We start from the raw sequence: 47,655 nt of genomic DNA, 5'->3' as shown, positions 1-47,655 counted from the left end.
ACCCCGCTACGCACCCCGAAACCGGAAGAGCCGCTTCAATGACAAAATTCTCATTGAGGTTGTCATTGATGTTCTCATTGCGCAGTTGACTTAGGCGACGGGCTTCGGCGTTTCCAGCCTCCACTGCATTTCCCCAGACCTGAAACCCGCAACCTGCAGGTCGGCGTCGCCAAGCGCTTGGCGACGCCCCACCACCCACCAGGAGGTTTCGGGATCGAGGTCTGGGGATTTGGCCGAGGTCAGCGCGGCCGGTCAGATGGGATTGTCATTGGCATTCTCATTGAGGCTACATTTCAGCCTTAAAGCCCGAATGTTTAAGAGTTATCTAGCACCTAAACCCCAATGAGTGGTTGGATAAGAGTTATCCAACCACTCATTGGGGTTTGACGAATGGATAGCCTCTACATGCCCCACTACGTTACCGAGAGCTGGATCCCCGAATCAGGCTCCGGCATTCCCCGGCGTGATAAGGCTGAAGGTCCTTTTCAGGCCTATGTCCCTGACCATCTTGTAAGTACGGCATGGACTTTCCCCAAAGCGCACCAGCCGGGCAGCGCGTATCAAGCGAGATATTTTGGGGCTCAACCGCCATGCGGCTTCAGGCCAGTTGGAGTCTGTGGCCCGCCTGCTCATGCGTTCTGAAGCTATTTCTTCCTCACGCATTGAAGGTATTGCACCCAACGTCGATAAGGTTGTCCTCGCGGAACTCGCCCAAGTAGAAGAAGTCCGCGGCTTTAAGGAAAAGCGCGGAAGAGGTTACCCGTAACCTTACCGTTCTGCGTTCCATTGAGAAAAGCTTTGCCACCGAACCGACAATCTCCATCGAGCTTCTTGAAAAGCTTCAAAGAGAGTTGATGGGGGAGAAGGGCTCCATTCCCACTGGACTTCGCACTATTCAAAACTGGACCGGTGGAAGTAACCACACACCCATTGGGGCCGAGTTCATCCCAGCGCCCCCACGCCTAGTCCGTGACCTCGTTGAAGACCTGTGCCTTTACCTAGATGGCGCTTAGCACGGTGCTCTCATCCAAGCCGCGATTGCTCACGCTCAATTCGAAACGATTCACCCATTTTCAGATGGCAACGGCCGTGTGGGCCGTGCTCTCATTCATGGGATTCTTCTGCGTCGCGGACTTACTGAATACACCATTCTGCCGGTAAGCCTCGTCCTCGGTACGCGGTCCAAATCGAAAGCTACCTGCCTTTTCGCACCATCGAGCGTTGTAAAATCCTCACCATGGAGCGCACGTATAAGTGGGAGCATGTCGAGACTCCCCTCATCCGGAACGAGGCCGCAGTTCATTTTTTAGGAGCCGGTTTGACCGCTTCCGGAGTGCAATACGGCGATGGATACGAGGCCACGTGGGAGCTGCACGCCGCGGAGAACTGGGTGACCGAACGTGTGTCGGTGAACGTTGAAGGCGACGGATGGGGGCGAAGCCTCGAGCTGTTTAGGTCCGAACAAGGCGTGTGGTCGGCGGAAACCAATGAAGAGGGCGCCCAGCCTGAAGATCTGCCCTCCCCCGGTATCGTCCAGTCAGCCGACCTGAAAGCCGCACTCGATTGCGATCTCGGCCTGTGCCCTCTCACCAACACAATGCCTATTCGTCGCTTGACGCTGCTTGAGACTCAGGTTCCGAAAACGCAGCTGATCATGGCTTGGATTGATATGCCGTCCCTCCAGGTGATCGCATCAGACCAGTACTACAGCTCCGTCGATGCTGAAACTGTCCGATACAAAAGCGGAACACGGGGAGTCGACGTCGAGTTGGAGGTCGACGGTGACGGAGTGGTCGTACACTACCCTGATCTCGCACGGCGGGTCTGATCCGGAAACAACTCTAACTACGCTGGGCGGTATGAACGACCTGACCATCGCGCCTGGCCCAGGGATCCCCGGGGGTCTGGTCATCGTCGCCGCCGACCTGACGGAGCGGTTCGCGAAGTCGTCGGGACCAGGCGGCCAAGGCGTCAATACTACGGACAGCAAAGTGCAGCTTTCCGTCGATATCGCTACGTGCTCATCGCTTTCCGACGCCCTGCGTCACCGCGTCCTTCACAACCTCGAGCACCGCCTAGACGGCACCGTCCTTACCGTTACCGCATCGACCCAGCGATTGCAGGTACGCAACCGCGCCGAGGCACGCGAACGCATGGCCGCCCTCTTGCGCGAGGCGCTCGCTCCGCCTCCTCCCCCGCGGCGCAGGACCAAGCCGACGCGGAGCTCGGTGCGACGCCGTCTCGAAGCGAAAAAGCGGCGCTCGGAACTCAAGTCCACGCGACGGCGGCCCCAAATTCCCTAGTTCGAACCATCCGCGTGCATATCCTCACGCAGACGGACCTGGTTCGGGTAACCGCTACGCTGAGACAGCTTGGACCGGTTGAATCCGCTCGATTTCCGAGAGGATCTTGTCTTCCGCCACGTCCAAGTCATATTGAGCCTGTAACCCGAGCCAGAACTGGGGGCTCATCTCGAAAAACTTCGCTAGACGAAGGGCCGTGTCAGCGGTTACAGCGCGCTTACCGTGAACAATTTCGTTGATCCGGTGGGGCGGAACGCCGATGGAGACGGCGAGCTTGTGCTGGGTGATCCCCATTCCTTTGAGGAAGTCCTCCATGAGGATCTCACCGGGGTGAACCGGAGGGAGCTTGTCAGTGGTAGTCAACGATCTCAACCTCCTCTAGCCCCGCGGCGGACCACCGAAAACAGATCCGCCACTGGTCGTTGATTCAAATGCTGAACTGACCCCGCCGATCACCTTTCAACGCCTCGAGCCGGTTTCCCGGGGGAATCCGCTCTCGATTCCACAGACGCTCAGTGTCCTTGTCAGCGAACGACTGGATCATGCTTCACCCTTCCCCCCATAACGCGAAGATTCTGGAGAACCTCGCCGCCCACGTCGCTCCCGCGTTGGGTGGCAGCCGAACCACAAAGGATCAGTCATCTGCTATCCCATCCACTAATTCCTGCAGGTCGCAGGACCTTCGCGTAACCGTCAGTTCAGTGCATTTTGAATAGTTCAGCACACGTTGTATTGTTCAGCACATGCTGACTATTGCTTCACGCCTCGACGTCATGAACCGGCTCGGCCGGGCCATGGCTGATCCGACGCGTTCCCGAATCCTGATGACCCTACTCGACGGTCCGGGCTACCCGGCCGAGATTTCGCAAAGCTTGGATCTGACCCGCTCGAACGTCTCGAACCACCTGTCCTGCCTACGCGATTGCGGCATCGTCGTCGCTGAGCCGGAGGGCCGTAAGACCCGCTACGAAATTGCCGATCCGCACCTCGCGGCGGCGCTCGAAGCGCTGGTCAACGCGACGCTGGCCGTCGACGAGAATGCCCCCTGCATCGACACTGAGTGCTCGGTGCCCGGCTGCGGCGAGAAAGGAACGGACGCATGAGTTCAGCATGTGGATGCGAACACGAACCCGCCACGGAGATCGAAGAGCTCGATCGGCCATGGTGGAAGGACCCCGAGCTACTGCTACCGATCTTCTCCGGCGTAGCCCTCATTACAGGACTGGCGCTGGACTGGTCCGACTTGGAGACGCCCGCAACGGTACTGTATTGGCTTGGCCTGCTGTTGGGCGCTTACACGTTCGCACCTGGGGCGATCCGGAACCTTGTCACGAAGCGCAAGCTCGGCATTGGCTTGCTTATGACGATCAGCGCTGTCGGCGCGGTGATCCTTGGTTTCGTCGGAGAGGCCGCGGCGCTGGCGTTCCTGTACTCGATCGCCGAGGCGCTTGAAGACAAGGCGATGGACCGGGCCCAAGGCGGACTGCGGGCACTGTTGAAGCTGGTACCACAAACCGCGACCGTCCTGCGCGACGGTACGACGGCCGAGGTCGCTGCGAAGGACCTTGAGGTTGGCGAGCTAATGGTCGTACGCCCCGGGGAGCGGATCGCCACGGACGGCATCATTCGGTCCGGACGCTCCAGCCTTGACACCTCAGCGATCACCGGAGAATCCATTCCGGAGGAGGTTGCGCCCGGCGACGAGGTACCAGCGGGAGCGATCAACTCCGCCGGTGTGCTGGAGGTCGAGACGACCGCAGCTGGAACGGACAACTCGCTGACCACACTCGTCGATCTCGTCGAGCAGGCGCAGGTGGAGAAGGGTGACCGCGCCCGGATCGCCGACCGAATTGCCCAACCCCTAGTGCCCGGGGTGATGATCCTAGCGGTGCTGGTCGGCGTGATCGGCTCGCTGTTGGGCGACCCCGAGACTTGGATCACCCGTGCGCTGGTGGTCCTGGTCGCAGCGTCGCCGTGCGCGCTGGCAATCTCCGTGCCGCTGACGGTCGTGGCCGCGATCGGCGCGGCCAGCCAGTTCGGAGTAGTCATCAAGTCCGGTGCGGCGTTCGAGCGACTCGGCGGCATCCGTCACCTAGCAGTAGACAAGACCGGAACCCTTACCCGCAACCAGCCCGAGGTTACCGGAGTAGTCCCGGCAGACGGATTCGATCGGGCGCAGGTGCTTTCCTTCGCGGCGGCGGTTGAGCAGCAATCGACGCACCCCCTCGCCGCGGCGATCGTGGCAGCGGAGCCCGAAGCGGCCACCGCCTTGGATATCAGCGAGGAAGCCGGTCATGGCATCGGCGGCACCGTCGAAGGCCGACGGGTGCTGGTCGGCAGCCCCCGATGGATCGACGCCGGGCCACTGAAGGCGGACGTTGAGCGTATGGAGTCCGAAGGCCAGACCTGCGTCCTAGTCACCGTCGATGACGCTCTCGCCGGGGCGATCGGGGTGCGCGACGAGTTGCGGCCCGAGGTGCCCGATGCCGTGCAGTCCCTGCACGACAACGACGTGGAAGTGAGCATGCTCACCGGTGATAACACTCGCACCGCCCGGGCGCTGGCTGAAATCGCCGGAATCGACGACGTGCGCGCCGAGCTGCGACCGGAGGACAAGGCAAGCATCGTCGCCGAACTCTCCTCCAAGACGCCGACGGCGATGATCGGCGACGGCATCAACGACGCGCCGGCACTGGCGGGCGCAACGGTGGGCATTGCGATGGGAGCAACCGGCTCTGACGCCGCGATCGAGTCCGCTGACGTCGCCTTCACTGGCCACGACCTCCGGCTGATCCCGCAGGCGCTGCAGCACGCCCGCCGAGGCAGCAGGATCATCAACCAAAACATCGTGCTGTCTCTGGCCATCATCATCGTGTTGATGCCACTGGCGATCAGCGGTGTACTGGGCCTGGCCGCCGTCGTGTTGGTACACGAAGTCGCCGAAGTCATCGTGATCTTGAACGGCCTGCGGGCTGCACGAGCGAAACGCTGAGGCTGTGACCGGCAAGTCTTATAAGGGTTAAACCACGCGCCGAGCGCACACACGTTGGACCAGGCGAGTCATTCGAGTTCACCACCTGGTCCTTCTCGATGCGTGCAGGCACGGGAACTGTGGGTGAACCTAATAGTTCAACGGGCACAGTCTTAAAGCCCGCGGATACGCTTTGCGTCAGCCACGAGGTTGTGCGTGAGCTTTTCCGCTTCAAGGCCACTCAAGTCACAGCTGTCAAAACGGGCCAGCCAGTCGGCCCGAACAGCGGGGAAGTCGAACCAGGTTGCGCGCTCAGCCTCAATATCCTCAATGCCGCTCAAGGTGCGGCCATCGCGGGTGCGGATCTCGAGGTCGTCGACAAGCGGGGCAATCGCTTGCAGCCCTGGCACGATGGCCTGAAAGCCCGACGTGTGGGAAACCTCATTGGTCCAGCGCGGGTAGCGGCTCACGCGCTGCGCCTCCAGGTAGCGCTGGACCACGCCCAGCCTGGAGACCTCCTGCGCCACCGCCAGGCCCACGACCTTCACGCGGAAACCCGCAGACCGAAACTTGGCTATCTCACCCGCGATGAATTCCGGGTTGGACAGCGTGTTCTCAATGATGAGGGAGTGCCCGTGCTGACGGCCATACTCAATCAGCGAGGACATCCAATAGGGCACCGGCCCATTGGTGAGTACGTCCATGCGTAAGGGATCGCGCTCCACAATCTCGTCGAGGGCGGGGTGCAGCTTCCGAATCTCATCGGAATCAAGGACCGCGTGACCGTTCTTTACCGATTCAATGGCCGTTGATTTGCCTGACGCTGGCTGCCCCGCCACATAAATGACCTCTGGAACAGCCGGACCATGAGCATTCGATCGGCCGAAATAGCTGGCTTGCAGAGTCTTTAGCCGTTGCTCCATAACCTGCGGATCAACGGGGAAGTCAGCGGCAGAAAGCATAGGCTATGCCGCTTTGTGCTCGGAGGAGAGGGCTTCAAGCCGCTGCGCAAAGAGAGCCGCAGCGGATCGGATGGCTTCGATGTCAGTTGCATCAACCTCGCCAACCATGTCCTCTACCAGCCAGTTCTGGCGAATCCACCATTGCGATTCAACGTCGTTGCCTGCTTCAGCGGCCCTAGTGAGGTAGGCAGCTTTCAGCGAGGACGCAACCTCCTTCATGGCGTCGAAGGCTGCGTACTCGATTTCCGGGACTTTGGCGGTGCTCATGGCGCTAAGAATAGCAGCGCCATGGCGGTTTTAGCCGTTGATGATCTGCGGGTAGGCCAAGCCCTTGAGGCCCTCAGTGCCAAACTCCACGCCGTAGCCGGAGGACTTGATACCACCGAAAGGCACGCGCGGATCCACAGCACCGTGGGCGTTGATCCAGGTAGTACCCGCCTCCAGCTGCGCGGCGACGTCCAGAGCGCGCTCGCGGTTGGAGGACCATACGGAGGAGCCCAGCCCCACATCGAGCTTATTGGCCTGCTCAATGGCCCAATCGAGGTCCGTGTACTTCACAATCGGCAGTGCCGGGCCAAACTGCTCCTCCACGACCAGCGGGTTGTCCGGGTCAATGTCCGCCACGAGGGTGGTGGGGTAGAAGTAGCCCGGCGCGTCGTAGTCCGGGTCGCCGCCCAGCAGCACGCGGGCGCCGGAATCCTTGGCGGCGCTGACAAGCTTGTCCACGATGTCGAATTGCTGCTTGTTCTGCAGTGGGCCGAGCACGTTCTCCTCTTCCAAGCCCACGCCCATCGGGGAGGCCTTGGCCACCTCGACGAGGGCCTCGCAGACGGCGTCGTACAGCGACTCCGGCACGTACACACGCTTCATCGCCGCACAGGTCTGGCCGGTGTTGATGAACGCGCCCCAGAAGAGGTCGCCGGCGATCTCCTTCGGGTCGGCATCATCCAGCACAATGCCCGCGTCATTGCCGCCGAGCTCCAGCGTGAGGCGGGTGAGGTTGTCGGCGCTGGCCTCCACGATCTTCTTGCCGGTGGCGGTGGACCCGGTGAACATGATCTTGTCGACGCCCTCGTGGGTGGTCAGCGCCGCGCCAACCTCACCGGCACCGCTGACGACCTGGAGAACACCCTCCGGCAGCACGGAGTTCACGACCTTAAGCAGGCCCAGTACGGAGAGCGGGGTGTACTCAGAGGGCTTGACGACGACCGCGTTGCCCATACGCAGCGCCGGTGCAATCTGCCAGATGGTGATCATCATCGGCCAGTTCCACGGGCCAATAGCACCGACGACGCCGAGTGGGCGGTAGTTGACGGTGGCGGTGATGCCATCATCAACGGCGGTGTAGTTGGGGTGCTCGAAGGAGGCGGTAGCATTCAGCCAACCAGAGCAAGCACCAACCTCGAAGCGGGCATTCGGGCCGTTGAGCGGCTTGCCCTGCTCACGGGAGAGCAGCTCAACGAGTGCCTCTGCATTAGCGTCGATGGCGGCGGCTGCCTTGGTGAGCAGCTCGCAACGTTCTTCGTCGCTGAGCTTGGCAAAGTCCTTCTGCGCTGCGCGTGCGGTCTCAACTGCAGCGTTGAGGTCCTCGACGGTGTTCTCTGGGGCGCGGCCAACAACCTCACCGGTGGCGGGATTGAGGATTTCACGGCCGTTTTCATCCGTGATGGCGTCGAGCAGATCAGCGTAGGTGGGGAACTGAGTCATGAGATCTCCTTGTGAAGCAGTCGAGGGCCCCGCGAACAAAGCCCAAAGAAACTTTTACCTAGGATGTTACCTGCACCACACCGACTCTATTGACTCTGAGTGCACACAATTTGTCCAAAAATGTGCCAGTTCTCACGATATGATGCCACTTATGTCTACTGCCGCTGTTGAGTACTTCGATATCGCGTCATGGCGCACCGCGTCATCCGAGTCTTTTGGACAACTCGACGTGGACACTGAGGACCCCTCTTCCTTTCACGCCACGCTGCGGTCAACGAAAGTGGGGGACATATCCCTCTTCGATATGTGCACCTCCCCGCACACCGTGAATCGCTTCAAGATAGCCGCCAGCGAGGCCCCCTTTTGCAAGCTCAGCCTGCAAATCACTGGATCCTCAACCATGAGCCAGGACGGGCGAACCTGTGAGCTACACCCTGGCGACCTAGCGCTGTATGTCACCCAACGGCCTTACACTCTGCGCTATCCGGAGGAGCAAAACACACTCATTGTGCATTTCCCGCAGAGCTTCCTCGATATTTCACCCGCACAGATCCAACGCCTCACCGCGAACCCCATCTCACGCTCGCATGGCCTGGGCGCGGTGGCGGTTCCCCTCTTTGAGCAGCTCGCGAAGAACCTCGATCTGCTCAAGGGCCCGCACGCCACGGCCTTGGTCCGCTCCGCGCTCACCATGTTGGTGTCGGTTCTCTCCTCCGACGTAGCCGGAGAACCCTCTGCAGGCACGCTCCTGTTCAACCAAGCCACCGCCTACATCGAGAAGAACTTGGGCGACCCCGACTTAGGCCCCAGCACCATCGCCCAAGCACTCTTTGTGTCCGTGCGCCACCTCCACGCCAAGTTCTCCGAACAGGGACTCTCCGTGAGTCACTACATCAGAACCCGACGTCTAGAACATATCCGCAGAGACCTCGTGGACCCGCGGTACTCCGAGGAATCAATCAGCCACATCAGCGCCCGCTATGGCCTGCACGATCCCTCGCACCTCTCGCGCATCTTTAAAGCGGAGTACCACAAGTCACCGAGTGCGTACCGCGCGGCGGCTAGCGGTTAACCACGCAGCTTGTTGATAACCTCGCGAGCGGTAGAGATTCCGGTTTCGATGGCTCCATCGACAACCACTCCACGCCAACCGGAAGCCCAATCTGCTCCAGCGAAGTGCAACGAGGAAGTCGAGCTGCGGAAGTGGTGCCAGCCCTCGGTGAACTGACCTCGACGCAACGTAGCCCAGGCCTGGCCTGAGTACTCATCTGCTACCCAGTCATGACCGGTGACACCAACAACCTCGAGATCTGGGCGCCACTGGTCGACAACCTTTTGAGCATCCTCAATGCTCTCCAAATCGATCTTCTCGTGATCGGAGCCAAAGACAACACAGATAGTCGTGTCATCGTCTTCGAAGTATTCAGAACGAAGCACGGATACGACTGCAGGCTGGGGCGCGTAACCGAAGATGTTGTGGTGGCCCTTGATCTTGATCCAAGCCTTGAAACCAGTCGAATTCCACTTCTGCTCGATAGTCTTCTGCGAGCCTTCAGGCAGACCCGGGGTGAATTTAATGTTCCCCAACGCACCAACCGGAACCGTAACAATCACAGCATCCGCCGTCTCGGAGGTACCGTCCGCATACGTAACGGTGGCCGAATCTTCTCCGTGCTCAATCGCAGTCACCGCAGTATTCAAACGGATTTCTCCGGTTAGATCCTTTGCGATGTTGCCGTAGATACCCCGCATGCCATTGACAAGTTTAAATCGCAGCGTTTGCTCATCCACCAATGAAAGACGGTGATCGCACAAGGCTGCCCACTGCTTGGCCATCAAAGAGGACCCCTGCTCTGGGTACCCGATGTATCCAGCCGACCAATACGCATTGCACAGATCCTTTTCTTCCTGGGTAAAGTCACCGTCCTCCAACGCATCGAGAACTCCAGCCTGATCTGCAGCCAGGAAAGCATCCTTCAATTCTTGAGATGCACCGAATTTCTCATCCAGCACAAGCAGCGGCTTGTGCGGTTCTGGGAAGAATTCGCGAGATTTCTCGAAGATCTTCTCCATCGGCCGAGCCAGTTTGGCATCCATTTCTGCTTCCGTTCCGGACTTCAGCTCACCACCGGCATACCAATATGCGGTATCTACAACGGGCGAAGCGATAATATCCTGGCCATAACGAGTGATTTCGGACCAGACATGCGGCTGATGCCAGTGCACCCAGGTTGCGCCAATCTCCAGCGAGCGTCCGAGCCTATCGTCAGTCCAAGCACGGCCACCAATGCGGTCACGAGCCTCTACGATGTGATACCCAATTCCAGCGGTCTGCAACTCTCGCGCTGCCGTTAGACCTGCGAATCCCGCACCAACGACGATTACATGCTTCTTTTCCATGATTACCTTTCTGAAGATTTAGATTCGATCAAGATTGTCTTGAAGACTTGCGTAAATATGCGGCCTAGCGTGCTTGAGGTATTCGCCCCACATCAGCCCAAGAATTCCGGAGGCGATAATGATTCCGGGCATCACCCACACGAGGGCATCCGAACCGGTGTCGCCAATCATGAGCGGGAAATTCATCAGCACCAATGCGAAGACAGCCACGAGTCCGCAAGCTGATACAAGCGGTGCAATGATCCGCGTGAAGAGGTTGTAACCTTTTTCCTGCTTGTTGAGCCATACCATGATGGACACACTCACCACTGCGAGCAGGAAGACCAGGCCGAACGCCGCGGCGTTGGTCAGCCACGTAAAAAGCGTGAGGACTGGGAATAGTTCGCCCATGTCGCTGCCATTTCCCGCAATTGCAAAGCCACCGACTACTAGGAAAGCAATGGAAGTCTGAGTGAGCGACCCAGCTATAGGTGCTCCTTTGGACGATGACACCGCGAACTTCTCGGGAAGGACGCGTGAGCGCCCAAGGGAGAAGAAGTACCGCGCTGCGGCATTATGGAATGCGACGAGGGCAGCAATAAGCGAAGTTACAAACAAGCAGTTCGCTATGTTGGCAGCAAGCGCTGAATAGTCGCCCAACCACACGAAGACCAGATCGGGACCAAGCTCAGTTGCCTTATCGATGACGACGGACGGCCCCACTCCTTGAGCAAATGCCCACGCCGAAAAGGCGTAAAATAGGGCAATCGTTCCCACGGCGATATAGGTAGCTTTCGGGACAGTCCGCTCTGGATCACGCGCTTCTTCCGAGTAAATTGCACCCGACTCAAACCCCATAAAGGCTGCAATTCCAAAGGCAAGGAGAACGCCTATACCATCGGTAAAGAATTGGCTCGGGCGTACCGTCTCCGCAGTAATACCCTCTGGGGCAACGCCAAGAGAAAGAACTGAGACTGCAGCAACAACAACGAACTCGAGGGCTACCAATATACCTAGGACTTTGGCAGAAAAATCAACATTGCTGACACCCATGACGGCCACCAAGAGCCAACCAGCCAAGGCGGCAACCCACCACGAGATACTTGTTCCAAACCACCCGTTGATCAGATTGGCCAGAGAGAACCCGAAAATGCCATACAGCCCAACCTGCATCATATTGTAAGAAACCAAAGCCAGAATCGCGGCCGCGATTCCTTGGCGGTTTCCTAGTCCTTCTGACACGTAGGCATAGAACGCTCCAGAGTTCTGAATCTTTGAACTCATAATCCCGTAACCAACGGCGAAAAAGACAAGAATAATTCCAAGGACGAGGTATCCCCAGGGAACACCCAACAATCCAGATACTGCGAAGTTGGTCGGCACTCCTCCCGCAAGCACAGTAAGAGGTGCCGACGCCGCGATAATCATAAAGACTAGCGACGTTGTCCCTAGGCGCCCGGCGCCCAGGCCGCCCTTAAGTTCGGTGGGAGCCCGGTGCCCGGGCTGTACATTTCGAGCGGGTAGCACTGGTGCCTGTGTCGATGTGTCCACGCCAACTCCTCCTTACTAGCTATGTCGGCCCGAGAATCCACCGGACGAACCCGGTGTCTTTCGGTGTATTGCCAGTAATTGTGTCCCAGTACACACTGAAAAAGTTGTTTGTGCGTGATCACGATTTGACTATGAGTGCTGTCACACAACATGGTTACGAATATTATGCAGAAAACAATAATGCTGACACCTCCCACCTAGGAGATGCCAGCATTGTCAGCGGCGAAACTAATGCACTAGTTATGCATTCGCGTACGGGTCACGCATAGCGATGTACTGCAGCGAGGTGTACTCGTCCAGGCCCTCAGCGCCGCCCTCGCGGCCCATGCCGGACTGCTTCACGCCACCGAATGGGGCAGCGGCGTTGGAGATGACACCAGCGTTGAAGCCCATGAGGCCGAACTCGAGGCCGTCACCGATGCGCCACATACGGTCGGAGTCCTCGGTGAACACATAGGAGGCCAGGCCGTACTCTGTGTCATTAGCAATCTCAATCGCTTCCTTCTCATCGGAGAAGGTCAGGATCGGAGCGATCGGGCCGAAGATCTCTTCCTGTGCCACGCGGGCATCACGAGGAACGTTGGTCAGAACGGTCGGGGCGTAGAAGTAGCCCTTGCCCTCACCCGGCTTGCCGCCGACGATGGCCTTGGCACCCTTCTCCACGGCGTCGTCGACAAGCGCGGTGATGTTATCCAGTGCCTTCTGCTCCACGAGCGGACCACAAGTGACACCCTCATCGAGGCCGTTGCCCACCTTGAGCTCACCGATGCGCTTAGCGAACTTCTCCGCGAACTCATCGGCGACGGACTCGTGGACGATGAAGCGGTTAGCCGCGGTGCAGGCCTCACCGATGTTGCGCATCTTGGCGCCCATTGCGCCCTCGACGGCCTGGTCGATGTCAGCGTCCTCAAAGACGATGAACGGAGCGTTGCCGCCCAGCTCCATCGAGGTGCGCAGGACGTTGTCGGCAGCGGCCTTGAGCAGGGTCTTGCCCACCGGGGTAGAGCCGGTGAAGGAAACCTTGCGCAGGCGGGAATCCGCCATGATCGGCTCGGAGATGGCCGAAGCAGACTTACCGGAGACCACGTTGACCACACCGGCAGGAACGCCGGCATCAATCATGGTCTGTGCGAAGTACTGAGTAGTCAGCGGCGTGAGCTTGGCGGGCTTGACCACCATGGTGCAACCAGCGGCAATGGCCGGGGCAATCTTGCGGGTAGCCATAGCCAGCGGGAAGTTCCACGGGGTGATGAGCAAGCACGGGCCCACCGGCTTGCGACGGGTCACCATGCGCAGGGTGCCCTCCGGCGCCGGCAGGGTACGGCCGTAGTCACGAACGGCCTCCTCGCTGAACCAGCGTAGGTACTCAGCGCCGTAAGTAACCTCACCATAGGACTCTGCCAGCGGCTTGCCCATCTCCAGGGTCATCAGCGCAGCGAACTCGTCCTTGCGCTCCTGCACCAGGTCAAAAGCACGGCGCAGCAGGTTGGAGCGCTCGCGGGTGGACGTGCGTGCCCACTCATCCTGCACGGCGCAGGCTGCATCCAAAGCCTTCTTCGCATCCTCAGAAGTAGCGGAAGCAAGGGTAGCGATAACCTCACCGGTCGCCGGGTTGTCCACGTCGAAAGTGGAGCCATCGGAGGCGTCTACCCACTCACCATTAATCAGCAAGCCAGTTGGAACCTTGGCCAGCAACTCGTCAATATTGACCTTGTTGTTTTCACTCATGGTTCTTTTTTACCCTCCCAAATGGAATTTGTCTGCCAGTTGGCGTGCCGCACCCGAAAGAAGTTGAACATCCGCCCCAACCAGGGCAAATGATGCGCCAGAAGCCATGTATTTCTGGGCCTGTTCGAGGTTGAAGGCGTTGACGCCTACCTTCTTTCCGGAAGCACGAACTGCTTCAAATGTGTGATTGACCGCCTCGAGCACATCCGGATGGGTCTGCTGGCCCAACAGCCCCATCGAGGCCGCCAGGTCCGAGGGGCCGACGAAGATGTTGTCCACGCCTTCAACAGCCACGATCTCTTCCACGTTCTCCACCGCGGTCGCAGACTCAATCTGCACCGTGAGGCTCACCGTGTCCGACGCGTTGGCGAGGTAGTTCTCCACGCCATTCCAGCGCGAAGAGCGGGCCAGTGCCGAGCCGACGCCGCGCACACCGCGGGGCGGGTAGTGCATGGCTGCAACGGCCGCTTCCGCTTCCTCGGCGTTATCAATCATGGGCACCATAAGATTCTGTACACCCAGGTCAAGGTACTGTTTGATCAGCGCCGTGTTATTCACAGGCACGCGAACCACACGCGTAAGACCATAGGCATCTGTGGCGCGGAGCAAGGAAAGAATGGTCTCCAGGCCATAAGGCGAATGCTCGCCGTCGATAAGCGTCCAGCTAAAACCAGCCGAGGCGATGATCTCCGCCGCGGCCTCCGAGCCGGAACAGATCCAGGCACCAACGAGCGGTTGCTCGGCCTTTTCTAGGACGTCTGCAAAGGTAGGCGGCAACTTTACTGGAATCGGCATGTGATGGACCCCAACTTTCCATAGTCTGCATGGACGGTATCGCCCGGTTCAACCCACATGGGCTTGGTGAAGGAACCGGCCAGAATAATGTCGCCGGCGGCAAGGTTATCGCCGTGCGCGTGAAGCTTGTTGGCAAGCCAAGCCACGCCCATTGCCGGGTGGTTCAGCACAGCCGCCGCCACACCCGTATCTTCGATGGACTCGTTGCGGTAGAGCAGTGCGGACACCCAGCGCAGATCGACGTCCGCGGGATCCACCGGGTTGCCGCCGTAGACCATGGCGCCGAGGGCTGCGTTATCCGAAATGGTGTCGACGATAGTGCGGCCTTCCATCTCTATGCGGGAGGAGAGGATCTCCAGAGCAGGGACGACGTACTCTGTTGCACGCAGCACGTCGAAGATGCTGCAATTTGGGCCCTTCAGCTCTTCCTTGAGCACGAAGGCCAGCTCGACCTCAATGCGAACATTGGAGAACTGCGCGTGCTCGATGGTGGAGCCGTTCTCATAGACCTGGTCTTCAAAGATGGCGCCGTAATCTGGCTCGGTGATTCCCGTGGCTTCCTGCATAACCTTGGAGGTCAGGCCAATCTTACGGCCGACGAGACGACGCCCGTCTTCAATGCCGCGGCGCACCCACTCGCGCTGCACTGCGTAGGAATCCTCGATGCTCATCTCCGGGAAACGGGCGGTCAGCAGCGGGACCATGGTGCGATCTTTTTCGGCTTGCGCCAGTTCATCTGCAATAGCGATGTGCTGTTTCTCATCCAGCATGTACTTCGCTCCTTAAGGTGTTGTAGAACGTATCTGTTCTGTTTAACAGGTTCGTTAAACCTGATGGTTTCACGTGAAACGACAACGCGGTCCCGCGATATGTGCGCTTTCTTCTCGACGCCGCGGGACCACGTTCATCAACCTGAGTGCTGAGGCCTGTTTAGAGCTGGTGTCCCAGCTTGTACTCGCCCTGCTTCCACTCCGGCATTTCTTCTGCATCTTCCTTACGGGTGTAGGAGAAGCCGTCTGCGCCAATGGTTGCCTCCAGCTCGGACTCGTCCTCGCGAGCCACCAGCGGCACTGGGTTGCCATCGAGGTCGAGGACGGTGGAGCCATCGCGGTACCAGGAAGGGACAACCGGGGTTCCCCACCAGTCACGGCGCTGGTTATCGTGGACATCCCAGGTCACGACCGGGTTATCCGGGTCGCCGGTGTAGTAATCCTGGGTGTAGATCTCCACGCGGTGGCCATCCGGATCACGCAGGTAGAGGTAGTAAGCGTTGGAGACACCGTGGCGGCCCGGGCCGCGCTCAATGCGGTCGGATTCGCGCAGTGCACCCAACTTGTCACAAATCGCGATGATGTTGTGCTTCTCGTGGGTAGCAAAAGCGATGTGGTGCATGCGCGGACCATCGCCACCGGTCATGGCGGTGTCGTGCACCGTCGGCTTGCGGCGCATCCATGCAGCGTAGACAGTTCCCTCCTCATCGCGAATGTCCTCGGTGGTACGGAATCCGAGCTCCTCCATGTACTTCACGGCGGCAGGAACGTCCGGGGTGATCTGGTTGAAGTGGTCGAGGCGAACAAGCGCGCCAGGGATGTGGGCATCGTATGCCCAAGCCAGACGCTCGACGTGCTCAACCTCGTAGAAGAACTCGTACGGGAATCCCAGCGGATCCTGCACACGCACGGAGTCACCGATGCCCTTAACGAAGCCATCCTTGTTACGGCGAACCTCGCAGCCACGTGCCTTGTAGAACTCCTCGGCGAGGTCCAGATCCTCCGGCGAACGAACCCGGAAGGAGAATGCAGCAACAGCAGCGACGGGGCCCTGGCGTAGCACGAGGTTGTGGTGGATGAACTCCTCGTAGGTGCGCAGGTAGATTTCGTTCTCGTTTTCCTCGGTCACGACGAGGCCGAGGGTGTCAACGTAGAACTTTCGAGATGCAGCGAGATCGGTAACGACGATCTCCATGTAGGCACAACGCAGAATATCGGGGGCCTGAATGTCAGCCATGATGGCTCCTTAGATAGAAGTAGTGGTGGGGGAGAAGAGAGTGGACGTCTTAGTCCTGCTTGCCAAAGACCGGGTTGTGTACCTTGTCCAGGTTGATGTGGACGGCCTGCTGATCGGTGTAGAAGTCGATCGAACGGTAGCCGCCCTCGTGGCCCAGGCCGGAGGCCTTGACACCACCGAACGGGGTGCGCAGGTCACGGACGTTGTTCGAGTTGAGCCACACCATGCCGGCCTCAACGTTCTGGGCAAAGTTGTGGGCGCGCTTCAGATCCGAGGTCCAGACATAGGCGGCAAGGCCGTACTTCGTGTTGTTGGCCAGCTCGAGTGCTTCTTCGTCGGTATCGAACGGGGTGATAGCAACGACGGGGCCGAAAATCTCTTCCTGGAAGATTCGTGCATCCGGCTTGACGTCAACGAAGACGGTCGGCTGGACAAAGTTGCCTTCCTCGAAGCCTTCCGGGCGCTCACCGCCGGCGGCCAGGGTGGCCTCCTGCTTGCCGATCTCGATGTAGGAGGTGACCTTCTCGTAGTGCTCCGGGTGTACCAGGGCACCGACCTCGGTGGTCGGATCGGAGGGCAGGCCCACCTTCACGCGCTTAGCCTGGGCGGCGTAGCGCTCCACGAACTCATCGTAGATATCGCGCTGAACCAGGATGCGGGAGCCAGCGGTGCAACGCTCACCGTTGAGGGAAAAGACGCCGAAGATACAGGCATCAATGGCAGTTTCCAGATCGGCATCGCTGAAGACGATGGCGGGGGACTTGCCGCCCAGCTCCATCGACAGACCCTTGAGGTGAGGAGCTGCGTTGCCAAAGATGATCTGGCCGGTGCGAGACTCGCCGGTAAAGGAAATCAGAGGAACATCCGGGTGCTTAACCAGCGGGTCGCCTGCATAGCCTTCCTCACCGAAGCCGTTGACCAGGTTGAAGACACCCTTCGGCAGGCCGGCCTCCTCGAAGATGCCCGCCCACAGCTGTGCAGAGAGGGGAGTGAACTCAGCAGGCTTCAGGACGACGGAGTTACCGGTGGCGATGGCCGGGGCCAACTTCCAGGACTCCAGCATGAACGGAGTGTTCCACGGGGTAATCAGGCCCGCCACGCCAATCGGCTTGCGGTTGACGTAGTTGATCTGGCGGCCCGGTACCTTGTAGGCGTCGTCAGCCTGGGCGACGATTAGGTCAGCAAAGAAGCGGAAGTTCTCCGCTGCACGCTTAGCCTGGCCGTTGGCCTGAGTGATGGGTAGGCCGGAGTCGAAGGATTCCCACGCGGCAAGCTTGTCCGCGCGGCTCTCGACGATATCCGCAATTTTGTTGAGCACACGGGCGCGCTCACGCGGCAGTGCCTTGGACCATGGGCCGTTCTCGAAGGCCTCCTTCGCGGCAGCGACAGCCTTGTCAATGTCTTCCGGCTTGCCGGAGGCGGCCTTGATGTAGGTCTTATTGGTTACCGGATCCAAGACCTCGAATTCATCACCGTCGATCGACGGGACGAACTCGCCGTTGATGTAGTGAAGGATCTTCTCGGGGAGATCGGTGGGCTTAGCAGCATCGTTGTTGATAGCCATGGGTGATTTCGACTCCTTAGTCGTTTTTCTTGCGATAGGTTCTGAGAGTGGTCAGTCGGTGTTGCCTGGCCACTTTTTCTATGTAGGCGGGTTCCGCGCCAGCCTCGATGAGACTGAGCAATTGCTCGTGCTCGCGCGTTGACTCTTGAGCTCTTTCGGGCACATACCGAAAGGTAGAGACGCGGTGGTATTCCAATTGCTTCCACTGGTCCACCACCAAGTTCTTTAGCCTCTCGTTCGGGCACTTGGAGAAGAGAACGCTATGAAATTCTTTGTTGAGCTGGGTAAATTCTTCTGGATCGTGGTGGATATCGAGCTCCTGCATGCGCTGGTTGATCTCCTGCGCCCGGGCAATATCCTCCGCATCGAGATACGGTGCGGATTGGGCCGTGGCATTTGCTTCTAGCGTGGCCACGATGTCCATGGATTCGTAATAGGCCTCGCGATTGTAGGTGGTCACGCTGGCACCGACGTTGCGTTCGTAGGTGACCATCCCTTCTGCTTCAAGTTGCCGAATGGCCTCGCGGACGGGAACCACACTGACGCCCAGTTCCTCCGCGATTGTTGCTAACACGAGGCGATACCCGGGCTCATAATCTCGAGTACGAATCTTGTGACTTATCCAGTTATAGGCCTGTTGGGACTTGCTTTCCCCAGCTGATAGGGCAGGTTCCGTCATTGACCACCCGCCTTTCCATCACGGAACGCGATATAGGCTTCCTTATTCGCTCCGGTCGGCGGGAAGAGCCCATCCAGGCTGGCGCCCGTCTCCACCTGGGTGGCGACCCATTCGTCTTCGTGCTCCTTGGCCAACGCAGCTTCGGCGACTTCCGCGGCGATATCTAGGGGGATGACCACGACGCCATCGTCGTCACCAACGATGATGTCACCCGGAAGAACGGTGGCGTTGCCACAAGAAACAGCGATATCGCTGTCCCACGGGACATGCTTGCGGCCGAGCACGCAGGGGTGCGCGCCCTGGGTGAAGACGGGCAGGCCAATCTCCTTGACGGCCTCGTAGTCACGCACGCCGCCATCGGTGACAACGCCGGCAGCACCGCGGACTTTCGCGCGCAGCGCCAAAATGTCACCGAGTGTTCCGGAACCGGATTCCTGGCGGGCCTCGATGACGATGACCTCACCCTCCTTGACGGTGTCGAAGACCTTCTTCTGCTCATTGAGACCACCACCGTGGGACTTGAACAGGTCCTCGCGGCCGGCCACGAAGCGCAGGGTGCGGGCAACGCCCACCATCTTGGTTCCCTTCGCCTGCGGGTACACGCCTTCGATCACGGACTGGTTGATGCCGCGCTTGCGCAGCTGAGCGGACAAGCCGGCGGTCGGGGCCTTCTCCAGGGCCGCCTTGAGCTCTGGATCGAGGCCGACCTCACCCTTAGGAGGAAGGCCGGCGGATTCGCGGTCACCGTAGGCATCTTCGCGCTGCTTATCGTCCACGTAGGGCAGGTTGCCCAGCTGCGGATCGAAAGAGGCGGGGACCTCCTTCACGGTGGTCTTCAGCTTGCCGGAGCTCACGCCTCCTGGCACATCAACTTCGACCTCAACGACGTCACCAGGCTCGATGACGGAAGAGCCAGCAGGAGTGCCAGTGAGAATGATGTCACCGGTCTCCAGTGTCATGTGCTGGGAAAGGTCGGCCACAAACTGGGCGAGGGGGAAGATGAGGTCTTCGTCGGAGGACGTACCCTCTTGGACAACTTCTCCGTTGACCCACGTACGCAGGCGTAGGCCCTTGGGGTCGATCCCCTGGGCGTCGATAAGCTCCGGTCCAATGGGGGTGTATCCATCGCGGGACTTGGAACGGGTGTTGGAACCTTTGTCCTGCACCTTGTAGTCATACAGCCCAATGTCGTTCGACGCGGTCACGTAGGCAACGTGCTTCCACGCATCCTCAAGGGAGACATTGCGGGCCGGAGTGCCGATGATGAGTGCGATTTCGCCTTCGAAGGCCAGCAGTTCAGTTCCTTCGGGACGCTCGACAATCCCGTCCGACTCAGCCAGCGTGCTTGTCGCCTTGAGGAAGTAACTCGGGGTTTTGGGCCAGCGGCCGCGCTGTGCCGCGCGGGACTCAAAGGCCACATGGACGGCGATCATTTTGCCCGGTTTTACCGGCAAGAACTCAGGTACAGCCATGAAGAATCCTTAATTGTGAACAAATCCTTGCCCAGATCGTATATTATCCCTAGCACCACCGCAAGTGGTTCAACTCACACGCTTTTCCGTATATGGCACACCCCATGCCGAAAGGAATCACATCATGTCGCACACAGCTGTCACGCCGACAATTTCGACGGCCGAACGCCGCCGTGTCGTCGCCGCGACGACCATCGGTACCGCTATCGAGTGGTACGACTACTTCCTCTATGCAGCGGTGGCCGGACTCGTGTTCAACCACCTCATGTTCGGCCCGCTCGAAGGTGGCCTGGCCACCATCATCTCCTTCCTGACCGTTGGCTTGTCCTTCCTATTCCGCCCAGTTGGCGCGTTCCTAGCAGGGCACTTCGCCGACCGCTTCGGACGCCGCGTGGTCCTCATGGTCACGCTCATCGCCATGGGCGGTGCGACCACCCTGATTGGTGTTCTGCCAACCTATGAAACCGCCGGCATCTGGGCGCCGATTCTCCTCATCACCTTGCGCATCATCCAAGGCATCTCTGCTGGTGGCGAATGGGGTTCCGCGGTGCTCATGGCGGTGGAACACGCCCCCGACTGACAAGCGCGGCCTTTACGGCGCAGGCCCCCAGATCGGCGTGCCCGCCGGCCTGCTGCTCTCCTCCGGCGTGCTGTCCATCATGAACACCATCGCGCCTGGCGACGCCTTCATGGACTGGGGCTGGCGCGTTCCCTTCCTCCTCTCCTTTGCCCTCGTCTTGGTGGGCTACCTCATCCGCATGGGCGTCGACGAGTCCCCAGTATTCGCGGAGATTGCGGAACGCGAAGAGGAAGAAGCCACCAACCCCATTGGCACGCTGTTTAAGAAGTTCACCCCGCTCGTCCTCGTCGCCGCCCTCGTCTTCGCGGGTAACGGCACCGTCGGATACATGACTACGGGCGGCTACATCCAGCGCTACGCCACCGACCCGGAGGGCCCCGTCGCACTCGACCGCGGTGATGTCCTCAACGCCGTGACCGTGTCTGCCTTCTCGTGGGCCTTGACCACCTTGTTCGCCGGCTTCATCTCGGACTACATCGGCCGCCGAAATACCTACCTCCTGGGATTCATCTTGCAGGGCATCGGCGCTGCCGCCCTCTTCCCGCTGGTCAATACCGGAAGCCTCGGTCTCCTCTACGGCGCACTCCTCTTCCTCACCGTGGGCCTGGGCCTGACCTACGGTGCGCAGTCCGCGATGTACGCCGAGCTTTTCCCCGCCTCTATTCGCGCCACCGGCGTCTCCATTACCTATGCCCTCGGCTCGGTCCTGGGCGGCGCCTTCGCCCCCATGATCGCCGCCGCGCTCGTCGAGGCAACTGGTACCACTTTTGCGGTGTCAGGCTACCTCGTATCCGCTTCGATCGTCGGCTTCATCTGCACCTTCATCCTGCGCGAACGCAAGGGGATAGCCCTCGGAGCAGAGCACGAGGCCGAGCAATCCCAGGGTCACTTCATCTTCAGCCCGCGCTAGACGACGCCTCTCCACCCATGCGCTCCCCTTTCTGCACAAGCCATTGTGCGCGGGGAACGCATCATATATGATTCTCATATACGACCCAGCTCACATCCTCTTGACGCCTTGAACTGAGTCACCAACTCAACGAGCGAAGCTCACATAGAAGTGGGGGAGCAGCCGCTACCCCCATCACTCTCTTTGTTCTCGTCAACTACAACCGCTAACTAAGGAGTCCACAGTGCAGTTCCACCACAACGGCTACGTTTCGGAAGATCCCCGCGTGCACGAGCCTGCCGGATACGGCATCGATCGCGTCGCTGAGCTTCCGGATGAAATGGACGTTCTCATTGTGGGCTCCGGGCCAGCCGGCATGATCGCCGCAGCGCAGCTGGCCATGTTCCCGGACGTCAATACGCGGATCATCGAGCGCCGCCCACACCGCCTCGAGCTAGGCCAAGCCGATGGAATCCAGTCCCGTTCCGTGGAGACCTTCCAGGCCTTCGGCTTTGCCAAGGAAATTACAGAAGAGGCCTACGAGATCACGGAGATGTCTTTCTGGAACCCGGATCCGCAGGATCGGTCCAAGATCATCCGCGGCGCTCGCCCCATCGACGACGAGCAGGGCATCTCTGAATTCCCCCACCTCATTGTCAACCAGGCCCGCGTGCTGGACTACTTCGCTCGCTATGCGCACCGCGCCCCGGGCCGCATCACTCCGGACTACGGCTGGAACTTCGTCTTCCTTGAGGTAGGGGAGGGCGAATACCCGGTAACGGTCCACCTCGAGGATGTCGACGGCAACCCGCGCGACGTACGCGCCAAGTACGTCGTCGGCTGTGATGGTGCTAAGTCCCGCGTTCGCAAGTCCATCGGCCGCTCGCTCAAGGGCGACCAGGCCAATCACGCATGGGGTGTCATGGATGTCGTGGTTGACACCGACTTCCCGGATTGGCGCACCAAGTGTGCCATTCACTCCCAGGCCGGCTCAATCCTGCACATCCCGCGTGAGGGCGGCTACCTCTGCCGCATCTACGTCGACCTCGGCGTCGTGCCCGAGGATGACAATCACAAGGTCCGCTCCACCCCGATTGAGAAGATCATCGAGAAGGCCAACGAGATCTACTCGCCCTACTTCATCGACGTCAAGATGGTTGCTTGGCACTCCGTCTACGAGGTAGGCCACCGACTCGTCGATGCCTTCGACGATAACGACGAGGACCCGCGCGTCTTCCTTACCGGCGACGCCTGCCACACCCACTCAGCAAAGGCCGGTCAGGGAATGAACGTTTCCATGCAGGATGGCTTCAATATCGGGTGGAAGCTCGGCCACGTCCTCGACGGCCGCGCCCCGAAGGAACTCTTGACCACCTACCACGGCGAGCGTCAGCCAGCTGCTCAGAACCTCATCAACTTCGACCGCGAGTGGTCCACCCTCATGGCCACACCTACCGAAGAGCTCGATGATCCGGAGGCAGTGGAGAAGTACTACGTCGCCGCGGAGGAGTTCGCCGCTGGCATGATGACGCAGTACGAAGACAACCTGATTGTCGGTACAACACAGCACCAGGACCTTGCTACCGGCTTCCCGGTAGGCAAGCGCTTCAAGTCCTTTGCGGTCCTCCGCCGCTGCGATGCTTACCCTCAGCACCTGGGCCACCAGCACACCGCCGATGGCCGCTACCGCATCTACGCCTTTGCCGATGCCCCCAAGGCCGGCGAGAGCTCCACTCTGAGCGAGTGGGCCGAGAAGCTCGGTCCCATCCTGGCCGCGTTCACCCCGGAGGGAGCTGATGAAAATACCTACTTCGACGTGAAGGCTATCTACCAGCAGACCAACCATCACGACTATGAGATTCTTGACGCCCCACTGTTGTTCCGCCCGCGCAACGGCAAGTTCAACATTCCGAATTGGGAGAATGTCTTCAACGCTCTCCCTGGCGACAAGGACATCTTCGATGCCCGCGGAATTTCCCGCGACGGAGCGGTGGTCATCGTTCGCCCGGACCAGTACGTAGGCGCTGTTCTCCCTCTCGATGACCCATCAGCAGTCGAGGACTACTTCTCTTCCGCGCTCATCAAGCTCAAGTAAGCTCCACTCAAGTTCAACTAGCTTTACGCTTAGAGGGCCCAGCGTTGTGCTGGGCCCTCTTTTTATGTCACCCTCAAACCTTCACAAAGGTGCTAGACCCACGAACAGAAAGAAACCTAGGTGCTGCCAAACACGACACCTAGGTTTCACGTGAAACAACCACGGAGGAACGCTACTGCAAAAGAGTCCTATCGGACGTAGCGCCCTTAATCTTCGCAAACTCCGCCATGAGATCCTCCACCGTGAGCTTCGCCTTCTGCTCAGCGTCGGCGGAGTAAATGATCTCTCCCTCATGCATCATGATGAGGCGGTTTCCCACCTGCAGCGCCTGTGCCATATTGTGCGTCACCATCAGCGTGGTGAGCTGACCTTGTTCCACGATGCGCTTCGTCAAAGTGGTCACCAGCTCCGCGCGTTGCGGGTCGAGAGCAGCCGTGTGCTCATCAAGAAGCATCACCTTCGGGTTGGTAAAGCCGGCCATGAGCAACGACAGCGCCTGGCGTTGACCACCGGAGAGCAAGCCCACCTTCGTCCCAAGGCGCTCCTCCAAGCCCAGCTCGAGCGACTCTAGCTGATCCACAAAGACAGCCCGGCGCGCGGAATTGAGCCCCAGACCGAGTCCGCGCTTCTTGCCGCGCAGATAAGCGAGCGAGAGATTCTCCTCAATCGTCAGGTTCGGCGCTGTACCTGCCATAGGATCCTGAAAGACGCGCCCGACCTTCCTCGCACGCTTGTGCTCCGGCTGGCTGGTCACATCCTTGTTGTCGATCGAGATTTTCCCAGAATCCGGGGTGAGCCGGCCCGCAATCGAGTTCAGAAGAGTTGACTTTCCCGCACCGTTTGAACCGATAACCGTGACGAAGTCACCGGAGGCAAGCTCCAGGGAGACGTCGCGAAGCGCACGGCGTTCGTTGACTGTCCCCGGAAAGAAGGTCTTTGAGATCTTGTCTATGTTGAGCATGATTTAGGCCTTCCTTTTGCCGCATACCCGCGTCATGCGAGGCACCAGGAGAGCAACAATAACCAGCAGCGCCGTGATGAGCTTCATGTCATTCGGGTTGAGGCCCACCTGGAGGGCGGCGAAAATAATGAGCCGGTAAATTACGGAGCCCAAGGCCACGGCCACCACGGCCAGCCACAGGCGCGACTGGGGGAGTACCGCCTGGCCCAGGATGACGGAAGCCAGACCAACCAGAATGAGTCCGATGCCCATCGAAATATCGGCGAAACCCTGGTACTGCGCGATGAGCGCACCGCACAGACCCACCAGGCCGTTGGACAGGGCCAAGGTCAGGATTTTGGTGAAATCGGTGGACACGCCAAAGGACGTGATCATCTGCTGATTGTCACCCGTCGCGCGCAACGAGAGTCCCAAGTCCGTGGACAGGAACCACACAATGAGCAAGCAGAGCAGCACCGAACCCACCGCAAGCAGACCCACTCCTGCCCAGGTTCCCATTACCGCGTCCAGAGGAGTAAATACCGAATCTTGCGAGAGCAACGGCACATTGGCGCTTCCCATGATGCGAAGGTTGATGGACCACAGGCCGATCATCGTGAGGATGCCAGCGAGCAGCCCGTCAATGCGGCCCTTCGTATGTAGAAGTCCTGTGATGCAACCCGCCACAAATCCCGTGGCGAAGCCAGCCAACGAGGCCACAAAGGGGTTGACCCCATTCGTAATGAGTACGCCTGCAGTGGCAGCGCCGGTAGTGAAGGAGCCGTCAACTGTCAGATCCGGGAAATCAAGCACACGGAACGTCAGGTAGACGCCCACGGCCATCACCGCATAAATGAGGCCTAGCTCGAGTGCACCAATCACAGCGTCTCAGCCTTATCGAGAATCTCCTTCGGCACCTCGACGCCCTGTGCCTTCACGGCATCCTCGTTAATGACGTAGGTGTACTCAGAGGCAGTTTCTACCGGGGTCTCGGCTGGGTCCTCGCCGTCCTGGAGGATGCGCAGCGCCATTTCACCGGTCTGGCGGCCCAGCTCCTTGTAGTCGATACCAATGGTGGCTGCAGCACCACCTTCGACGGCACCGGAGTCCGCAGCAATGACCGGGATGGTCTTGTCATTCGCCACCTTAATGAGCGAAGAGATACCAGAGACGACCATGTTGTCGGTCGGAATGTAGATGGCATCGACATCACCCAGTGCCTCCACGGCCTGGGGGATTTCCGTCACGGAGGTCACCGTCTGCGACTTCACTTCAATACCCTTCGGCTTGGCTGCTTCCGTCAGCTGCTCTACCTGCACCTTGGAATTCACCTCAGCGGAAGAGTAGACGACGCCCACAGATGTGGCGTCCGGCACCAGCTGGCTAATGAGCTCTACCTGCTCCTCGATGGGGGCGGCATCAGAAGTACCCGTGACGTTCTTGCCCGGCTTATCCAGCGCCTCCACGAGCTCCGCCTCGACGGGGTCCGTCACCGCGGTGAACAGAAGCGGCTTGTCCTTGATGGACTTGCTCATTGCCTGACCGGCTGGGGTAGCGATGGCTAGGTAGAGATCGTGGTTGGCGTTCGCCATCTGCTGGGAGATGGACACCGCGGTGCCTTGCTCGCCATTGGCGTTCTGAACATCCCAATCCACGTCCACGCCCGCCTCCTCGAAGGCTTCTTGGAAGCCTTCTGCGGCGGCGTCGAGGGAGGGGTGCTGAACCAGCTGATTAATTCCGATGGTGTAGGAATCTCCGCCTCCGGAATCCCCGCTGGCGCTTTCCGACGACGAGGAGCAGCCCACGAGGGCAACAGTGCTCAGAGCGATAGCTGAGAGAGCAGCAGCAGTTTTAGAGAACATAGTGGTCCTTTTCTACTCAAGAGTGACAGTAGTGACCGTTATTTAATCCTCTTTTCACCCTTTTAAGCAGCAGTTTTATGAATATTTTTCCCGCGCGGGGGTACTATTAGTCCTACAAAAGCTATAGGCCTACAGTTTTAGAGTGTTACATCACACTCTCTAGCTGCATGTTTCCTATATCACTTGCAGTTCCTTGGCCCCGTACCACCATGAGGCCACGGGGGTACCCGAATGACCTTTATCTGTACGGCAGAAGGTATCGGTGTTAGAGTCAATGATGTGAAGAACACATTTAACCTTTGGTGGTGGCGCGCGTAACCCGCGGGCCTCGTTGTTCTCCCATATTTTAGGCCCGCAGCTGCGGGCTTTTCGGCGTTTTGCTCTCTTGCGAAGCTCGCGGCAGCACTCACTATCGTTAAAGAAAGACACAGGATGCCGTATACAGCCCAACGCGAGGTCAGGTACATACCGGACGCCAGCGCGCTCTTTTATGCCCTCGCCACGCCGCAGGATTCCCTGCTCTTAGAATCCGCGGACATTGAATCCAAGAAGAACCTCACGTGCATTGCGATCACCAAGGCAGCGCTCAAGGTCGTATGCCGCGGCCAGGAAGTCACCGCAACGGCCTTAACTCCGTCCGGGCACCTACTCTTAGATGAACTTCGTCAGGACTTCCGCTCCAGGATGAGCCAGAACGGTGAGGGCAGCGCCACCTTTAGCTTCGAGCTCTCAACCGAGCACGATGAGCGCGCCCGCCTCCGCGCCACCTCAACTGCAGATATCCTGCGCACACTGCAGTTTAGCCAGCTCTATTCCGGCGAGTCGCTGCCTTTCCTTGGTGGGGGATTCGCCTTCGACTATGTCGATACCTTCGAGGCACTGCCGCCGGTTCCTGATGGCCCTAACGAATACCCCGACTATGAATTTCTGGTAGCCGAGCACGTCCTCACGGTGGACCACCTGACGCAGAAGGCAAGGATTGAGGGATGGGGCGTCGACAAGCACGCGCTCGAAGAAGAGCTGGACCGGGCCGTTGTCACCGTACCTATTACTCCAGAAGCCCCCGCGCCGCGTGAGAGCATCAGCGCACGCGCTTCCATTGATGACGCCGCTTTCCGCCGCCACGTCGAGCGCCTCCAAGACAACGTACATGCAGGCGATATCTATCAGGTCGTGCCCTCCCGCGCGTTCAGCCTCGACTGCCCGGATGCCTTTGCCGCCTACCGCACGCTGCGAGAGACCAACCCCTCGCCGTATATGTTCTACCTGCGCGGCACCGAGCACGAGCTCTTCGGCGCTTCCCCCGAATCCAACCTGAAGTACACGGCCGCTGACCGGCAGGTGCAGCTCTACCCGGTCGCCGGCACCCGCCCGCGCGGTGCGACCCACGAGCTGGACATCCGCAACGAACTCGAGATGCGCACCGACTCCAAAGAGGTCTCGGAGCACATCATGCTGGTTGACTTAGCCCGCAACGACCTCGCCCGCGTCGCCGTCCCCGGCACCCGACAGGTCGCTGATCTGCTCCAGGTGGACCGCTATTCCCGCGTGATGCACCTGGTCTCCCGCGTTGTCGCCACACTGCACGAGGATTTCGACGCCCTCGATGCCTACCGCGCCTGCATGAACATGGGCACGTTGACCGGCGCGCCGAAATTGCGCGCGATGGAGCTCATCCGCGAAACCGAAGGCACTCGCCGCGGCTCCTTCGGGGGTGCTATCGGTTACCTGCGCGGCGATGGCTCGATGGATAACTGCATCGTCATCCGTTCCGCCTACGTCAAGGATGGCACGGCCGTCGTCCAGGCCGGTGCGGGAGTCGTGCGTGATTCCGTTCCGCAGTCCGAAGCCGATGAAACCGTCCACAAGGCCTACGCGGTGCTCAGCGCCATCGCCCAGGCCCACAACGCAAACCTGGAGGTCATCCGATGAACCCGCACGTCGTCCTCATCGATAACCACGATTCTTTCGTCTACAACCTCGTCGACGCCCTCGCCGGCTACAACACCACCGTCTTCCGCAACACCGTGCCGGTGGAGGAGGTCCTCGCCGCCCAACCCGACATCATCATCCTTTCGCCCGGCCCCGGTCATCCCCGCGACGCCGGATCGATGATGCAGCTTATCGACGCCTCCCTCGGCCGCATCCCCATCCTCGGCATCTGCCTGGGCTTCCAGGCGCTGCTCGAGCATTGCGGCGGCACGGTCAAAGCCTGCGGGCCGGTGCACGGTTCCTCTGTTCCCACGACGCTAACCGACGCTGGCGCGAAGCACCCGCTCTTCCAAGGGCTCACTACTGATTCCGAGCCAGATAACCCGAACTACGTGGGCCGCCTCGTCCCCGTTGCGCGCTATCACTCCTTGGGCTGCGCGAACATTCCCGCCCAGATGCGCAGCCTCGCGGAGACCGACACCAATATCGGCCCTGTCACCATGGCGGCGGAAACTCTCGACGGTATGGCCCTCGGCCTGCAGTTCCACCCAGAGTCTGTCCTCACGCCGACGGGACCCATCATCATCGAACGCTGTATCAAACAACTTTCTTCTCTCCCCACTATGGAAGGAGCCAAGTAATGACTAATAACCACGCCCTCAAGACACTGCAGGAATTCCTCGACATTTCACATCCAACGCTCGAGCAAGCTATCGAGGTCTTTACCCCACTGACAGTAGGGGAGTACGACGACATTCATATCGCCGCTCTCCTTACCCACATCCGTACTCGCGGCGAAACCTTCGCCGATGTCGCCGGCGCGGCGCGCGCCTTCCTCAATGCTGGGCGTCCCTTCCCAGTCACCGGAAAGGGACTCATGGACACCGCAGGGACCGGTGGCGATGGCGCTAACACCATCAACGTCACCACCGGCGCATCTCTCGTCGCCTCCGCCGGCGGGGTCAAGATGGTCAAGCACGGCAACCGTTCCGTATCTTCCAAGTCGGGTTCCGCCGACGTCCTTGAGGCCCTCGGCATCCCGCTCGACCTCGATCCGGACCGCGCGGTCCGCCAACTCGAAGCCTCGAATTTCACGTTCCTCTTCGCTCCTGCGTATAACCCGGCAGTTGCTCACGTGCAACCGGTACGCAAGGGACTCGGAATTTCAACCCTCTTCAACACCATGGGTCCACTGCTCAGCCCGGGCCGCCCAGAGTTCCAGATCATGGGCATCGCCAATCCCGAGCAGGGCCAGCTCATCGCTGAAGTATTCAAGGATCTTGGCCGCACGCGCGCGCTCGTCGTCCACGGCGCGGGTACCGATGAGATTGCCGTCCACGGCACCACCCAGGTCTGGGAGCTTCGCGACGGCTCCATTAGCCACTACGAGCTCACCCCGGAGGACCTCGGCATCTCCCGCCACGAGCTCTCCGACCTCGCCGGCGGCAACGGTGAAGAAAACGCAAGGGCCCTCCGGGCGGTCTTCGCCGGTACCGGCAAGCCTGCCCACCACGACGCGATCGCCGCCACCGCCGGCGCAATGTTCTATCTCAATGGCACTACCGATTCCATCCACGAGGGCGTCGCGCATGCCGACCAACTCATTAAGGATGGAACCGTCGCCGCATGGCTGAAGAAGCACGAGGAGGCGAACTATGGCTCTGCCGACCGTGCTTGAGGGGATCGTCGCCAAGCGCCGCACGCATCTGCCCGCAATCCGTGAGCGCCTGGCACACGTTGATTTAGCTGCTCTCCCGCGCTCAGAACGTTCCTTCTACGATGCACTCAACGGCACCAACCGTTTCGTCATGGAGTGCAAGTCCGCCTCTCCATCACTGGGGCTCATTCGGGAACACTATGAACCTGGGGCCATCGCTCGCGTGTATTCGCGCTACGCCTCAGCCATTTCGGTGCTGTGCGAACCGGATCGTTTTGGTGGCGACTACGACCATCTGCAGACTGTGGCGCTATCCACGCACCTGCCTGTCTTGTGCAAGGACTTCATCGTTGACCCCATTCAGGTCTACGCTGCGCGCTATTTTGGCGCCGACGCCATTTTGCTCATGATGTCGATCGTCGATGACGACACCTACGCGGAACTCAAGCAGCTGGCAGATTACCTTGGGCTCGATGTCCTCACCGAGGCGATCACCGAAGAGGAGGTCGCTCGCGCCACTGCCTTTGGCATCGACGTGATCGGAATTAACAACCGCAACCTCCACGATCTCAGCATCGATCTCACTCGCTCCGAGCGCCTCTCGCACCACGTCCCGTCTGGCAAGGTCATCGTCTCGGAGTCCGGCATCCGCGACAACCAGACGGTTCGCCGCCTGGGTTCTCACGCCAATGCCTTCCTCGTTGGCTCCCAGCTCACCGGCACGCCCGATATCGACCGGGCCGCCCGTGAGCTGGTCTATGGCCAGAACAAGGTCTGCGGCCTCACGACATGGTCAGCGGCTCAGGCCGCCCGTGCCGCCGGTGCCGTCTACGGGGGATTCGTCTTCGAGGAGGCCTCCCCGCGCAATGTTTCACGTGAAACTGCACTCGATATCATCGCTCATGAGCCCGACCTCAGCTATGTCGCGGTCTCACGTCGCACTGCGGGTTGGGAGGAGTTGGCTATCGATGGCATCTCCGCCTTGCAGATCCACGCGCCTTACCAGGGGAGCACAGAGGCCGAGCTCGAACTCATTGAGTCCGTCCGCGCAGTAGCGGGGGAGCGCCAGGTGTGGCGCGCCATCGACATGACCGCACCACACGGCTCGGCCCTCGCCGCTGCGCTTGCCGACGCCGCAAACATGCTCATCCTCGACTCGGGCGCCGGCGGCACCGGTACCTCCTTCGACTGGACAACTGTCCCGGACGAGGTCAAAGCAAAGTCACTTCTTGCTGGGGGCCTGAATCCAGAGAACCTCACCCAGGCGCTTCGCGTCGGCACCGCCGGATTGGACATCAATTCAGGGGTCGAAGTGAACGGTCGAAAAGACAGTGCACTCATCGCTCAGGCCTTCCATATCATTCGTCACTTTACGTATTAATCCCCAACCCGAGCCCTAGCAACAGCCCGAGACAAAAGGACTATCATGACCAACGATCAGGACACCAGGGAGACCATTCTTCCCGCCTACTTCGGTGAGTTTGGCGGACAATTTGTTCCCGAATCACTCATCCCAGCACTCGACCAGCTCGAGCACGCCTTCGTCGACGCCCAGAATGACCCGGCCTTCCGCAAGGAACTTGCCGGCTACCTACGGGACTACCTGGGCCGCCCCACGCCGCTCACCGAAGCGACCAAACTTGGCGGAAAGGCACGCATCTTCCTCAAGCGTGAGGACCTCGTCCACGGCGGTGCACACAAGACCAACCAGGTCATCGGCCAGGCGCTCCTAGCCAAGCGGATGGGAAAGACGCGCATCATTGCCGAAACCGGCGCGGGCCAACATGGCACCGCGACCGCTCTCGCCTGCGCTCTGCTCGACCTCGACTGTGTGATCTACATGGGTGCCAAGGACGTCGAGCGGCAGCAACCCAACGTCTACCGCATGGAACTCATGGGCGCCAAGGTGATTCCCGTGGATTCCGGCTCCGGAACCCTCAAGGATGCAGTCAACGAAGCTCTCCGCGACTGGACCGCCACCTTCCACGAATCCCATTACCTCCTCGGCACCGCAGCGGGACCGCATCCCTTCCCAACGATCGTCCGCGAGTTCCACAAAGTGATTTCCGAGGAAGCCAAGGCCCAGATGATCGAGCGCACCGGCGGGCTGCCAGATCTCGTCGTCGCGTGCGTCGGTGGCGGTTCCAACGCCATCGGCATGTTCGCGGACTTTATCGACGAAGAATCTGTCGAACTCGTCGGCGCTGAGCCTGGGGGAGAAGGACTCGATTCCGGGCACCATGGCGCCACTATCAATAACGGAACCATCGGAATTCTTCATGGCGCCCGCTCCTACCTCATGCGCAATGCCGACGGACAGGTAGAGGAATCCTATTCCATTTCGGCCGGACTCGACTACCCGGGCGTGGGCCCACAGCACGCCCACCTCGCACAGACCGGCCGAGCCACATATGTCGGCATCACCGACGCCGAAGCTCTCGAGGCCTTCCAGCTCCTCAGCCGCCGCGAGGGCATTATCCCCGCCCTCGAATCCTCGCACGCCCTGGCCTATGCGTTGAAACGCAAAGATGAAGACATCACCATTCTCGTTTCTCTTTCCGGGCGCGGTGACAAGGACATCGATCACGTCCGCCGCACCCTCGACGCGCACCCCGAATTCAAGATCACGGAGGACAAGTAATGAGCCGCTACGAGAAACTCTTCTCCAGTCTCGCTGCCCGCAATGAAGGGGCTTTTGTCCCTTTCATCATGCTGAGCGATCCCGACCCAGAAACCGCCCTCACCATCGTTCGCGCGGCCGTCGCCGGTGGCGCTGACGCGCTCGAACTCGGCGTTCCCTTCTCAGATCCGGTCGCCGACGGTCCCACGATCCAGGCCTCACACATCCGCGCCCTCGCAGGCGGCGCGACGGTAGATTCTGCGATCGAGCAAATCCGCACAATTCGAAGCGAGTTCCCAGACCTGCCCATCGGCATGCTCATCTACGGCAACGTCCCCTTCACTCGGGGGCTAGAAACCTTCTATGCCGAGTTCCAAGAGGCCGGCGCCGATAGCATTTTGCTTCCCGACGTCCCCGTTCGCGAAGGCGCCCCCTTCGTCGACGCAGCCGACCGAGCAGGAATCGATCCCATCTTCATCGCACCCGCACAAGCCTCCGGGAAGACCCTCGAGGGCGTAGCGAAGTACTCCAAAGGCTACATCTACGCGATCTCGCGCGACGGCGTCACCGGCACCGAGAAGGAATCGGAGACGCGCGGGCTCGATGAAGTAGTGAGCAACGTGAAGCGTTTTGGTGGGGCACCGATTCTCCTCGGCTTCGGAATTTCGACTCCCCAACACGTCGCGGACGCTATCGACGCCGGTGCAGCCGGCGCGATTACAGGATCCGCGTTAACAAAGATCGTTGACGCACACCTTGACGAAGATAATCGACCCACCGAGATGCTCGCTGCTGCAGTTACCGACTTTGTCTCGAAGATGAAAGCTGCCACTAAGCCCACCGAGCCCTAGTCAGGCCTCATCTGCACTTTGCCGGGTAGCGTTTCGGGCAACGATAGCTAAAAGTGAGATGTCTAGCGACCTAGAGCAGTCCGCCTCTCGACAGCCTCTTTCATCACGCTGCGCGCCACCGCGCACCCCGATGGAAGGGGCCGTTTCACGTGAAACCGTGCCCTAACCGAGTGCACAGGCAGTGAGCCTATCGGTGCCGAAATAAGCGACGGCCAATAAACCTCAGTCCACTTTCCCCATATGACTCCTTAATTCTCTGTGAGCTTCTCGATGCTTTCGCAGGCTAAGTGCTTAGAAGGGGATATCGTCGTACCCATTCGAGTAGCGTTCCGCAGGGTCCGTCTTGTCGAATATTTCGACCATCTCTCCGCCGTCCATCTCAACTTTCAAAGCTTGCGCCTCTTCGTGCATCTTGCGACGGTGCGCAACCACATCTTCCGCAATGGTCCGGGCCCACACCTTCGAGGCTGGTGCCAACGGGCCGGTTGCCTCAGTTACGGCCCAAGTTCCGTCCTCGTACAACCACACAACGTCACCAGTAACCGGGTCCAGGATGTAGAACGCCCGTCCATCTGTTTTCATGTTGTGGTGATGCTGGCAAAGAGCAACCAAGTTTGATGCATGCGTTGGGCCGCCATCGGAATAGTTAATCCGGTGGTCCAGTTGACATGTCCATGCCGGACGATTACATCCGGGCGCACGACAGGTACCATCGCGCCCCTCGACATACTTTCGGGTAAATTCAGAAGGCTGATAGCCATCGCACGGTCCTGGAGCTTCACTAAAGTCCCGCGTCACTGTTTTCGACGCTGGAACCCCCTCGCCGGTCCACCCATGCCCCTGCACGTAGACTGGAGCCCCCTCCACGTCAGTAGCTTTGTATTCATGTACGACGACCTTTCCCGCCTCAGGCTGAATTTTGCCCGTAATGAGTAGAATCAAGGCATCCGCCATTGAAACGTCATGCTCTTTGGCGGCAAGCTTAATAGTCTCGTGGATTACGACGCCGACCTTGCTGTCCACCTCAAGCTCAATCGACGCACGCTCTCCCCGAGTAAGAAGCGAGTAGCGATTCTTTTTCCGCTTGTCCCGGAACTCGATTGAATCATCCAAGACTTTGGCGATGTCTCGCACTTTTCGCCGAATCTTTTCAGCACTGGGGAAGACCTGGTTCGGTTTAGTCGGCGTTAGCCACGCCGAAAGTTGACTGTCAATTTCGGCGACCACCGATGAGAGAGGGTTCCCGAGTTTTGCCATTACCTGATCGATAGCGACCAGGGCTTGCATATCGAGCAAGAACTCAGCATCTTGCAGAACCTTTACTTTCGGCAACTCACTGAGACGGATTAATCCCATGACATTCCGCGCCACATGCGCAGGAGACTTTCCTGTCTTTTGCCCTATACGCAAAAAGGCAGTATCTGAATCGGCATCGAGCGGCGGTTGGACACTAGACCAAAACTCGTACTCTATTCTCCGCATGAGTTGGCCCGCCATGCATTCTGGATCGTGCGGGTTTGAGTGAGAAAAGTACGCAGTAGGTACTGACGTTGAAGAGTTTGTTGTGGTTCCCACGGGTAGCTGCACCCCTAAAGTAGCCGAACAATTACGTTCCCCACTCCCACCTATAGAATACATGTTCTATAGGTTTCCCGCAAGAGTTGCTTTATTTTTTCACCGAGGCCTTTGATGGCAAAGTGCCAATCAGTAGACCACGAAGTTTTCGCCAAAATAAACAAAATCCCCCTCCCAGAGCCAGAGTCCGAGTTAGCGATCTAGACGTATAGACCAGGGATGGAAAGCAGGCTAGGGAGGGGGAAACATCCAGCGTTTCACGTGAAACTTATGCCGTTGCGGGCTCCTCGTCGGCAGCCGCAGCGTCTGACTCAGCCTCTAGGCCGTCAATCTTGTCCCGCGCGAAACGATCGACGATCATCGCAATGGCGCCATCACCAGTAACGTTTGCTGCAGTACCAACGGAGTCAATTGCAATATAGGCGGCAATCATCAATGCCACCATCGAATCATCAAAGCCCATATTGGCTTGCAACAACCCGACCGCGACCATAACGGCACCACCCGGAACGCCGGGGGCGGCGATCATCATGATGCCAAGCAACAGAATGAAGCCTAGGGCCTTACCCAAATCAGCCTCCATACCCTCAGCCATGAACACAATCGCGAATGCATACAGCGTCAACTTGATCATCGACCCGGAAAGGTGAATCGTCGCGCAAAGAGGAATAACAAAGCCCGCAACAGGCTTAGAAATGCCATTCTTCAAAGTCGCATCCAAGGAAACCGGGATCGTCGCCGCCGAAGAAGAGGTACCCAGCGCGGTGAAGTAGGCCGGTGCCATGTTCTTCAATGCGCTGAATGGATTCTTACCTGCAATGGCACCTGCAATGACGTACTGGAGCACAAGGTAAACCAAGGTCATAACGACTGCAAGCAGAAGAACCTTCGTGAAGGCGACCAACACCGTTCCGATATTCCCGTTCATACCTAGGGAAAGGAACATGCCAAAGATGTAGAACGGCAGAAGTGGGATAACGAAGCCCCAGATCACCTTGATGACAACGTGCTCGAATTCTTTGGCAAGCGCGTAGAGGTTGTCAGATTTCACGGTGGTCATGGCCACGCCGATACAGAAGGACAGCAATAGAGCTGTCATCACCTCAAAAGGTGCAGGCATTTCGACGGTGAAATAGGGTTCGAGAGCACCGGCATCAATGTCGGCGACGTCCGTATTAAGCGTTTGTCCACCCAGCAAAGTGGGGTAGAGGGCCTGGGTCAGGCCATAAGCGACAAGGCCCGCCACAATAGTTGAGCCATAAGCGATGCCTGCAGTAATACCCAGCCACTTACCGGCGCCCCGTCCAAGGCCTGCAATTGCAGGGGCAACAAGGGCGAGAATAAGAACGGGGATGAAGAAGCCAAGGAAGTTTGAAAACAGGCCGTTGTATGTGGCGAAGGCCCTTCCGAACCACTCCGGAGCAAACTGGCTAACGATGATGCCCAAAACTATCGCGACGATAATCTTGAACAACAGAGAGTTGAGAACACTCTTGAATGTCATGATTGAGTCTTTTCTATGGTTGCTACCATGTCGGTTTTCTCGCTCGATGATAAGTACATTAATATCTACCAAGCGACACGAAATGTATATTACAGCAGGATGCGAATAATTTGAACCGGCTTTCTCGCCAGCTAGGAAGCCGGATAGACTAAGAGGCATGCTCGTAGTCGGAATCATTTTCCTCATCTTGGCCGCGGTACTTATTGTCGTCGGTGGCCTTGCCACGCTCCGCAAGCTTCCTGGAAATAGCGTCGTTGGCTTACGTCTCGCGGAAATCCGCACATCTAGAGAAGCCTGGGATAATGCCCATGCTGTCGCGGGCCCGTTCTGGTTCTTGGGCGGCGTCGCTTTAGTATTCGGTGGCATCATCGCATTGCGCGCGGAGGGATGGATGTGGCTTATCCCCGCGCTCACCTTCGTCGTGGCAATCCTCGCGCTATCCATCGGTTCAAACATGGGTGCCCGTGCCTCGTACCTGTGGAACCAGGCGCACAAAGGGGACGAAGGCTGCGGTGATTCCTGCAATTGCGGCGATGGCGGGTGCGGGGGAGAAGCGCCGACTGTCGACGTCTCCGCGGCCCGCGCAGCTGCGGCACGCGCCGATAACGTGGACAAGAATTAACACCTACTTTAAAGCACAGTGGCGTAATCAATCGGTACAAATAACCACCACACACTTTTCGTCACATTCAAATAAATACATTGCTCCGCCAACCATGGAATCCCCCACCATTGGCGGAGCCCTTTTCTTTATCCTGTGCCAACACTGAGAAGTGTGCACCAACACCATGGGAGAGCGAAGCGGTGCCGTGACAAGACACGATCTTCGGCGCACCATGGATCCCATGAACAAAGTTACAAACATCCGCACGTTTCGAATCACCGCTGCCGCCGCGCTCAGCCTCAGCATTCTAGGGGCAGGGGCTACTTATGCGCTTTCTAGCGATAACCGCACCGGGCACACCATAGCCGGAACAATCTATAGCGATGTCGGCACAAACTACGGTGCCTATGATTTCAGCGGCAGTAGGGAAGACGAGCTCCCCGTGTGGGATGGCAAACTCAGCTAGCTGCCCACCATCCTCCAGAACACACTCCATCAATCAGATAGAGTAATCAGCATGACAACATGTTCACGCCGTCTCTTCCTGCTTGGTACCGCCACCACTTTTGCCGGGGCTTACCTCGCCGCTTGCGGCAAGGAGCCTTCCGCAGAGATCGCTGCGACAGAAATCCCCGTCGGCTCAGCCATCATTGTGGACAAAGTGATTTTCGCTCAACCCACTGAAGGGGAGTTCAAGGCATACTCGCAGACCTGCCCACACCAGGGCTCCCTCATTACGAAGATTGAAGGCATGACTGCCACCTGCACTAGCCACTACTCCAGCTTTGACCTCAGCAGTGGTGAAGTTACCGGCGGACCCAGCCCCAAACCGCTTACAGAGTACGGCGTAGAAAACAACGGTGGAACAATCAAAAACGTCTCCGCCTAGAGGCTATCCCCGGGGACGCAGGGGCTTGAAAAGATGTTTCACGTGAAACCGTGAGGGGCGTCTAGACTCTCTTCTATGATTGAGCGCCTTAAAAGACTCGACCCCCTCATCATCCTCATCCTCTTCGCCGTCGCAATCGCTATCGTTTTTCCCGCACGCGGAAGCTTTGCAGACGGCTTCGATGTCCTCACGAATATCGCGATCGCCCTTCTCTTCTTTCTTTACGGCGCGCGGCTCTCAACGCGAGAAGCCATCAACGGTATCAAACACTGGAAGCTCCATCTCACCATCCTGGTGTTTACCTTCGTGGTCTACCCAATCATCGGCCTCGCACTCCGCCCACTCACCGCGTTCATTCCAAACGATCTTTACTTGGGAATCCTCTACCTCACGCTCGTACCGTCCACGGTGCAATCATCGGTAGCCTTTACCTCAATCGCCCGAGGAAATGTTCCTGGAGCAATCGTCTCTGCGTCTGCATCAAACCTCGCTGGAGTTCTGCTTACGCCATTGCTGGTCATGGCACTCATGGGCGCGGGAGACGGCATCCATATCGATAGCTCAGTTTTCCTTGAGATTTCTGTCCTTTTGCTCCTACCTTTCGTGCTCGGCCAGCTCACCAGAAAATGGGTAGGACAACTCGCAGCGAGCAAGGCCACGAAAGTGGTGGACCGTGGCTCCATTGCCATGGTGGTGTATGCGGCCTTTTCGAAAGGAATGATCGACGGGATCTGGGCGACGATTAGCATATGGCAAATTCTTTTTCAGATTGTGTTCTCCACCGCATTCGTTTTCTTCATGCTGTGGTTGACCAAGGTCGTGAGTAAAAAGTTGGGATTCAGCAGGGAAGACATCATCACTATCCAATTCTGTGGTTCGAAGAAATCCCTGGCCACAGGCCTTCCCATGGCCTCGGTTATTTTTGCCTCCGGTGGTACCTCCTTGGGACTGCTCATCCTCCCGCTCATGATCTACCACCAGGTGCAGTTGATGATCTGCGCGTCTATGGCGGCTCGCTATGCGCGGGTAGAGTGAGAGCACATGAAAAAGCTTTATGTTCGCACCACCATGACTGTTCCTGAGGTCGGCACTGCCATTCACATCGCGGAGCTGGAGGAAATTAACGGCGAGGCCTGCACCATGCTGCGCATGATTGCCCTCGCACCGAATGACGCCATCGTCGGTGCCGCCACGCCAACCGCCTCAGTGGGTGACGCCAACATCCCACAGAGCGTGGTCCCACACCCCGATACCTACGACAAGTACCCCGACATCGACGCCGAGCTTATCGACGCCTTCCAGTTCCACTCCCTGTGGACCGAGGCCATCGCCCTGTACGGGGACTTTTAGAGCACCAGGTTCACTAACACCATGTACACGGCCGTGCCCCCGAAGATGGACAAGCCTGAGTTCCGGCGCCACAGGTGCAATACGGCGGTAACCACTGCGCCGACGAGGGGAGCGATAAGGCTCCCCGTGTCCTGGATCTGACCAAACAAGGTATAGACCACAAGCACCGTCATCACACCCACGGGCATGGTGAATCCCAACATGCTGATGAACTGGCTTCCTTTAAGCGCTTTGACGAACCCGAAGGGCAGCCAACGCAAGAGGACGGTGACTATCCCGACGGGGATCAAAACGGCGAAAATGCTACCGAGGGTTACTCCGTCTGGCATGTTGGCTCCCTCCGCAGAATCAGCGCATTGTCGATACGCGGAGAAAGGTAACGCACCACCAAGAGCAAGAAATAAGCACTCAGCGCCACCATGAGCAGCTGACCGGGAAATAGAAAGCTCGCGAGGATTCCCAGGACCGCCGCTGACAGGGGAAGGGAGTAATCCTTGTTGTTCTGAAAAGAATCAATCGCGAGCACGATAAACAGGGCAACTAGGGCAAACTCCAAGCCCTTCACCGAAGGAGGAATGGCCTGGCCTGCCACCGCACCAATGATCCCGGAACCGACCCATAGGACTTGGCAGTACAGCTGCACGCTAAAAACAAACACGCCACTTGGACGCGAGTTACGGGGGAGGGCCGAGAGCACGGCATAGGATTCGTCGGTAAGCGCGTACGTCGAATAAGCGCGGCCGAGGCGGCTCGAAATCTCATCGCGCGGAAAGGTCAGCCCGTAGAAGATGTGCCGGAAGTTGACCATGAAACCCGTCAGCGCGGCTACGGCGGGCGTCACGCCGCCGGTCACCATGGAAATGGCGAGGAATTCCATCGAGCCAGCGTAAATAATGATGGAAAAGATAGGGGTCCACCACCAGTCAAAACCGGTCTGGACCATGAGCACGCCGAAGGCGAGGCCCAACGGCACCACCCCGACGGCGATGGGCATGCAGGTCCGTATTGCCTTGATGATCTCCGCACGCATGGCAGAGATGTTAGCGCAGAAGAAAAGGACGATCGCTAATTATCTTCATCGATATAGCGCGGGAAAGTGGCGAACAACGGAAGGGGCATGGCCTGCCTGCGCATGACATCCGACCACGTATCCGTTGACCCCGAGGAAACCACGTCCTGAGGCAGGGCAGGGGCCACGTACCACTCACCGCGGTCAATTTCCTCATCGAGCTCACCCGGACCCCACTCGAAGTGACCGGCGAAAAGACGCATACCCTCTACTAATTCGGTGACGGCATCGGGACCGACGCGCAAATCTACCAGAGCCACGCGCGGGGCGAGGCGGCTCAGCGCCGGCTGCTCCTCAATGGTCACGCCCTGTTTCGTCAGCGCCACACCAATGGCCGCCTGCTGATTGTGCGGACCGCCGATGTAGAGGGCCTGCGGCTTAGCCACCACTGGTAGCCACTCCGGCATGACATTGAAAACAGCGACTTCGGAGCGCTTAGTCAGGTCCACACCATAGGTCCGCCCCGCATGCTGCTCGGTGATAAGGATGACGGAGCGATTGTAATGGGGCGCGAGGACGTCGGGAGCCGCCACAAGGAGCTGGCCAGGGGCGGGATCGTTGCGCTCGAGGGCGTTGAAAAGTCTGTCTGCGTACATCCCTATCTAGAATTCCACCACTCGCGCAGCTTCGCAATAGCAACCTCGCGCTCCAGCGGGCCTTCCTCGAGGCGCAGCTCCTTGAGATAAGACCAGGCCTTGCCTACCTCGGGACCAGGTTCAAGGCCGAGGATCTCCATGATCTCGTTGCCATCGAGATCTGGGCGCACGCGCGCCAAGTCTTCCTTGGCCGCGATATCCGCGATGCGTTCCTCCAGCTGGTCATATGTGCGTTGGAGGCGGCGGGCCTTGCGCTCATTGCGGGTAGTGCAGTCTGCGCGCACAAGCTTGTGCAGACGCGGGAGTAGATCACCGGCATCGGTGACGTAGCGGCGCACAGCAGAATCGGTCCACTGGCCATCGCCGAAACCGTGGAAGCGCATGTGCAGGTAGACCAGCTGGCCGATGTCCTCGGTCGTAGCCTTGGGGAACTTCAGCTTGCGCAGGCGCTTGCGGGTGAGCTTCGCGCCCACTACCTCGTGATGGTGGAAGGTGACCTTGCCGTCGGTGGTGTCGCGGGTATCCGGCTTGCCAATGTCATGGAGCAGCGCCGCCCACCGCAGAATCAGGTCGGGACCGTCCTCTTCCTGCTCCATGGCCTGGCGCAGTACTGTCAGCGAGTGCGCGTACACGTCCTTGTGCTGCGCGTGCTCGTCGGGGGCCATGCGCAACGCCGGGATCTCCGGAAAAACATAATCCGCAATACCGGAGTCAACGAGCAGGTCAATGCCCTTCCACGGCGCGACACCGCAGATGAGCTTATTGAGCTCCACCTGTACGCGCTCTACGGTGATGCGCTGGATTTCAGCAGCCATGTCGATCATGGCGCCGCGCACACGCTGGGCGACGTCAAACTCCAACTGCGCCGCAAACCGCGCAGCACGAAGCATGCGCAGGGGATCATCGTGGAAAGAAATCTCCGGCGCATCCGGGGTATCGAGGATGCGGTTCGCTAGGTCCGCGAGTCCGCCCATCGGATCGTGGAATTCACGGGTGCCGTCCGGGCGCAGCTCGATGGCCATGGCGTTGACCTTGAAATCGCGGCGCACGAGATCGCCCTCGAGGGTATCGCCGTACATGACCTCGGGGTTGCGGGACTGCCCGTCATAACTATCGGAACGGAAAGTCGTAATCTCAATCTGCTGGCCCTTATAAGCCGCCGAGACCGTACCGAAGTCAATGCCGGTATCCCACACAGTCTCCGCCCACTCTTCAAGAATGGAATAGACCACGTCGGGCCGAGCCGGAGTGGTGAAGTCGAGATCGTTGCCCAAACGGCCAAGTAAGGCATCGCGGACGGAGCCGCCGACGAGGTAGAGGGGGGCGTCGTGAAGCGCAAAGCGCTCCACCAGGCCGCTTAAGAGGCCACTGAGCCGGCTGACGGTAGCGTCCGCGCGGGCAAGAACGCCGATTAGCTGAGTGTCCTGAAAATTCACGGATCGAAGTCTACTACGATTAGCAGGGATGACTAAGAACACGCCAGGGTCCAAACGCCGCCGCCGGCGGGGCGCGGGCCACCGGAACCACCGCACGGGACGCCCCCAGCGCACGTCCACCAACCGCATGACCACGCGGGATGAGACCTCCGCCGGCGGACTTGTCGTGTCCGGATTGGCGGAAGCCGTCGACGAAAACGGCAACGTGGACCTGTCCCAGATCTATGTGGCACTCATCGGCAGGTTGGACCGCCGCGGGCGCCTGCTGTGGTCCATGCCGAAGGGGCATGTGGAAAATGGCGAAGCCAAAGAGCTCACCGCTGAGCGCGAGGTCTGGGAAGAAACAGGAATCCACGGTAAGGTCTTCGCGGACCTCGGCATGATTGATTATTGGTTCGTCTCCGATGGGGTGCGCATTCACAAAACAGTGCACCACCACCTTTTGCGTTTTGTGGACGGCATCATGAATGACGAAGACCCGGAGGTCACAGAAGTGTCCTGGATCCCAGTCTCCGAGCTCATCGAGCACTTGGCCTATGCGGACGAGCGCAAGCTGGCTCGCATTGCCCACGACCTCCTCCCGGATCTCGCGCGAAAGGAAGCTGCCGCAGGAAAGGCGACCCCACGGTGAGGTGGCGCGCAGCGGCGGCCATCGCGGCGCTGGCGGTGGGCTGCACCGTCCCCGTGGCCCAGGCACAAACTCCAGACACTGGGATTACTGACTCCCACTATTGGCTCGGCTCCCGCGGTCCCGACGAGCTGGAGCTCAGCCTACTTAGCGCAACGGAGGCGCGGGTAGGGGAGACGCTCGAGCTACAATTGCGCATCCATAACCCAACCGAGAGCGCCGTTGATGATTTGCAGATAACCTCCCGGCGCAGCACTGCCGTGAACTCCACCACCCAGGCACGCCAAGAGCTCGCTGCGGGATCCTTTCCTTATTATGGGGCGACACTCGGCGCGGGAAAGCTTGAACCGGGGGAGAGCCGCGAGCTGACCGTGGAGGTTCCCACCGCATTGGGCAAAGACTCCACGCTGGCCATCACGGAACCTGGCGCCTACCCGCTCCTGTTCACGCTCACCGGCACCCGCGACGGCCAGGCGGCCAGTTTCGCGGAGGAGCGGACAATCCTGGATTTCCAAGGAGAAGAATCGGCTCCCGAAGACGAGAGCGAGCATTCCTTTTCGCTGGTCTATCCTGTCACCGCCGAGGTAGACGTGGTGCCGGGAGATACCGGTGGCGAGGAGCTCATCTTAGAAAGCGAGCAGCTGGCTGAACAGCTCTCCCCGGGCGGGCGGCTCGATCAACTGCTCGACGCCTACCTGCAGCATGATCTGCACGGTTCCGGCTGCATGGCTTTGGACCCCGCGCTTGTCGACGCCGCCGACCGCATGTCCGCCGGCTACACCGTCAACGAGACGCGCCCCTCTACCGCCAAACACCCCACTCGCCTGCGTGATTCCTGGTTTAACAGCGCCGATTCCGATCGCGGCACGCCCGGCGCGGGTTCCCGGGACGCCGCCGCATGGCTGCAGAAGCTCAAACAGGTCGACTGCCGCATGCTCATGCCGTGGGCCAACGCAGACACCGATGCCGTGGCCAAAGTGGGCAATGAGTGGCTCACCCACGAGGCCGTAGAGCAAGGCACAGACACCATCGAGCGCATCCTCGGCGTCCCGCTCAGCACGCAGCTCACCGCGCCGGCCTCTGGGACGAGCGAGCATGCGATGTCCGTTCCGCTGTTGGTGGCGGATAATTCCGAGTGGGTAGGCAAGGCCGCCACCTTTGATGCCTCCCTCGGCGCACTCTTGGCCCAAACCGGATCGAAGCCGCAGACCACCGGGTACTCCAACCCGGAGCTGCGCTACGACTTTTCGATCGATTCGGAACAGGCGAGGGCACTGACGGCGGGGGCGTCGATAAGGGTGGCGTCTGCACAAGAGGAGACCGTGGCCAAGCTGCCGAATTACCAGGACCCTGCCGCCGCACGTGCGGTGATGGAAGCAGCGCAGCGGCTCCTCGATTCTGGGCGCCTCGAACCCCGCCCCGTTACCGCGCTAGAGGTGGAGGAGGGCAGTGGGAGTCCCGGCAGCCCCTACCCGGACCCTTCAGCCTTTCACGACGCCGAGATCACACAGGTAACACAGCAGGCGCGCTATACCGACGAGTTGATGTCCATCATGGTCAACGACCCCGGTATTGCCATGACGCGCTACGACTTCACGGCACCTTTGCGCCACGATCTGCTCACGGCGCTCAGCGCGACCGGCCGCTCCAGCCTGCACGGCTTTCCGACTTCGGTGAAGCAAAGCCGCTCCCGCCTAGAGAAGAACGCGGATATGCTTCGCGAGCTGCGCGCCTCCGTATCCCTCATCCCACCGGGCAACGTGTATACCCGCGTCTCAGAGTCATCGCCGCTGCTCATCGTGGCGGAAAACGGCCTGCCACTGCCTGTCGACGCCCACCTGGCTTATGACGCCCCCGACGGCGCCACGTTGAACACGCAGAACATGATTCACATCCCGGCCAAGGGATCCATTACCGTGTCCATGACCGCTGACCTGCCTAGCAACGCTGACCAGACGTCGCTGCGCCTGTGGCTTGCAACACCATCTGAGCACCTCATTTCGGATCCCATCGACATCACGGTGCAGACGCGTGCCGGTATCGTTAGCGTCTATGGAGTCGGCGCGATCGCCGCGCTCGCCCTCGTCCTAGCTGCCCTGTTCCGTCTGGGTAAGCGGAAGAAAAAGAAGTCTCACGGATAGTTTTCTCTATGACACATGAACCTATGTCTGGTGCCCGTCGCCGCATTGTCACGCCCTCGCCGCCGGCACCGGTCCCGGAAAAGCGCGCGCCGAGCGGCGTCGTTGCTGTCGACGACGAACTCGAGGACCGTTCGGGATTGAAGGGCAAGTCTGCCTCGGCCCCGAGTGAGTCCGGCGGCGAAAAGAACTCCGACGGCGCCGTCGTCCGCGCCACCGGTTCCATGGCTATCGCCACGTTGATTTCCCGCATCACGGGATTCATTCGCAACGTGCTCATCGGCTCGTCGCTTGGCCCGGCGATTTCCTCCGCCTTTACCACGGCGAACCAGCTGCCCAACCTCATCACGGAGATTGTGCTGGGTGCGGTGCTGACCTCACTCGTGGTTCCGGTGCTGGTGCGCGCGGAAAAGGAAGATGCCGACCGCGGCGAGGACTTTGTCCGGCGCCTCTTCACACTGGCCTTCTCCCTGTTGGCCACGATCACGGTGCTTTCCTGTATTTTTGCCCCGCAGTTAACGCGCATGATGTTGCCGGAAGACGGCGAGGTCAATGCCGTGCAGGCGACCTCCTTTGCCTACTTGCTGCTGCCACAGATCTTCTTCTACGGACTCTTCGCGCTCTTCCAAGCGGTGCTCAACACCAAGAATATTTTTGGGCCGGGCGCGTGGGCACCGGTGGTCAATAACATCATCTCGATTTCGGTGCTCGTGGCCTACCAGCTGGTGCCGGGCAGTCTGCATCCCGATGCACCCTCGCCGATCACGGACAGGCACGTGCTGCTCCTAGCCCTAGGCACCACGGCGGGCGTGGTCGTGCAATGCCTCATCCTCTTCCCTTATCTCAAGAAGGCAGGCATTAACCTCAAGCCGCTGTGGGGCCTGGATGACCGCCTCAAGCAATTCGGTGGGATGGCCATGGCAATTGTGGCCTATGTGGCGATTTCCCAGTTGGGTTACGTCATCACCTCCCGCGTGGCGGCGCATGCGGATGAAGGCGCGCCCTTTACCTACCAGCAGGCCTGGCTGCTTCTGCAGGTGCCCTATGGCGTCATCGGCGTCACGCTACTCACCGCAATTATGCCGCGTCTGTCCCGCAACGCCGCGGACGGTGACGTCAAGGCCGTGGTTCGGGATCTCACGCTCGGCACGAAGCTGACGTTTATCGCCCTGATTCCGATCGTCATCTTCATGACGGGCTTCGGTATCCCGATTGCCCGCGGCCTCTTCCAATACGGAGCCTTCGACGCCGACGCGGCCGAGCTGCTCGGCCTCACACTGAGCTTCTCCGCCTTTACCCTCATCCCCTACGCCCTAGTGTTGCTGCACCTGCGCGTGTTTTACGCCCGCGAGGAAGCGTGGACACCCACCTTCATCATCGCCGGCATCACGCTGACCAAGGTGGTGCTCTCCCTGTTGGCCCCACACGTTGCGGACTCCCCGGAGCGCGTGGTCATCCTGCTGGGTACTGCCAACGGCTTCGGCTTCGTGGCCGGCGCGGTGATCGGCGGCTTCCTGCTCAAGCGCAAGCTGGGTAGCCTGGGCGGCCGCGCGGTTATCGCGACCACCGTGTGGTCGGTGCTGGCCTCCATCGTTGGCCTAGTCGTTGCTTACGCCTTCAACTACGGCATCAACTTCGTGCTCCCGGCCGAGGTTCCGCCGTTTGTGTACCTGCTCAAGCTCGCCGTCGTGGGCCTGGTCTTCGTGATCGTGACCGGCATCGTGCTCTCGCGTTCGGGCCTGCCGGAAGTCATCAACCTGGGCCGCCAGCTGCAGCGCATTCCGGGCATGTCCCGCTTCATCAAGATCGAGCATGCAGAAGCTATCGAGGTCGAAGCCCCGGAGCAGCTGGAGTTCCAGCCCATCTTCAGCGTGGACGCCTTCAACTCTTCGCCGGTGCCGCCGCCGATGTCTGCCGGTATCGTCCGTGGTCCGCGCCTGGTGCCGGGTGCGCCGGTCTCCGATGGCCGCTTCCGCCTCCTCAAAGACTATGGCTCTGCCGCGGGTACCCGCTTCTGGAAGGCGCGCGAGCAGGCCACCGGCCGCGTGGTGTCGCTGACCTTCGTGGACACCACAGGCGAAGCCCCGATGGCGCCGGCGACCCCGGCCGTGGCCGCCCGCCGCTCCGCCGAGGTCTCCCGCGCCACGCGCCGCCTAGCGGAGATGGAACTGGATGCCGTGGCGGAGAACATCGATATCCTGTCCTACCGCCAGGGCTGCCTCGTCGTGGCGGACTGGGTAGAGGGCACCTCGTTGAAGACAGTGTCGGAGGATGAGGACCTCGATCCGCGCGCCGTGGCCCACGCCTTGGTACCGCTGGTGC

Annotated in this window: 44 protein-coding genes and 2 pseudogenes (1 of these 46 running past the window's edge); 23 read left to right on the top strand and 23 right to left on the bottom strand. The window is 59.6% G+C overall.

Going from position 1 to position 47,655, the window contains the following annotated elements; all coding sequences use genetic code 11:
* Positions 1 to 574 precede the first annotated feature (574 nt).
* The 4 genes from HMPREF2781_RS12715 to arfB all read left to right on the top strand — a co-directional run bounded on the left by HMPREF2781_RS12715 (position 575) and on the right by arfB (position 2,303).
* A complete protein-coding gene (locus tag HMPREF2781_RS12715; protein WP_246821810.1) occupies positions 575 to 766 on the top strand; it encodes a hypothetical protein in 192 nt (63 codons plus the stop codon).
* Between the two features lie 259 nt (positions 767 to 1,025).
* Positions 1,026 to 1,310 (top strand): Fic family protein, encoded by a 285-nt coding sequence (locus HMPREF2781_RS12785; protein ID WP_308607912.1) that lies wholly within the window; start codon positions 1,026 to 1,028, stop codon positions 1,308 to 1,310.
* The gene (locus HMPREF2781_RS07920; protein WP_210384563.1) at positions 1,238 to 1,828 is read left to right on the top strand and encodes a putative glycolipid-binding domain-containing protein; all 591 of its coding nucleotides are present in this window, start codon (positions 1,238 to 1,240) and stop codon (positions 1,826 to 1,828) included. Before HMPREF2781_RS12785 ends, HMPREF2781_RS07920 begins: the two co-directional genes overlap by 73 nt.
* A gap of 31 nt (positions 1,829 to 1,859) precedes the next feature.
* On the top strand, positions 1,860 to 2,303 hold the full coding sequence (arfB, locus tag HMPREF2781_RS07915; protein ID WP_070645225.1) for an alternative ribosome rescue aminoacyl-tRNA hydrolase ArfB: 444 nt from the start codon (positions 1,860 to 1,862) through the stop codon (positions 2,301 to 2,303).
* Between the two features lie 54 nt (positions 2,304 to 2,357).
* Here the strand turns inward: arfB and HMPREF2781_RS07910 are convergent, their stop codons facing one another.
* Both HMPREF2781_RS07910 and HMPREF2781_RS12250 read right to left on the bottom strand, forming a co-directional pair.
* Positions 2,358 to 2,618 carry a HigA family addiction module antitoxin gene (locus HMPREF2781_RS07910; RefSeq protein ID WP_070645240.1) on the bottom strand — a complete coding sequence of 87 codons (261 nt, stop codon included), beginning with the start codon at positions 2,616 to 2,618 and terminating at the stop codon, positions 2,358 to 2,360.
* A gap of 34 nt (positions 2,619 to 2,652) precedes the next feature.
* A pseudogene (locus HMPREF2781_RS12250) lies at positions 2,653 to 2,847 on the bottom strand (type II toxin-antitoxin system RelE/ParE family toxin).
* 199 nt (positions 2,848 to 3,046) lie between these two features.
* On the opposite strand from HMPREF2781_RS12250, the gene HMPREF2781_RS07905 reads away from it, so the two are divergent.
* The gene (locus tag HMPREF2781_RS07905; protein WP_005530797.1) at positions 3,047 to 3,406 is read left to right on the top strand and encodes a Cd(II)/Pb(II)-sensing metalloregulatory transcriptional regulator CmtR; all 360 of its coding nucleotides are present in this window, start codon (positions 3,047 to 3,049) and stop codon (positions 3,404 to 3,406) included.
* A complete protein-coding gene (locus HMPREF2781_RS07900) occupies positions 3,403 to 5,295 on the top strand; it encodes a heavy metal translocating P-type ATPase (protein ID WP_070645222.1) in 1,893 nt (630 codons plus the stop codon). The genes HMPREF2781_RS07905 and HMPREF2781_RS07900 overlap by 4 nt, the downstream gene beginning before the upstream one ends.
* Before the next feature lie 152 nt (positions 5,296 to 5,447).
* Here HMPREF2781_RS07900 and HMPREF2781_RS07895 read toward each other — a convergent pair whose 3' ends face one another.
* The 3 genes from HMPREF2781_RS07895 to HMPREF2781_RS07885 are packed head-to-tail and all read right to left on the bottom strand — an operon-like array spanning position 5,448 to position 7,943.
* Complete coding sequence (locus HMPREF2781_RS07895) at positions 5,448 to 6,236, bottom strand: zeta toxin family protein (protein WP_070645220.1); 789 nt, start codon at positions 6,234 to 6,236, stop codon at positions 5,448 to 5,450.
* A 3-nt stretch (positions 6,237 to 6,239) separates the two neighbouring features.
* The gene (locus HMPREF2781_RS07890) at positions 6,240 to 6,503 is read right to left on the bottom strand and encodes a hypothetical protein (RefSeq protein ID WP_070444618.1); all 264 of its coding nucleotides are present in this window, start codon (positions 6,501 to 6,503) and stop codon (positions 6,240 to 6,242) included.
* 30 nt (positions 6,504 to 6,533) lie between these two features.
* Positions 6,534 to 7,943 (bottom strand): aldehyde dehydrogenase family protein, encoded by a 1,410-nt coding sequence (locus HMPREF2781_RS07885; RefSeq protein WP_070645218.1) that lies wholly within the window; start codon positions 7,941 to 7,943, stop codon positions 6,534 to 6,536.
* 151 nt (positions 7,944 to 8,094) lie between these two features.
* Between HMPREF2781_RS07885 and HMPREF2781_RS07880 the strand changes: the two genes are divergently transcribed.
* Entirely contained in the window at positions 8,095 to 9,015 is a 921-nt protein-coding gene (locus tag HMPREF2781_RS07880) for an AraC-like ligand-binding domain-containing protein (RefSeq protein WP_070645216.1), read from the top strand.
* On the opposite strand, the gene HMPREF2781_RS07875 is transcribed toward HMPREF2781_RS07880, so the two are convergent.
* The 9 genes from HMPREF2781_RS07875 to HMPREF2781_RS07835 form a co-directional block, all read right to left on the bottom strand.
* Positions 9,012 to 10,343 (bottom strand): NAD(P)/FAD-dependent oxidoreductase, encoded by a 1,332-nt coding sequence (locus HMPREF2781_RS07875; protein ID WP_070645214.1) that lies wholly within the window; start codon positions 10,341 to 10,343, stop codon positions 9,012 to 9,014. The two genes, HMPREF2781_RS07880 and HMPREF2781_RS07875, sit on opposite strands and share 4 nt — an antisense overlap.
* An 18-nt stretch (positions 10,344 to 10,361) precedes the next feature.
* Positions 10,362 to 11,849, bottom strand: a complete 1,488-nt coding sequence (locus HMPREF2781_RS07870) for an APC family permease (RefSeq protein ID WP_256375092.1) — start codon at positions 11,847 to 11,849, stop codon at positions 10,362 to 10,364.
* 264 nt (positions 11,850 to 12,113) lie between these two features.
* A complete protein-coding gene (locus tag HMPREF2781_RS07865) occupies positions 12,114 to 13,601 on the bottom strand; it encodes an NAD-dependent succinate-semialdehyde dehydrogenase (RefSeq protein ID WP_070444607.1) in 1,488 nt (495 codons plus the stop codon).
* 9 nt (positions 13,602 to 13,610) lie between these two features.
* Positions 13,611 to 14,396 carry an HpcH/HpaI aldolase family protein gene (locus tag HMPREF2781_RS07860; protein ID WP_070645208.1) on the bottom strand — a complete coding sequence of 262 codons (786 nt, stop codon included), beginning with the start codon at positions 14,394 to 14,396 and terminating at the stop codon, positions 13,611 to 13,613.
* A complete protein-coding gene (gene hpaH / locus HMPREF2781_RS07855) occupies positions 14,381 to 15,166 on the bottom strand; it encodes a 2-oxo-hept-4-ene-1,7-dioate hydratase (RefSeq protein WP_070444603.1) in 786 nt (261 codons plus the stop codon). The genes HMPREF2781_RS07860 and hpaH overlap by 16 nt, the downstream gene beginning before the upstream one ends.
* A gap of 160 nt (positions 15,167 to 15,326) precedes the next feature.
* Positions 15,327 to 16,403, bottom strand: coding sequence for a 3,4-dihydroxyphenylacetate 2,3-dioxygenase (gene hpaD, locus HMPREF2781_RS07850; protein WP_070444601.1), 1,077 nt, complete (start codon positions 16,401 to 16,403; stop codon positions 15,327 to 15,329).
* Positions 16,404 to 16,452: 49 nt separating this feature from the next.
* Complete coding sequence (gene hpaE / locus HMPREF2781_RS07845; RefSeq protein ID WP_070444599.1) at positions 16,453 to 17,967, bottom strand: 5-carboxymethyl-2-hydroxymuconate semialdehyde dehydrogenase; 1,515 nt, start codon at positions 17,965 to 17,967, stop codon at positions 16,453 to 16,455.
* Positions 17,968 to 17,983: 16 nt separating this feature from the next.
* A complete protein-coding gene (locus HMPREF2781_RS07840; protein WP_070645205.1) occupies positions 17,984 to 18,646 on the bottom strand; it encodes a GntR family transcriptional regulator in 663 nt (220 codons plus the stop codon).
* On the bottom strand, positions 18,643 to 20,118 hold the full coding sequence (locus HMPREF2781_RS07835; RefSeq protein ID WP_070645202.1) for a fumarylacetoacetate hydrolase family protein: 1,476 nt from the start codon (positions 20,116 to 20,118) through the stop codon (positions 18,643 to 18,645). The genes HMPREF2781_RS07840 and HMPREF2781_RS07835 overlap by 4 nt, the downstream gene beginning before the upstream one ends.
* 124 nt (positions 20,119 to 20,242) lie before the next feature.
* Here HMPREF2781_RS07835 and HMPREF2781_RS07830 point away from each other — a divergent pair.
* Positions 20,243 to 21,608: pseudogene (locus tag HMPREF2781_RS07830) on the top strand (MFS transporter).
* Positions 21,609 to 21,831: 223 nt separating this feature from the next.
* On the top strand, positions 21,832 to 23,682 hold the full coding sequence (locus HMPREF2781_RS07825) for an FAD-binding monooxygenase (RefSeq protein WP_070645199.1): 1,851 nt from the start codon (positions 21,832 to 21,834) through the stop codon (positions 23,680 to 23,682).
* Between the two features lie 172 nt (positions 23,683 to 23,854).
* Here the strand turns inward: HMPREF2781_RS07825 and HMPREF2781_RS07820 are convergent, their stop codons facing one another.
* Genes HMPREF2781_RS07820 through HMPREF2781_RS07810 form a run of 3 tightly spaced genes read right to left on the bottom strand, consistent with a single transcriptional unit; the run spans position 23,855 to position 26,484 of the window.
* Complete coding sequence (locus HMPREF2781_RS07820; RefSeq protein WP_070645196.1) at positions 23,855 to 24,643, bottom strand: ABC transporter ATP-binding protein; 789 nt, start codon at positions 24,641 to 24,643, stop codon at positions 23,855 to 23,857.
* 3 nt (positions 24,644 to 24,646) lie between these two features.
* Positions 24,647 to 25,504, bottom strand: coding sequence for an ABC transporter permease (locus HMPREF2781_RS07815; protein ID WP_070645193.1), 858 nt, complete (start codon positions 25,502 to 25,504; stop codon positions 24,647 to 24,649).
* Positions 25,501 to 26,484 (bottom strand): ABC transporter substrate-binding protein, encoded by a 984-nt coding sequence (locus HMPREF2781_RS07810; protein WP_070645190.1) that lies wholly within the window; start codon positions 26,482 to 26,484, stop codon positions 25,501 to 25,503. The genes HMPREF2781_RS07815 and HMPREF2781_RS07810 overlap by 4 nt, the downstream gene beginning before the upstream one ends.
* Positions 26,485 to 26,916: 432 nt before the next feature.
* Between HMPREF2781_RS07810 and HMPREF2781_RS07805 the strand changes: the two genes are divergently transcribed.
* From HMPREF2781_RS07805 to trpA, 6 genes are read left to right on the top strand one after another with little or no spacing between them, the layout of a single operon-like run.
* The gene (locus HMPREF2781_RS07805; protein WP_070645187.1) at positions 26,917 to 28,416 is read left to right on the top strand and encodes an anthranilate synthase component 1; all 1,500 of its coding nucleotides are present in this window, start codon (positions 26,917 to 26,919) and stop codon (positions 28,414 to 28,416) included.
* Positions 28,413 to 29,057 (top strand): anthranilate synthase component II, encoded by a 645-nt coding sequence (locus HMPREF2781_RS07800; protein ID WP_070444581.1) that lies wholly within the window; start codon positions 28,413 to 28,415, stop codon positions 29,055 to 29,057. The genes HMPREF2781_RS07805 and HMPREF2781_RS07800 overlap by 4 nt, the downstream gene beginning before the upstream one ends.
* The gene (gene trpD, locus HMPREF2781_RS07795; RefSeq protein ID WP_070444579.1) at positions 29,057 to 30,094 is read left to right on the top strand and encodes an anthranilate phosphoribosyltransferase; all 1,038 of its coding nucleotides are present in this window, start codon (positions 29,057 to 29,059) and stop codon (positions 30,092 to 30,094) included. Before HMPREF2781_RS07800 ends, trpD begins: the two co-directional genes overlap by 1 nt.
* Complete coding sequence (trpCF, locus tag HMPREF2781_RS07790) at positions 30,072 to 31,454, top strand: bifunctional indole-3-glycerol-phosphate synthase TrpC/phosphoribosylanthranilate isomerase TrpF (RefSeq protein ID WP_070645184.1); 1,383 nt, start codon at positions 30,072 to 30,074, stop codon at positions 31,452 to 31,454. The genes trpD and trpCF overlap by 23 nt, the downstream gene beginning before the upstream one ends.
* Before the next feature lie 45 nt (positions 31,455 to 31,499).
* Positions 31,500 to 32,714, top strand: coding sequence for a tryptophan synthase subunit beta (gene trpB / locus HMPREF2781_RS07785; RefSeq protein WP_070444575.1), 1,215 nt, complete (start codon positions 31,500 to 31,502; stop codon positions 32,712 to 32,714).
* Positions 32,714 to 33,544 (top strand): tryptophan synthase subunit alpha, encoded by an 831-nt coding sequence (trpA, locus tag HMPREF2781_RS07780; protein WP_070444573.1) that lies wholly within the window; start codon positions 32,714 to 32,716, stop codon positions 33,542 to 33,544. The genes trpB and trpA overlap by 1 nt, the downstream gene beginning before the upstream one ends.
* A gap of 291 nt (positions 33,545 to 33,835) precedes the next feature.
* Here the strand turns inward: trpA and HMPREF2781_RS07775 are convergent, their stop codons facing one another.
* Both HMPREF2781_RS07775 and HMPREF2781_RS07770 read right to left on the bottom strand, forming a co-directional pair.
* The gene (locus HMPREF2781_RS07775; RefSeq protein ID WP_246821807.1) at positions 33,836 to 35,041 is read right to left on the bottom strand and encodes an HNH endonuclease signature motif containing protein; all 1,206 of its coding nucleotides are present in this window, start codon (positions 35,039 to 35,041) and stop codon (positions 33,836 to 33,838) included.
* Positions 35,042 to 35,387: 346 nt separating this feature from the next.
* A complete protein-coding gene (locus HMPREF2781_RS07770) occupies positions 35,388 to 36,623 on the bottom strand; it encodes a dicarboxylate/amino acid:cation symporter (protein WP_070444571.1) in 1,236 nt (411 codons plus the stop codon).
* A gap of 157 nt (positions 36,624 to 36,780) precedes the next feature.
* Between HMPREF2781_RS07770 and HMPREF2781_RS07765 the strand changes: the two genes are divergently transcribed.
* The 5 genes from HMPREF2781_RS07765 (at position 36,781) to HMPREF2781_RS07745 (ending at position 39,466) form a co-directional block, all read left to right on the top strand.
* Positions 36,781 to 37,245 carry an SdpI family protein gene (locus HMPREF2781_RS07765; protein WP_070444569.1) on the top strand — a complete coding sequence of 155 codons (465 nt, stop codon included), beginning with the start codon at positions 36,781 to 36,783 and terminating at the stop codon, positions 37,243 to 37,245.
* Positions 37,246 to 37,468: 223 nt separating this feature from the next.
* Positions 37,469 to 37,693 (top strand): hypothetical protein, encoded by a 225-nt coding sequence (locus HMPREF2781_RS07760; RefSeq protein WP_070645179.1) that lies wholly within the window; start codon positions 37,469 to 37,471, stop codon positions 37,691 to 37,693.
* Positions 37,694 to 37,744: 51 nt separating this feature from the next.
* Complete coding sequence (locus HMPREF2781_RS07755) at positions 37,745 to 38,116, top strand: Rieske (2Fe-2S) protein (RefSeq protein ID WP_070645176.1); 372 nt, start codon at positions 37,745 to 37,747, stop codon at positions 38,114 to 38,116.
* Between the two features lie 75 nt (positions 38,117 to 38,191).
* The gene (locus HMPREF2781_RS07750) at positions 38,192 to 39,151 is read left to right on the top strand and encodes a bile acid:sodium symporter family protein (protein WP_070444563.1); all 960 of its coding nucleotides are present in this window, start codon (positions 38,192 to 38,194) and stop codon (positions 39,149 to 39,151) included.
* 6 nt (positions 39,152 to 39,157) lie between these two features.
* Entirely contained in the window at positions 39,158 to 39,466 is a 309-nt protein-coding gene (locus tag HMPREF2781_RS07745; protein WP_070444561.1) for a hypothetical protein, read from the top strand.
* Here the strand turns inward: HMPREF2781_RS07745 and HMPREF2781_RS07740 are convergent.
* The 4 genes from HMPREF2781_RS07740 to HMPREF2781_RS07725 are packed head-to-tail and all read right to left on the bottom strand — an operon-like array spanning position 39,463 to position 42,567.
* The gene (locus tag HMPREF2781_RS07740) at positions 39,463 to 39,795 is read right to left on the bottom strand and encodes a branched-chain amino acid transporter permease (RefSeq protein ID WP_070645173.1); all 333 of its coding nucleotides are present in this window, start codon (positions 39,793 to 39,795) and stop codon (positions 39,463 to 39,465) included. The two genes, HMPREF2781_RS07745 and HMPREF2781_RS07740, sit on opposite strands and share 4 nt — an antisense overlap.
* Entirely contained in the window at positions 39,780 to 40,496 is a 717-nt protein-coding gene (locus HMPREF2781_RS07735; RefSeq protein WP_070645170.1) for an AzlC family ABC transporter permease, read from the bottom strand. The genes HMPREF2781_RS07740 and HMPREF2781_RS07735 overlap by 16 nt, the downstream gene beginning before the upstream one ends.
* 35 nt (positions 40,497 to 40,531) lie before the next feature.
* On the bottom strand, positions 40,532 to 41,131 hold the full coding sequence (locus HMPREF2781_RS07730) for a YqgE/AlgH family protein (RefSeq protein ID WP_070444555.1): 600 nt from the start codon (positions 41,129 to 41,131) through the stop codon (positions 40,532 to 40,534).
* 2 nt (positions 41,132 to 41,133) lie between these two features.
* Positions 41,134 to 42,567, bottom strand: coding sequence for a CCA tRNA nucleotidyltransferase (locus HMPREF2781_RS07725; RefSeq protein ID WP_070645167.1), 1,434 nt, complete (start codon positions 42,565 to 42,567; stop codon positions 41,134 to 41,136).
* Positions 42,568 to 42,595: 28 nt separating this feature from the next.
* On the opposite strand from HMPREF2781_RS07725, the gene HMPREF2781_RS07720 reads away from it, so the two are divergent.
* The 3 genes in view from HMPREF2781_RS07720 to murJ are tightly spaced (at most 8 nt apart) and all read left to right on the top strand, a layout consistent with a single transcriptional unit that may run on beyond the window.
* Positions 42,596 to 43,198, top strand: a complete 603-nt coding sequence (locus tag HMPREF2781_RS07720) for an NUDIX hydrolase (protein WP_070645164.1) — start codon at positions 42,596 to 42,598, stop codon at positions 43,196 to 43,198.
* The gene (locus HMPREF2781_RS07715) at positions 43,195 to 45,336 is read left to right on the top strand and encodes a DUF6049 family protein (RefSeq protein WP_070645161.1); all 2,142 of its coding nucleotides are present in this window, start codon (positions 43,195 to 43,197) and stop codon (positions 45,334 to 45,336) included. The genes HMPREF2781_RS07720 and HMPREF2781_RS07715 overlap by 4 nt, the downstream gene beginning before the upstream one ends.
* A gap of 8 nt (positions 45,337 to 45,344) precedes the next feature.
* Positions 45,345 to 47,655, top strand: partial view of a murein biosynthesis integral membrane protein MurJ gene (gene murJ / locus HMPREF2781_RS07710; RefSeq protein WP_070645158.1) — the 5' portion only. It continues 932 nt past the right edge of the window; the window shows 2,311 of its 3,243 coding nt (coding positions 1-2,311); it begins with the start codon at positions 45,345 to 45,347; the stop codon falls past the right edge of the window.

This window comes from Corynebacterium sp. HMSC062A03, from assembly GCF_001811145.1.
In the GTDB taxonomy this organism is placed as follows: domain Bacteria; phylum Actinomycetota; class Actinomycetes; order Mycobacteriales; family Mycobacteriaceae; genus Corynebacterium; species Corynebacterium aurimucosum.
This window is presented reverse-complemented; position numbering and strand designations above follow the sequence as displayed.

What these genes read in the sequence shown, in the direction of transcription:
- arfB (WP_070645225.1), top strand. Translation starts at nt 1,860, where the DNA reads ATGAACGACCTGACCATCGCGCCTGGCCCAGGGATCCCCGGGGGTCTG.
- HMPREF2781_RS07890 (WP_070444618.1), bottom strand. Translation starts at nt 6,503, where the DNA reads ATGAGCACCGCCAAAGTCCCGGAAATCGAGTACGCAGCCTTCGACGCC.
- HMPREF2781_RS07720 (WP_070645164.1), top strand. Translation starts at nt 42,596, where the DNA reads ATGACTAAGAACACGCCAGGGTCCAAACGCCGCCGCCGGCGGGGCGCG.
- HMPREF2781_RS07745 (WP_070444561.1), top strand. Translation starts at nt 39,158, where the DNA reads ATGAAAAAGCTTTATGTTCGCACCACCATGACTGTTCCTGAGGTCGGC.
- HMPREF2781_RS07900 (WP_070645222.1), top strand. Translation starts at nt 3,403, where the DNA reads ATGAGTTCAGCATGTGGATGCGAACACGAACCCGCCACGGAGATCGAA.
- trpCF (WP_070645184.1), top strand. Translation starts at nt 30,072, where the DNA reads ATGGCTCTGCCGACCGTGCTTGAGGGGATCGTCGCCAAGCGCCGCACG.
- HMPREF2781_RS07820 (WP_070645196.1), bottom strand. Translation starts at nt 24,643, where the DNA reads ATGCTCAACATAGACAAGATCTCAAAGACCTTCTTTCCGGGGACAGTC.
- HMPREF2781_RS07920 (WP_210384563.1), top strand. Translation starts at nt 1,238, where the DNA reads ATGGAGCGCACGTATAAGTGGGAGCATGTCGAGACTCCCCTCATCCGG.
- HMPREF2781_RS07735 (WP_070645170.1), bottom strand. Translation starts at nt 40,496, where the DNA reads ATGCGTGCGGAGATCATCAAGGCAATACGGACCTGCATGCCCATCGCC.
- hpaD (WP_070444601.1), bottom strand. Translation starts at nt 16,403, where the DNA reads ATGGCTGACATTCAGGCCCCCGATATTCTGCGTTGTGCCTACATGGAG.
- HMPREF2781_RS07885 (WP_070645218.1), bottom strand. Translation starts at nt 7,943, where the DNA reads ATGACTCAGTTCCCCACCTACGCTGATCTGCTCGACGCCATCACGGAT.
- HMPREF2781_RS07805 (WP_070645187.1), top strand. Translation starts at nt 26,917, where the DNA reads ATGCCGTATACAGCCCAACGCGAGGTCAGGTACATACCGGACGCCAGC.
- HMPREF2781_RS07905 (WP_005530797.1), top strand. Translation starts at nt 3,047, where the DNA reads ATGCTGACTATTGCTTCACGCCTCGACGTCATGAACCGGCTCGGCCGG.
- HMPREF2781_RS07895 (WP_070645220.1), bottom strand. Translation starts at nt 6,236, where the DNA reads ATGCTTTCTGCCGCTGACTTCCCCGTTGATCCGCAGGTTATGGAGCAA.
- HMPREF2781_RS07865 (WP_070444607.1), bottom strand. Translation starts at nt 13,601, where the DNA reads ATGAGTGAAAACAACAAGGTCAATATTGACGAGTTGCTGGCCAAGGTT.
- HMPREF2781_RS07875 (WP_070645214.1), bottom strand. Translation starts at nt 10,343, where the DNA reads ATGGAAAAGAAGCATGTAATCGTCGTTGGTGCGGGATTCGCAGGTCTA.
- HMPREF2781_RS07910 (WP_070645240.1), bottom strand. Translation starts at nt 2,618, where the DNA reads ATGGAGGACTTCCTCAAAGGAATGGGGATCACCCAGCACAAGCTCGCC.
- hpaE (WP_070444599.1), bottom strand. Translation starts at nt 17,967, where the DNA reads ATGGCTATCAACAACGATGCTGCTAAGCCCACCGATCTCCCCGAGAAG.
- HMPREF2781_RS07770 (WP_070444571.1), bottom strand. Translation starts at nt 36,623, where the DNA reads ATGACATTCAAGAGTGTTCTCAACTCTCTGTTGTTCAAGATTATCGTC.
- HMPREF2781_RS07730 (WP_070444555.1), bottom strand. Translation starts at nt 41,131, where the DNA reads ATGTACGCAGACAGACTTTTCAACGCCCTCGAGCGCAACGATCCCGCC.
- HMPREF2781_RS07740 (WP_070645173.1), bottom strand. Translation starts at nt 39,795, where the DNA reads ATGCCAGACGGAGTAACCCTCGGTAGCATTTTCGCCGTTTTGATCCCC.
- HMPREF2781_RS07775 (WP_246821807.1), bottom strand. Translation starts at nt 35,041, where the DNA reads ATGGCGGGCCAACTCATGCGGAGAATAGAGTACGAGTTTTGGTCTAGT.
- HMPREF2781_RS07755 (WP_070645176.1), top strand. Translation starts at nt 37,745, where the DNA reads ATGACAACATGTTCACGCCGTCTCTTCCTGCTTGGTACCGCCACCACT.
- HMPREF2781_RS07810 (WP_070645190.1), bottom strand. Translation starts at nt 26,484, where the DNA reads ATGTTCTCTAAAACTGCTGCTGCTCTCTCAGCTATCGCTCTGAGCACT.
- HMPREF2781_RS07840 (WP_070645205.1), bottom strand. Translation starts at nt 18,646, where the DNA reads ATGACGGAACCTGCCCTATCAGCTGGGGAAAGCAAGTCCCAACAGGCC.
- HMPREF2781_RS07760 (WP_070645179.1), top strand. Translation starts at nt 37,469, where the DNA reads ATGAACAAAGTTACAAACATCCGCACGTTTCGAATCACCGCTGCCGCC.
- HMPREF2781_RS07835 (WP_070645202.1), bottom strand. Translation starts at nt 20,118, where the DNA reads ATGGCTGTACCTGAGTTCTTGCCGGTAAAACCGGGCAAAATGATCGCC.
- trpB (WP_070444575.1), top strand. Translation starts at nt 31,500, where the DNA reads ATGACCAACGATCAGGACACCAGGGAGACCATTCTTCCCGCCTACTTC.
- trpA (WP_070444573.1), top strand. Translation starts at nt 32,714, where the DNA reads ATGAGCCGCTACGAGAAACTCTTCTCCAGTCTCGCTGCCCGCAATGAA.
- HMPREF2781_RS07750 (WP_070444563.1), top strand. Translation starts at nt 38,192, where the DNA reads ATGATTGAGCGCCTTAAAAGACTCGACCCCCTCATCATCCTCATCCTC.
- HMPREF2781_RS07880 (WP_070645216.1), top strand. Translation starts at nt 8,095, where the DNA reads ATGTCTACTGCCGCTGTTGAGTACTTCGATATCGCGTCATGGCGCACC.
- HMPREF2781_RS07860 (WP_070645208.1), bottom strand. Translation starts at nt 14,396, where the DNA reads ATGCCGATTCCAGTAAAGTTGCCGCCTACCTTTGCAGACGTCCTAGAA.
- HMPREF2781_RS07800 (WP_070444581.1), top strand. Translation starts at nt 28,413, where the DNA reads ATGAACCCGCACGTCGTCCTCATCGATAACCACGATTCTTTCGTCTAC.
- hpaH (WP_070444603.1), bottom strand. Translation starts at nt 15,166, where the DNA reads ATGCTGGATGAGAAACAGCACATCGCTATTGCAGATGAACTGGCGCAA.
- HMPREF2781_RS07765 (WP_070444569.1), top strand. Translation starts at nt 36,781, where the DNA reads ATGCTCGTAGTCGGAATCATTTTCCTCATCTTGGCCGCGGTACTTATT.
- trpD (WP_070444579.1), top strand. Translation starts at nt 29,057, where the DNA reads ATGACTAATAACCACGCCCTCAAGACACTGCAGGAATTCCTCGACATT.